We start from the raw sequence: 53,320 nt of genomic DNA on the forward strand, positions 1-53,320 counted from the left end.
CTCACCGGAACCCTCGCCGCCCTGCTGGCCCCGGCCGCCGCCCAGGCCGCCCCGGCCGACTGCCGCACCTCCGCCACCGTGCCACTGGACGCCGAGCAGGCCCGCCTCCAGGACGCCCGTACGGCCGGCTTCACCGAGCGCTCCGGCCTGGGCGAGCTGCCCGGGGCCTTCCCCTCCGCCCTGTGCGCCGCCCGAAACGCCCGGCAGGCCGAGCGGGTGGTGGCCGCCTGGGGCCGGACGCTCTGGCAGGCTGGCCTGGACCGCGCCCAGGGCCGCCGCCCGAGCGGCGACCTGCCCGCCCGGGACGACCGCCCGCTGTACTGGACCAGGCTCGCCATGACCGTCCGACTGGCGCGCTGGCAGCCCGGGTTCGACGTCGACCACGCCGCGCTGCGGGCCCGCTTCGAGGACGCCTCGCGCGGTCTGGACGACGGCTTCAGCGCCGCCCCCGACGTCCGGAGGATCTTCGTCAGCGGCTTCGACCCGTTCGGCCTGGACACCGAGCCGCGCCGCGCCAACCCCTCCGGCTCGGCCGTCCTGCAGCTGCACGGGCAGCGGATCACGCTCGCCGACGGCAGCACCGCGGAGGTCCGGGCGGTCGTGCTGCCGGTGCGCTACGGGGACTTCGACGACGGCATCGTGGAGCGCGCCTTCGCCCCGCACCTGCGGCCGGGCCGGCGGTCCGCCGACCTGATCACCAGCATCAGCCAGGGCTACCCGGGCAAGTTCACCCTGGAGCGGTGGGCCGGGCGCGCCCGCTCCGCCGACCCGGCGACCGACAACGTGGCCGCGCTCTCCGGCGGCACCTCCCTGCACCCGGTGGACGCCCCCGGGCTGGGCCCCGGGCCGCAGTTCATCCGCACCACGCTGCCGACCGACGCCATGACGGCCGTCCAGCAGCCCTTCCCGGTGCTGCTCAACACCTTCGTCACCGAGATCCCGGCGGGCGCCACCGCCCCGGTCTTCCGGCCGGACGGCCCCACCCCCGGCTCCCGCGCGGTCGCCGGTGGCGGCGGCGGGTACCTCTCCAACGAGGTCGCCTACCGCTCCAACCGGCTGCGCGCGTTCCTCGCCCCGGACCTCCCCGGCGGCCATCTGCACACCCCGGTGCTGACCGGGCTGCCGTCCGACCCGGACCTGCTCACCGCACCGGAGTTCGAGCGGAACGAGGCCGCGATCGGCGACGAGGTGCGGGCGATCCTGAGCACCGTCCGGCTCTGACGGGCCGTCCTTCCCGGTCGGCCCCACCCCCGTCCTGACGGCCGGTCCGGAACCGGCCGCTCGGCGCCGGGCCCCGGGCACCCGCTACGCCGGGTCGGCGTAGCGGGTGCCCGCCGCGCGGGCGCGCGACTCGGCGATCTCGGCGTAGGCGGCGTCGCGGCCCGCCCAGTGCGAGCCCTCGACGGACTTGCCGCGCTCCAGGTCCTTGTACACCTGGAAGAAGTGGGTGATCTCCAGCAGGTCGAACTCGCGCAGGTCGCCGATGTCCCGCAGGTCCGCGTAGCGCGGGTCGCGGGCCGGGACGCAGAGCACCTTCTGGTCCGGGCCGCGCTCGTCGCGCATCACCCACAGGCCCACCGCCCGGCAGGTCAGCACGCAGCCGGGGACGGCCGGCTCGCCGCCGAGCACCAGGGCGTCCAGCGGCTCGCCGTCGCCGCCGAGGGTGCCCTCGACGTAGCCGTAGTCGGTGGGGTAGGCGGTGGCCGTGAAGAGGGTGCGGTCCAGCCGGATCCGGCCCGCGACGAAGTCCATCACGTACTTGTTCCGCGACCCCTGTGGGATCTCGATCATGACCTCGAACTCCACCGCGGCCTCCTCCTTCGGCTCCTCCTCGGCTTCTGCGGGGATTGTCCGCCGTCCGGGCGGCCACCGAAAGCACCCCCGCCGTTCAGCCGGCTCCACTACCATCCGGCACATGGGGAGCTGGCGGGTCACTGTCCTGGACCACCGTCGCCGCAGGGGCGGTCGGCCGCAGGGGCTCCCGGAGGGGCCGCTGGCCCGCCGGGACGGGATCGAACTGCACGCCCGGGACGGCGGACTCGTCTGCGCCGACGCCACCGGCGGCGTCCGCTGGCGGCGGTCCTGCCCGGGCCGTCCGAACGCGGCGCACCTGTCCTCCGGACGGGCGCTGGTCACCACCGACTCCTTCGAGTACACCGCCTGGGGCCACCTCGGCCCGGCCCTGCTGCTGGACCTCGCCGACGGCCGCACCGTCGCCGAACTGCGCGGCGAGCGCGGCGCGGCGCTCGGCGGCGGCCGCTTCGTGCTCGGCCTGGAGGGCTACGACACCTTCGACACCTGGGCGTACGACCGGGACGGCGCCCTGGTCGACTCCTGGCGCAGCTACGGCCACTACGTGGTCGGCAGCGGCCTGCGGGTGGTCGAGACGGACCGCCGCCACCCCACCGGGAGCCGGGTGGTCCGCCTGCTGCCCGGCGGCCGGATCGAGCCCGGCCCGCGGCTCACCGACCCGCAGGCCCCGCCGCCGCTGGTGCTGTCGGACGGCACCCTGCTGGTGCTGGACGCGGGGGTGCTGCGCGCGGTCGGCCGGGACCTGGACCACGCCGTGCTGGCCGAACTGCTGCCCCTGCCCCCGGAGGACCGGCCGCGCTTCAGCGGCTCGCTGCACCGCACCGCCGACCGCCTCACCGTCAACCTGGTGGAACGCCATCCCACCCGCATGGGGGCCTACACCACCCACGCCTGGACCCTGGACCTGCGGGCGCCGTAGCGCCGCGCGTCGCCCCAGGTCTCGATTGTGCGGCGAACTGACGGCCCGGCAGTTCTTCGTCCACGATTCCCCTACGGTGACGCCTGCAACAACCGTCACCATGCAAGAGGGGGCACGCCCATGTCCCGGAGCCGGAAGCTCCACCGCCTCAGCAACCCCGACACCGACGAACGCCGCGCGCAGCGCGCGCTGTTCCGACACCTCCGCGACGACACCAACGCCAACCGAGGCCGGATGGCGAGGCGCGTCCGCGAGCTCCAGCTGCTGCTGGCGATGGACCCGGTCGAGTTCGAGGGACTGATCGCCCGGCTGATGGAGGCGATGGGCATGAAGGTCGAGCTGACCGCCCGGTCGCGGGACGGCGGGGTGGACGTCCGCGGCATCGACCCGGACCCGTTCCGCGGCGGCAACGTCATCGTGCAGGTGAAGCGGTACCGGGACACGGTGGCGCCCTCCGCGGTGCGGGACCTGTACGGGACGCTGCGGCACGACCAGGCCGCGACCAAGGCCGTCCTGGTCACCACCAGCAGGTTCGGCCCCAGCTCGCACCAGTTCGTCGCGGGCAAGCCGATCACCCTGCTCAACGGCGCCGAGCTGGTCGGCCTGCTCAAGCACCACGGTTTCCACGAGGTCTTCGCGGACGCCCAGGACGAGGCCGCCGCCGAGGCCGGCGCCCTGGACGGGCTGCCCGCGATCGAGGTGGCCACCGAGCCGTCCCGGCTGCTGCTGCACTGGACCGGGGAGGAGGAGTACGACATCGCCGCCCTGGTCTGCACCGGGAACGTGGCGCTCTCCGACGACCACCTGGTGTTCTACAACAACGGTTCGACGCCCGACGGTTCGGTGCGGCTGGTGACCGGCTACGGCGACGCGAACGCCTGCCTGATGGTCGACTTCGACGCGCTGCCCGCCGAGGTCGACCGGCTGGTCGTCATCGCCGCCGCCGACACCGAGAACCACCCGGAGGCCACCATGGGCGGGTTCGCCGGGCCGGCGCTGATCCTGGAGGCCGCCTCCGGGCAGGACGCGGCCGTGGTGCACCTGGCGGACGGCGCGGAGACCAACACCGCGATGCGGCTCGGCCGGTTCGACCGCGAGCCGTCCGGGGACTGGGAGTTCACCCCGGCGCTCGCCGGGTACCCGGGCGGGCTGCGGCAGGCCGTGATCGCGTACGGACTGGAGGTCGTGGACGCCTGACGGGGGCGGGGCGTCCGGCCCGGGCCGGGCGCCCCGTACGACGGCCCTGGTGTTCTACGACAACGGGCCGTCCGCCGGAGCGCTCCACCCCGGGACGACCACGACCCGGCCCTGGCCGTCCCCGGGCTCCTGGCCGGTGGCGCCGGTCCCGCCCGAACCGCTCGGCCCGCCCGTCCGGCCGTCGCCGCCGCCGCCGCCGAAGTCGCGCACCGCCTCGGTGACGATCGCCTCCAGCCGGGCGTGGTGGGCACCGCGCCAGTAGGCCTGGCCGCAGTCGGTGCACCGGGCGAAGGCGTCGTAGGAGCGCTCGGTGCCGTCCCGCAGCTGCTCGCGCACCGAGGTCTTGGTGGCCGGGAGCAGGGTGCCGTTGCAGGTGGTGCAGCGGCTCCAGGGCGCGAGCGGCGGCGCGAAACGGGAGAGCACGTCGCGCAGTTGCTCGGCGGGGCGGTGGCTGTAGACGTACGCGCCGGCCCACAGTTCGCGGCGGCGCAGCAGGCCGCGGTCGCGGGAGAGCATGATCCGCTGTTCGGCGGCCGAGCGGGCGGCCAGGGCGGCGTCTCCGATGTCGGGGTTCTCGTACGCGGCGTCCACGCCGAGCAGGCGCAGCCGGCGGGCGAGGGTGCCGAGGTGGACGTCGAGCAGGAAGCGCGCGGGGACGGGCGAGGGCTGCGGCCTGGCCACGGCGCGGACGGCGATCTCCTCGCCGTCGGCCGGGACGTGGGTGTCGGGCACGGTCCGGCCGTCCACCAGCAGTGCGCCGACCTCGGTGAGCGGGACGCCCAGGGACTCGACGACGTGGCCGAGGGTGGAGGTGCCGTCGGTGCGCAGCGCGGTGCGGCCGGCCCGCCGGGGCGCGGAGACGAAGAGGTGCAGCTCGGGGGCGAAGTCGAGCGAGATCTGGGGTCGGTCCACGCGGCCAGCATGCCAGCGGGCGGCGGGCCGGGGCCACCGGTTTCCGGCCCGCCGCCCGCAGGTCCCCGCCGCCCCGCCGCCGCGACATCCCCGCCGTCGCGACATCCCCGCCGTCGCGAGGTCCGAGGTCAGGCGCCCGCGGCCACCGGTGTCGGCGGTGTCACCGCGTGACGGCCGTCCCGCGCCGCCCAGCGGGCGACCGGGCCCATCGCGTACCCCGCCACGAGGAACACCCCGCCCAGGACCAGCCAGCCGGCCAGGCCCCCTTCCAGCAGCAGCGCGGTGAGCAGCAGCGGCCCGAGGGTGCGGGCGACGGCGACGCCGGTGCCGAAGAAGCCCTGGTACTGGCCGATCCGCCCGGGCGGGGCGAGGTCGAAGGCGATCTGCCAGCTGCCGGCGGACTGCCGCATCTCCCCGGCCACCTGCAGGACGGAGGCCGCGACCAGCAGCGCGCCGACCGCCCACACCGGCACGTCCAGCGCGGACAGTCCGAAGACGGCGCAGGAACCGAGCAGCAGCAGCCCGGCGGAGCGCACCGCCCGGGCGGCCGGGTCCAGGCCGGTGATGCCCCGCGCCGCCCGGACCTGGAAGGCCAGCACCGCAAGGGTGTTGAGCACGAAGAGCGCCGATCCGAGCCAGCCGATCCCGGGGGCGCGGGCGGCGATCCAGAGCGGGATGATCAGGCTGAGCAGCGGCATCCGCAGCAGCAGGACGGCGTTGACGGCGGTGACGGCGGCGTACCGGCGGTCGCGCAGCACGGCGAGGCGCGGCCCGGCGTCCGACGGCCCTGCCGCGGGCGGGGCTTCGGGCAGCCGCCGCAGGACCAGCGCGCCGAGCAGGAAGCCGAGCGCGGTGACGGCGAAGGCGGCCAGGTAGGCGGTACGGGTGCCGACGCCGAGCGCGATGCCGCCGATCGCCGCGCCGACGGCCAGTCCCCCGTTGAGGGTCGACTGGACGTGGGCGAGCAGCGCGGTCCGCTGCGCGGGCGGCACCAGGGCGGCGACCAGCGCCTGCCGGGCGGCGGTGAGGCCGGACTGCGCGGTGGCGTAGAGGCAGACCGCGAGCAGGAACAGCGGGTAGGAGCGGATCACCAGCAGGGCGGCGACCACGGCCGCCGTGCCGAGCGCGAGCGCCACCGAGGTGCGGCGGGGGCCGCGCCGGTCGGCGAGCGAGCCGAGCGGGACGCCGGCGAGGGAGCCGAGCGCCCAGGCGAGGGTGAGGCCGAGCCCGAGGGCGGTCGGCGACATCCCGACCACCCGGGTGAAGTAGAGCGCGGAGCAGGTGTAGTAGGCGCCGTCGCCGACGGCGGCGGCCAACTGGGCGGCCGCCAGCGTCCGCTGGGGACCGGCGGGCGGCAGGGCGCCCCGACGGGCGGCTCGGTCGGTCGGCACTGCTTCTCCTTCACTCGTTCGCGGGGATCACCCGCCAGCCCCGGACACCCGGCCGCCGTGGACGTCCTCACGGTCCGTCACCCGCACCCGTCCACGGCCGTAAACCTCATCACGGTCCGTCACCCTTGTTCGGTGCGCCCGGACGGGCGGCGCGCGGAGTCGGTCTCCACCGCCGCCGGCTCCGGCACGCCCCCTACCCTACGGAGGAACCGGCCCAGTGGACCGGTCCAGTGATCAAGGAATTCCCTGGGCCAATCCACGGCGCCGCCGTACCGCCGACCGACCGCTGAACCCTCGTGCGAGGGGCGTCAGTTGGCGCCTCCGCGCCCTTCGGAGCGGTACCGAACCGGCCTCGCCCGCGCCTGCGAAGCGCCGTCCGTACCCGCTCCGAATCCGCCTCCGCCGACCGGCGGGAAACCGAGATCGGGCCGACCAGGGGCCCGCTTTGACCGTGTTGACCCCTCAGTAGCGCCCTCCTATGCTCAACGGCATTCGCGACCAGGCACCGGGCCGGGGCCGCCCCGGCCGCCCGTTCCGTCGCCGCCTCCGGCTCGAAGGGTGTCCTCCCATCAGCACCTCCATCGCCCCCTCGGACTCCACCGGCCAGCCGGGCGACGCCGGACACCCGCTCGCCCACGCCCTCCCGTACGCCGCCGACGCTCCGACCAGCCCCACTGCCCCGGCCGCTCCGGCCGCTCCGGCCTCCCGGGCGACGGCAGGCGGCCCCCGCCGCCGGCGCTTCCTCACCTACCTGCTGGCCGCACCCACCCTCACCGTCGCCGCCGGCCTCGGCGTCGACACCGCCGCGCCCGCCACCGCCCGGGCCGCCGCCCCCGCTCCCCCCGCGGGCTCCGTGCCGGTCCACGAGACCGCCCTCCCGAAGCAGTTGATCGGCCTGCCCGGCATCCCGGACATCGTCGACCTCGGCGACGCGATGATCATCGCCGGGCTGCCGACCGCGCACCTGCTGGTCCTCGAAGTCACCCCCGCCGGCCGCGCCGTCCTCCACCTGCCCCGGCTGGAGGTCGGCCAGGGCCTCACCACCGCGATCGCCATGATCGTCGCCGAGGAGCTCGACGCCCGGCTCTCCGACGTCGACGTCCCGCTCTCCGACGCCCGCCCCGAACTCGTCTTCAACCAGCTGACCGGCGGCTCCAACTCGATCCGCTCGCTGTACGACCCGGTGCGCGCCGCGGCCGCCGCCGCCCGGGCCCGGCTGGTGACCGCCGCCGCCAAGCGCTGGAACGTTCCCGCGACCACCCTGCGCACCGCCGACTCCGCCGTCGTGGCGCCCGACGGCCGCCGCCTCGGCTACGGCGACCTCGCCGCCGAGGCGGCCGGCGTCACCGCCCCCGCCGTCCCGGCCGTCCCCAAGAACCCCGACCAGCTGCGCCTGGTGGGCCGGCCGACCGGCCGGATCGACGCCCGCGACATCGTCACCGGGCGTGCCCAGTACGCCGGGGACCTCAGGATCCCGGGCGCCGTGCCCACCGTGGTCGCCCGCCCGACCACCGTCAACGGCACGCTCAGGTCCCTGGACGCCTCCGCCGCCCGCGCGATGCCCGGAGTCCTCGGCGTGGTGCGGATCCCGAGCGGCGTCGCCGTCCTGGCCGAGACCTTCGACCAGGCGCTCAAGGCCCGCGACGCGCTGCGCACCACCTGGAACCCGGGCCCGGTCGCCGGCCTGTCCGACGCCGACGTGCGGTCCCGACTGCGCGCCGCCCAGCTGCCGTCCCTCCCGCCGCCGCTGTTCGCCCACCGGGTGGAGGGGGAGTTCGACTTCGCCTTCGTCAACCACGCTCCGATGGAGGTGCTCACCGCCGTCGCCGACGTCCGGCCGAACCGGGCCGAGATGTGGTTCGCCGCGCAGAGCCCGATCCTCGCCCAGGGCACCATCGCCGCCGAACTCGGCCTGCCGGAGAAGGCCGTCACCGTCCACGTGGTGCGCGGCGGCGGCTCGTTCGGCCGACGGCTGTTCTTCGACGCCGCCCTGGAGGCCGCCCAGGTCTCCAAGGCCGCCGGCCGCCCGGTCAAGCTGATGTGGACCCGCAACGACGACATGCGCCACGGCCGGGTCCGCCCGGCCAGCCACCACCTCGTCCGGGCCACCTACGGCCTCGGCCAGGTGTTCAGCTGGGAGCACCACGTGGCCGGCGTCCGGACCGACCTCGGCCACGGCCTCGGCGACATGCTCACCGCCGCCGGCTACGACCTCCCGCTGGCCGGCCTCACCGCCTCCGAGCTGTTCTTCCTGCTCACCGAGAAGATCCCGTACGACGTCGGGGTGCCCACCCAGCTGCTCGCCGAACTGCCGCTGGAGCTGAACACCGGCAGCTGGCGCTCGGTCTACTCGGGTACCGTCCGGGTCTCCGACGAGATCATGATGGACGAACTCGCCCGCCGGATGGGCGAGGACGAACTGGCCTTCCGCCGCGCCCGGATGCGCGGCGCCGCCGGGCGGGCGGTGCTGGACGAGCTCGCCGCGCGGGGCGGCTGGGGCCGCCCGATGCCCCCCGGCCACGCCCAGGGGATCGGCTACCACGACGAGCACAGCGCCTGCGTCGGCTACCTGGTCGAGCTGGACGCCACCGACCGGACCGACCCCCGGGTGACCAGGGCCGTCATCGTCGCCGACGTCGGCCGGGTGATCAACCCCAGGGGCCTGGAGGCCCAGCTGACCGGCGCGCTGGTCGACGGCATCTCGGTGATCCTCCGGGCCGGCAACCACCTGGACAACGGCGCCTTCCGGGAGGGCAGTTACGGCGACTTCCACTACGCCCGGCAGCGGCACACCCCGCCGGTGGTCGAGATCCACCTGATGCCGCCGAGCGGACCGCCCGGCGGCGCGGGCGAGGTGGGCGTCCCGGCCGCCTCCGCCGCCGTCGCCAACGCCTACGCCCGGGCGACCGGCACCAGCCCGCGCTCCTTCCCGATCAACTTCTGACGCACCGCCAACTCATGTCCCGCCAAGACTCCTGACCACCAGCCGAGGAATCCCGACTCCCCATGCCCACCCACACCTTCGTCCTCAACGGGCGGCCCGTCACCGTCGAGGCCCCGGACGACATGCCGCTGCTCTGGGTCCTGCGCGACAAGCTCGGCGTCACCGGTCCCAAGTACGGCTGCGGGGTGGGCGTCTGCCGCGCCTGCACCAGCCACCTGGACGGCCGGGAGTTCCAGCCCTGCACCCGGTCCGTCAAGGACTGCGCGGGCCACACCGTCACCACCATCGAGGGCCTGGCCGACGGCGAGGTCCTGCACCCGGTCCAGGAGGCCTGGCTCGCCTGCGACGTCGCCCAGTGCGGCTTCTGCCAGCCGGGCCAGATCATGACCGCCGTCGCCCTGCTGCGCCGCACCCCGAATCCGACGGACGCGGACATCGACCAGATCCAGAACATCTGCCGCTGCGGCACCTACCCGCGCATCCGCGAGGCGATCAAGCAGGCCGCCGCCCGGCGGGCCGCCGAGCACTGATCCGGACCGGCACCGCCGGTCGGCCCTGCGCGGCCTCGCCACCCGTCACGAGAAGCCCGCCACCGCCCGCCGGGCGGGGACTCCGCGTCGCCGGGCTCGTCGTCCGGTCCGCCCGCTGATCCGCGGACAGGGCCTACGGCGCGTCCCGGGGGTCGCGGCCGAAGAAGGCGGCGAGCCGGTCGTACGCCGGGGCGTCCTCGGGCACGGCGACGGCGGGGCCGAAGGCGTGGTGGTCCTCCTCGGCGCCGCGGTACTCGGGCTTGAGCGCGCCCTCGGCCCAGGCCAGCGCGACGCGTGCGACCTCGTGGTCCAGGCCCTCGGTGGACTGGCCGGTGGCGCGGGCCAGATCCCAGCCGTGGACGGCGAATTCGGCGATCTGCTGGTCCACCGGGAAGCGGGCCGGCAGGGTGCCGAAGCCGGGGACCTCCAGGGTGCCGCCGAGGTCGCCGGCCGCGCGCCAGGCGCCTACCAGCTCCTCCGCCCCGGCCTCGAAGGCGTGCAGCCAGTCCTCCTCGACCCGGTCGAAGGGCTGCGACCAGTCCGGCTGCCCGCCCTTCGCCCGTACGGTGAACTGCCGCAGGTCGTACAGGAGATGGCTGACCAGGTCGCCGACGTCCCAGGAGCGGCAGGGCGTCGGGTGGCCGGCCAGCTCGACGCCGGTGCCGTCGATCAGCCCGGCGGTCTGCGCGAGGGCCCGGGCGAGCAGCCCGATCGGGTCTTCCGCTGCGGTCATGGCACACCTCTCGGTACGGGGTCCCGGTGCGGGAGCGCGGTGTCGTGCCGGGTGATCGTAAGCGCGGGCGCCGACCACCGCCCGGCACGACACCGTGCGGCCCCCGCGCGTCAGGCGGCGAAGCCGCCGTCCACCGCCAGCTCCGCGCCGCTGACGTACCGGCCGTCCCCGCCCACCAGGTAGGCGACGGCGGCGGCGACCTCCGCACCGGTGCCGTAGCGGCCGAGCGCGGTGAGCCCGCTCTGGAACTCCGCCGAGGGGCCGTCGGCCGGGTTCATGTCGGTGTCGATCGGCCCGGGGTGGACGAGGTTGGCGGTGATCCCGCGCGGCCCGAGCTCCCGGGCCAGCGCCTTGGTCAGACCGATCAGCGCCGCCTTGCTGGTCGCGTACAGCGTGGCGCCGGGGAAGGCGACGCGCTGGGCGACGCAACTGCCGACGGTGACGATCCGCCCGCCGTCGGCCAGGTGCGCGCAGGCCGCCCGGGCGTAGAGGAAGGGGGCACGGACGTTCACCTCCAGCGTCCGGTCGACGTCCTCCAGCGTGAGCTCGCCGATCGGGCCGAGGACGCCGACGCCCGCGTTGTTCACCAGGACGTCCAGCCTCCCGAACCGCTCGACGACGGCCTCGACCACGCCCTGCACCGCCTGCGGGTCGGCGCTGTCCGCCCGTACGGCCCAGCCGGTCCGCCCCATCGCGGTGATCTTCGCGACGACCTCCTCGGCCCGCTCCGCGCCGCCCTGGTAGGTCAGCACCACGTCGGCGCCGTCCTCCGCCAGCCGCAGGGCGACCGCCGCCCCGATTCCCCGGCTGCCACCGGTCACCAGGGCCACCTTGCCGTCGAGGCCGTCGCCACCGTTGCGCACTGCCGCACCGTTCATGGTCATCTCTCCAGAACTCCTCGTTCCGATCTCGGACATGACTCGATCCTGGTCCGGCGCGCTTCAAACCTCCGGCGGTATTCGGACGTTGCGTTCAACGTTCAACAACGCTTCCAAGCGCCCCGCGCCCCGGCGTGCGCACCTGCCACCGGTCGGACCACCGGCCACCGGCCGCCGGGTCGGCTCCGGCGCGTGCGAACGGCGGCACGACCTTCCGTCCGCCGCCCCGGACCCTCCGAACCGGACCCTGCCGACGCCCGCCGACTCCTGCCGGCCCCGTCGACACGGGGAACACCGCGCCCCCGCGCGGTCGGCCACCCGGGGGCAGCCCGCGAAACAGCCCCCGAACGGCCCGTGAACGGCCCGCCAACGCGACGGAACCGGGCGCGGGGGGGCCCCCCCCCCCGCGGGGGGGGGGGGGGGGGGGCGGGGGCGCGGGCGGGGGGGGGGCGGGGGGGCCCCCCCCCCGCCCGGGGGGGGCCCCCCCCGCCGGGGGGGGCGCGGGCAGCCCCCCGGGGGCCCCCCCCAAAAACCCCCCCCCACCGCCCCCTAACCGCCCCCCCACCCCCCCCCCCCCGCCCGCCCGCCCCCCCCGGCCGGGGGGGCCCCCTCGGCCGGTTCGAAGGCTCCGTCAGGCGTCGGCCGTCGGACCGGACCCGCGAGGCGGGGATCCCGCCAGGCAGAAGGGACGTCAGGCCGAAAGCCCGTCGGGCGCGGATCCCGTCAGACGGCCAGCGTCTGGCCCGGGAAGATCAGGTCCGGGTCGCCGCCGATGACGCGCACGTTGTTCCGGTAGAGGCTGTCCGTGTCGGTGCCGAACTTGGCCGCGATGTCGCTCAGGGTGTCACCGCTCCTGACGGTGTAGCCACCCGCCGCGGTGTTCTTCGGTGCGACCGGCGTGACCGGCGCGGACTGCGCGGGCTTGGCCGCGGGCTGCCCCTTGGGCGCCTGCGACTTGGCCGCCGGCTTGGCGACGGGCGCGGCGGCGGGCTTCGCCGCCGGCTTGGCCGCGGGCTTCGCCGCCTTCGTGCTCGGCTTGGCCGGCTTGGCCGCCGCGCCGTCGGAGGTGTCGACGGCGGCCGGGGCGCCGCCCCTGCCCAGGCCCGCCTTCTGCGAGCAGACGGGCCAGGCGCCCGGGCCCTGCGAGGCGAGGACCTTCTCCGCGACGGCGATCTGCTGCGCCCTGGTCGCCTTGCCGGCCTGGGCGGCGTAGGCGGTCCCGCCGTACGCGGCCCAGGTGGACGGGGTGAACTGCAGTCCGCCGTGGAAGCCGTTGCCGGTGCTGATGCTCCAGTTCCCGCCGCTCTCGCACTGGGCGACGGCGTCCCAGGTCGAGGCGGTGGCGGCGGAGGCCGAGGTGGCCGTGACGAGGCCGGCCACCGGCAGGGCCGCGACGGCGGCGCCCGCGACGACCGCCATCCGAACGCGGTGGCGCTTGGCGGTGGCGGTGGTGTCGGTGGCAGCGGCGGTCTCGTGACGGGGATTCATACAAGTCCTCTCGACAAGTCCCGGGTGGGCATGCGGAACCAGGCCCGGGACAGGGGCCGGCAGTTTTTCGCTCACCTCACTCGACGGGCGGCCGGACACGTGTCGGACGTGCCGTGCCGCCCCGGTCACCTCCGCGCGCCGACGGCCTGTTCGAGCCGGCCTGGTCGGCGGGCACCGCCCTCGCGCCGCTGGTCAGGCGGCGGGCAGTGCGTCGGGGTGAACCCGGGTGGCGCTCGTTGCGCCGCCAACGAAGCTAGGGGGCATCACCCGGACGCAGCAAGCAATTCTTGGACGCCGCAGGTCAGTTGACTGTTACCGGCGGTACAGATCAAGAAAAGGTGCCCGATTTGACCATTTTTGACCGTATTTTCAAGATCAAATGGTCGAATTCCGTGCCCTCGCTCACATCTATCCCTCCGAGAAAGCTCACACGCCATCCACGCCGAGGAATCGTCAGGTGACGCACCGTCACCACCGCACCCGGAGTTCCCGGTTCCGCACCGTCGCCGAGTGGGATCCGTCACGGCCGCTACTCACCGAGACCGCGAAATCACTGGACGTGACGGCCGTCGAGCTCCGCGTCCCGGGCCAACAGCGCCGCCTGGACCCGGTTCTCACAGCCCAGCTTGGCCAGGATCCGGCTGACGTAGGTCTTCACCGTCGCCTCGCTCATGTGGATCCGCGCTCCCGCGTCGGCGTTGGACAGACCCTCTCCGAGCAGCGCCAACACCTCCAGCTCGCGCGGGGTGAGCACCTCCAGCCGGCGCCGCGCCGCCACCGCGCGGGCGGCCAGCGAGGCGCTGCGCCCGGACGCCAGCGAGTCGACGATGTGCCGGGTGGCGGCCGGGGAGAGGAAGGCGTTGCCGCCCGCGGCCGCCCGGACGGCCTGGATCAGCTCGTTCGGCGCGGTGTCCTTGAGCAGGAAGCCGGCCCCGCCCTCGGTCACGGCGCGCAGGACGTTCTCGCGCTCCCCGAAGGTGGTGAGGATCAACGCCCGCGCGCCGGGGGCGACCTTCGCCAGCTCCGCGAGCGCCGTCAGCCCGTCCATCACCGGCATCTGAATGTCCAGCAGCACGACGTCCACCCGGTGCGCCCGCGCGAGCTCCAGCGCCTCCCGCCCGTCGGCGGCCTCCGCGACCACCTCGATGTCGTCGGCGGAGCCGAGGATCATCCTGATCCCGGCCCGGATCAGCGGCTCGTCGTCGGCGACGAGGACTCGGATCACGCTGGTCATTCCCCCTCGAACGGTGCTTCGGCTGCGGCACCATCCTCACATCCCGGCGGGCCGCTCCGAACCACCCCGGTCCCGACCACCGCGCTCCGAAACCGGCCCGGACCGGACCGGTCGGAGCACCCGCCCGCGCACAGGGGCACTCAGACCCGGGCGACGTACTCCTGTTTCTCCACCAACGCCCCGTCCCGGAAGCAGAATCGCGCCACGTGCTCCTCGTTCCAGCCGGCACCGGGCGCACCGCTCAGGACGAACCAGCGGCAGTGCGCGCCCACCGGCGCCTCCGGACCCGTCCCCTTGTACGTGTCGGTGAAGAAGTCGTTGCCGCGCGGCAGCGTCTGCAGCACCTCCGTCTCCGCGGTGCCGACCCTGATCTGGTCGTACATCGGCTTCTGCACGGTCGCGTCGTTGGTGCCCTTGACGAAGGCGACCACGCCCCAGACCATCAGGCCGAGCACGACCAGCGCGACCACCACCACCCCGAGCGCGCAGCCCATCGCCGGGCTGCGCCGCCGGCCCTCCGCCTCCTCGACCGGCGGCAGGCCGTCCACCGTCCAGTCCTCGGCCCCGCCCGTCGCCGCCGCGTCCTGCTCCGCCCCCTCGTACGGGAGGACGCCCGCCAGCCGGAAGCCGTGCTCCGGCGTGGGACCGGCGTGCACCATGCCGCCGACCAACCGGGCGCGCTCCCGCAGGCCGGCCAGCCCCTGGCCGCCGCTGACCGCGGCGCCCGCGCCGACCCGTGCCCCCACGAGCTCCGGCGCGCGGGTGTTGGTCACCTCCACGACCAGCGCGTCCGGCTCGTACCGCAGCGCGACGCCGATCGGCGCGCCGGGGGCGTGCTTGTGCGCGTTGGTGAGCGCCTCCTGCACGATCCGGTACGCCGCGTGGTCGACGGAGGCCGACAGCGGACGCCGCTCGCCCTCCACGGTGAGCTCGATCTCCGTCCCGGCCGCCCGGGAGGACTCCACCAGTTCCCCGACACCGTCCACCCCGCCCCGGGCCGGCGGCCCGGCGGCGGCCGGCCCGGGGGTGGGCGGCAGCGCCGTCGACTCGTCGTGCAGCACCCCGACCACCTCGCGCAGCTCGCGCATCGCCGCGACCGCCGCCTGCCGCAGCACTCCGACCGCCTCGCGCTGCCGGTCGGTGAGCGTCCGGTCCACCTCCAGCGCACCCGAGTGCACCGAGATCAGCGCCAGTTGGTGGCCGAGGCTGTCGTGCATGTCCTGGGCGATCCGGTGCCGCTCGCGCAGCCGCGCCTGGTGCACCACCATGACCCGCTCGCGCAGCAGCTGCTCGTTGCGCTCGCGCAGCGCGTCCAGCAGGGCGCGGCGCTGCGCCCGGTAGCGGCCGTAGAGCGCGGGCAGCACGGCGGACACCAGGAAGAAGCCGAGCGACAACGGCAGGACGAGCTTCGGCGAGAGCGAGGTGAAGTCCTTCAGTACGCCCGTGGCGGTGAACAGCACCCACCCCACGACGAAGGCGCCGACCAGCGACCACACCCGGCGGATCCGCGCCCCGGCCGTCCAGCCCGCGCAGACCAGCAGCGGCATCGGCCCGACCGCCCAGCCGGCGAGGGCCGCGGCGGCGAGCAGCACGGTGGCCGGCAGCCCCCTGCGCAGCACCCACAGCACCGCGACGGCGAGGCCGAAGGACACCGCCAGACCGCTGTTGGAGAGCAGTTCCAGCAGCGCGGCGAACCCGCCCATCACCAGGGCGATCACCGCCTCGCCGACCACCCGCCGGGGCCGCCAGGGCCCCGGCAGCGCCGTCCGTACCACTGTCTTCCAGGCCCGCGCGATCGCTTCCACGCGTCGAGGCTATCGGTCCGGCCGGGGCGCCCGCCGTCCTCCTTCGTCGCCGCCCGGTGCCGACGAAAGTCGCCTGGACGGGCTCCGGCGAGGGGCCCGCCCGACCGCCGGTCAGCTGCTCACCGGGGCCCGACCGTTGGGCCGGTCAGCCGAAGGCCGTGAGCAGCAGCGCCACGTCGTCCACCCGGCGGGTCGAGCCGACCTCGCGCAGCAGCCGCTCGGCCGCCTGCTCCAGTCCCTCCCCCGCCGGGGCCCGGGCCAGCGCGGCCCGCAGCCGCTCCACGCCCTGGTCGATCGCCACCGCCGGGTCCTCCACCAGCCCGTCGGTGTAGAGGGCGAGCACCGCTCCGTGGCCCAGCCGCAGGTCGCTGACCGGGTAGTCGGCCCGTTCGTCGACCCCGAGCAGCGGCCCACCAGCGACGTACAGCGCCTCGGTCCGGCCGCCGGGGTGGCGCAGCACCGGCGGGAGGTGCCCGGCCCGGGCGATCCGGGCGAGGCCGACGGCCGGCGTCAGCCGGACCAGGCAGCAGCTGGCGAGCAGTCCGGGGTCGAGGTCGAGCAGCAGCCGGTTGGTGCGGGCGAGCACCTCGTCGGGCGGGTCGCCGCCGGTGGCGAAGGCGCGCACGGCGCTGCGCAGCTGCCCCATCGTGGCGGCCGCGCCGACGCTGTGGCCCTCGACGTCGCCGATCACCAGGGTGACGTCCGGGCCGGTGACGATCGCGTCGTACCAGTCGCCGCCGATCTCCATGCCCTGGGTGCCGGGCAGGTAGCGGGCGGTGATCCGGATGCCGGGCGCCTCGGGCAGCCGGTGCGGCAGCAGCGCCTGCTGCAGCCCGCGGGCGAGCGTGAACTCGGCGTCGTACAGCCGGGCGCGCTCCAGGGCCTGGGCGATGAAGCCGCCGAGCGCGGTGAGCAGGCCGCGCTCCTCCACGGTGAAGGAGCGCGGCAGGTCGAAGCCGAGGATGCAGCTGCCGACCGGCCGGCCGGAGGCGATCAGCGGCAGGAAGGCCCAGGCGCCCATCTCGTCCAGGGCCAGGCCGGGGTAGGTGGCGGCGAGTTCGCGCACCGACTCGAAGAAGATCGGGGTGCCGGTGCTGAGCGTCTCCGAGCCGGGCACCCGGGCGTCGGTCGGCAGGCCCTCGAAGGCGTCCAGGAAGCCGTCCGGGTAGCCGGTCTGCAGGAGCAGGTGGAGGCGCTGCTCGCGCACCGCGTAGATCGCGAGCTCCTGCCCGCCGAAGGCCGGCAGGATCTCCTCGGCCACCGCCCGGCAGACGTCCCGCACGGTGACGGCCTCGGTGAGCGCGCTGGCCAGCTGGAGCAGGTGGTGGGTGTCGCCCACCCCGGTGCGGGCGGCGGGCGGCGGGGTGACGGACGGTTCGGCGGCGCCCGGCGGTGCCTCGGCCGCGAACACCCGGCCGGTGACGCCGTGCGCGTCCGGGTAGAGGGAGAAGGCGAGCCAGCCGGCGGGCGGGCGGGCGGCCAGGAAGGCGGTCGGCTGCTGGGAGAGCAGGGTGGCGCGGTACCGGTTCTCGTAGAAGGGGTCGGCGAGCCAGGGCAGCACCTCCCAGGGCTGGTGGCCGATCAGCTCCTCGCGGCGGGCCCCGAGCAGCGGTTCGACGGCGTGGTTGGCGTAGCTGATCCGGCCGTCCGGGTCGAGCGAGAACACGCCCTCGTGCAGCCGCTCGACGGCGGCCGCGGCGGCGGTGAGGGCCCGTGCGTCCAGCACCGCGCCGACCAGGTGGGTCCGGCCGTCGGAGATCGCCACGGGCACCCGCGCCCACAGTTCCACCGGGTAGGGCCGGCCGTCCGGTCCGAGCACCCGGACCCGGGCGGCCAGCACCTCGCCGCGCTCCAGCGCGATGCGGGCGGCGGCCCGGAACTCGGGCAGGTCGCCGGGGGCGACCCGGCGGTTCAGCGCGGCCACCGTGCCGTCGAACTCACCCGGCCCGAAGCCGAAGATCTCCTGGAACCGCTCGTCGGCGGCGAGCGCCCCGGTGGCCACGTCCCAGTCGAACAGCCCGACCCGGGTGGCCGGCACCGCCGGTGGCGGCAGCTCCACCACGGCCACCTCGCCGCCCGGCTCCACCGCCTGCGCGGGCTCCGCCAACCCCGCCAGTCCGGCGCCCAGTCGGTCGGCCACCTCGGTCAGCCGCCGGACGGCCGATTCCGGCACCCCCTCGTCCGAGGCGGGCCACAGTCCGCTCAGCACCCCGAACCGCTCCCCGCCGTGCGCCACCGGCACGCAGGCGGAGGCGAAGTCGTACGGCATGCCCACCGCGAGCTGCGGGAAGCGCCGCATGGTGTCCTCGGTGTCGGTCAGGGTGATCACGTGCCCGGTCCGGAAGCAGGCCGCGACCGGCATCGGCCCGGCGGCGGGCACCCGCCGGAACGGGCTGATCACCGCCAGCGGCACGCCCGCGACCGTGCGCAGCACCAGCGACCGGCGGTCCCGCGAGCGCAGGTACACCAGCGCGCCGTACGCCCCGGTGGTCCCGAGCACCCGGCGCACCGCCTCGGCGAACAGCTCGTCCCGCCGGTGGTCCGCCCGCCCGACGGTGTCCTGGACGGACCTCGGGGCCGACCGGTCCGCCTCCGCGCCGGACCCGGGCTCCCGCGGCCGGTCCGGACCGGGCCGCGCACCAGGGGCCCCACCGGTCGCGTGCGGATGGCGCATGCTCTTTTGCTACGCCCGGCCCGCAACCGTGTCAAGGCGAGTCCGCACCCGCACCGGGGCCCGGCTGAGGCCCGCGGGACACGCCCCGAGCTGCCCGGGGGCCCGGCGTGCCCCAGCATGGACGGCATGCCGAGCGATTCCCGCCGCACCACCGTGGTCAACCTCAAGGGCCACCGCGACGACCCCGGGTACCAGGACGTCGTCTACGTCGGCCGCGCCATGCACCGCGGCGGCTGGCACCTCGACGAGTCCCCGCTGCACTGCCCGTACCGGCCCGGGCCGGACCTCACCCGGGAGGAGATGGTCGTCAAGTACCGCGCCCACCTGCTCGCCCACCCGGAGCTGCTGGCCCTCGTCCCGCCCCTGCGCGGCCACCGCCTCGGCTGCTGGTGCGCCCCGCTCCCCTGCCACGCCGACGTCCTCGCCGACCTGGCCGACCACCCGCCGGGCAAGCACTGACGCCGCCGTCAGACCCCGGAGAGGTCCACCTCCACGGGATACGGCACCACGGCCTTGACCAGCCCGGTGAACAGCTCCCCCACCCGGTACGCGGCGCCGGCCGCGTCCAGTACGTAGGTGTGGACGATCGGCACCCGGCCGGCGGCCTGCTCGACCCGCCAGTAGAACGGGATGCCCGCCTTGGCGTACTGGTCCAGCTTGACCACCCGGTCCGTGGTCTCCGAGCCCGGCGAGACCACCTCGACCAGCAGCAGGACGTGGTGGGGTCTGGTCGGCGACTCGTCGATCGTGTCCGCGCGGTAGACCACGACGTCCGGTCGGCGGTTGTTCAGCGGTACGTCCTGCAGCCGGACGTCGAAGTCGGTGTCGGCGTTCCATTCGACGCCACCCGCCTCGTCCAGGGCGTTCGCCAGGAACCGGGCGAGCCGGTTGTGCCGCTTGGAAGCGCTCGGGGACACGACCACCATCCCGTCGACGATCTCGATGCCCGCGCACTGCTCATCGGTCCAGGAGTCGTACTGCTCACTGGTGATCTGCCGGTGCATCCACTCGGGTGCGATCATCTCGGCCGTCACGGCGTACCTCCCCTGGGCTGCTGGGCGGGCCTCGTGCTGTGTGCCACAGCCTAGTACGGGCGTTGCGGGGGTTTCGGACGGTTCGGGAACTGTTCGATATTCTCCGGGCGGGTGGTGGCGTGGGGCCGCCGGTGGGGAAGCGAGAGCCGTATGCAGTCGCCGTCGTCCGGAGGGCCCGCGCGCGAGTCGTCGTGGCAGTGGGACGGGGAAACCGGCGGCGGCGAGGCCGGCGAGGACGTGGTCGCGGGCGGCGGGGAGCGGCCGCGGCCGAGTCGGCGGCGGTTGCTGGCCGGGGCCGGGGTGCTCGCGGCGGGCGGAGCCGCCTGGGCGTTCGGCCGTTCGGGTGTCGGTGGCGCCCTGCCCGCGCCGGAGCCGACCAGGCCGGCCCCGACCGCGCTGTCCGGGCCGACGCCGCTCTGGACCTACCGCGGCCCGGAGGCGATGACGCCCGAGCGGCTCACCGACCCGCCGGGGCGGCCCCTCTACCTCTCCAAGAACGGTCTGCAGGTCCTCGACCCCGCCAAGGGGACCCCGGGCCGGCTGCTGGTCTTCGACCCGCCGCCCTCCCGCAACTGGCCGAGCGACCTCGACACCCTCGGCAAGCTGGTGCTGGGGCCCGACCACCTCTTCACCACGTTCCAGGGCCACGTCGAGGCCCGCCACTTCACCGACCCCGCCGCCGACTGGAGCCTGCCGCTGCCCGACGAGCTCCAGGGGCAGACCCGGCTGTCCGGCTACGACCGCCATGACCCCGGCGTCCTCTACGGCTACTCCTGGGGCCGCCCGCGGGCCGACGGCACCCCGGCGGACAACCGGGTCTTCGCGCTGCGGGTCACCGACCGCTCCCTGCTCTGGTCCGTCCGCACCGAGCAGGAGGAACAGCCCGTCACCCCCGCCACCCACAGCGGCGGCCACCTGCTCGCCTGCGTCCGTTTCCTCGGCGGCCGCGCCGAGCTGGTGGTCCGGGACGCCGCCACCGGCCGCGAGCTGTGGACCGCCCCCGGTGAGGAGGACCAGCGCTGGTGCGTCAGCGACGCGGGCGGCTTCCTCGTCCCCGACGGCAACGGCGGCGTGCGCGCGCTGCGGGCCACCGGCGAGCCGGCCTGGACGCACTCCCCCGCCCGGGGCGATTCCCGGCGGGCACTGCCGCCCCTCCCGCACGGCCCCCAGGTCTACGTCCCGTGGGACCAGGGCGTCGTCACCTGCCACGACTCGTCCTCCGGCGCCGTGCTCTGGTCCTGCCGGCTGCCGTTCCCGCTGGACCGCCGCAGCCGTCCGCTGACCGGCGACGGGACGCTGTTCGTCCCGGGTACGGCGGTCGGCGGGGTCGCCGCGATCCACACCTCGACCGGCGAACTCGGCTGGACCTTCCACGACTCCGGCCCCGGCAAGGACGTCTGGACCCTCGCCTCCGACGGCGGCCGCCTCTACGCGGGCCACGACGACGTCCTGCACGCGCTGCCGCTGAACTGAGCGCGCGCCCGAGGGAACGGCGGGACGGCACGGTCCACCAGGCCGACACGGACCGTCAGTACGGCACGGACCGTCCGGAGGACCCGACACGGTGGACGGCCCGACACGGCAGGATGGCCCGATGCAGGTACGCCCGATCTCCCCCGACAACCTGGCCGAGCTGCTCGCCGACCGCATCGCCGCCCTGCCCGACGCCGGCGCCCGGCGCCTGCGGGTGGCCGTGGACGGCGCGGCGGCCGCCCGCCCCGAGGCGCTCGCCGACGCCCTGGTGGAGCCGCTGCGGCTGCGCGGCCACCCGACGCTGCGGGTCTCGGCCTCCGGCTTCCTGCGCCCGGCCTCGATCCGGCTCGAGTACGGCCACCGGGACGCTGACGCCTTCCACGACCTCTGGCTGGACGACGGCGCGCTGGCCCGCGAGGTGCTCGACCCGCTGGAGCCGGGCGGCAGCGGCCGCGTCCTGCCCTCCCTGCGCGACCCGGTCACCGACCGTTCGACCCGCGCCCCGTACACCGAACTCCCGCCCGGCGGCGTGCTGTTGCTGGACGGCGCGCTGCTGCTCGGCCGGTGGCTGCCGCTGGAGCTGACCGTCCACCTGGCGCTCAGCCCGGCCGCGCTGGCCCGCCGCACCCCGGCCGACCAGCAGTGGACGCTGCCCGCCTTCGCCCGCTACGAGGCGGAGACCGGGCCCACCGGGGCCGCCGACGTCACCGTCCGGGTGGACGACCCGCGCCACCCCGCCCTGGTCGAGCGGCCGTGATCTCCGGGGCCGGCCCGCGCTGGCAGTACGGGCACCAGAACACCGCCCGGTCCCGCGGCGGCGAGCCCTGGCGGCCGGCGGCCACCGGGGTGACGCAGCGCGGGCACGGCCGTCCGGCCCGGCCGTAGACCCAGTGCTGGTAGCCGGGCCGGGTGTCGCCGGTGGTGATGTGGCCTGGGCGCAGTTTGTTGGCCTCCAGCATCTGCCGGGCGCGCTCCACCAGCCGGTCGGGGTGCGGGAGTTCGCCGACCTCGGTCCACGGGGTGACGCCCGCCACGAAGCACAGTTCGTTGGCGTAGACGTTGCCGATCCCGGCGAGGTTGCGCTGGTCGAGCAGGGCCTCGACGACCGGGCGGCCCGGGCGGGCGAGGAGCCGGCGGACGGCCTCGACCGGGTCCCAGTCGGGGCCGAGCAGGTCGGGGCCGAGGTGGCCGACGATCCGCTGCTCGTCGGTGGTGCGCAGCAGTTCGACGACGGGCAGCCGGTAGCCGACGGCGGTGCCCCGGTCGGTGCCGAGCACGGCGCGGACCTGCCAGTCGGGGCCGCCGCTCCACCGCTCGCCCGGGCGGTAGACCTCCCAGCGGCCGTCCATCCGCAGATGGGTGTGCAGGGTGAGGCCGCCCTCGAAGCGGGCGAGCAGGTGCTTGCCGCGCGGGGCCACCTCCAGCACCCGGCGGCCGGTGAGGTCGGCGGTGGCGTACGCGGGCACCCGCAGGTCGGCGCTGGTCAGCGGCTGTCCGGCGAGGGCCTCGTGCAGCCGGGCCGCCACGCGGTAGACGGAGTCACCTTCTGGCATGCCTCCATTCTGGTCCGCGCGGCGGCCCGGCGGGGCGGCGGCCCCCTCCGCGCTACTCCGACTGCTGCGCGGCGCCGTGGGCCTCGCGCACCACGACCACCGGGCAGGGCGCGTGCTCGGTGAGGTGGCGGCTGACCGAACCGAGCAGCACTCCGGAGAAGCCGCCCAGGCCGCGGCTGCCGACGACGAGCAGCGCGGCGCCCTTGGCGGCCTCCAGCAGTGCCTGGGCGGCGTTGCCGGGCATCACGCTCTCGGTGATCCGCACGCCGGCGTCGTCGCCGGCCACCTTGGCGACGGTGTCGCCGAGGGTCTTCCCGGCGAGTTCCTCGGGGTCGAAGGTCTCGACCGTCGGCACGCCCTGCCCGGCCCAGCCGTAGAAGGCCGGGTACTCCCAGGCGGCGATCGCGTGGACCGTCCCGCCGACGGCCTTCGCGTAGTCGATCGCCCAGCGCAGCGCCTGCTCCGAGGCGGGCGAGCCGTCCACGCCGACGACGATCCGGGGATTGGCACTCATGCCCCTGCTCCTTCGGTTGCTCTGATCGGTCCCGACCCTCCGAACATAGATCAAATCGGACAAATGGCCGGTAGCTGCCACGCCGGAGGCGGCCTCCGGCTTTCGATTCCACTGCGGCAGGCGGCTACGGCCTGGGGGATGTCCGGATGCCGGGCGGGGCCCCGCCGCCGTTCCGGCGCTTCACCGGGCCCCTGGTACCGCCGAGCCGCTGCCCCCACTCAACTCCGGTAGGCCGCCCAGGCGTTGGCCATCCGCCTGACCTGCCCCGGGGTGAAGCGGGTCATGCAGGCGTCGTAGCTGTAGTCCATGAAGTTGTGGATCGGGTCGGCCCCCGGGCTGGTGCAGGTGTCACGGCCCTCGGGGCAGCCGGAGGCGGCGCCGCGCTCGGCCGGGGTGTCGTCCACGTAGTCGCCCGGAGCCCGGCAGCCGCCCTGGAAGGTGTGGAAGAGGCCGAGCCAGTGGCCGATCTCGTGGGTCGCGGTGTCGCCCTCGTCGTAGTGGGTGGCGGCGCCGCCCGGCAGCGAGGCGTCGAGCACCACCACGCCGTCGTCGGTCGGGTTCGTCCGGTACGCGTTCGGGAAGGTCGACCAGCCGAGCAGGGACTCGCCGAGCTGGGCGGTGTAGAGGTTGAGGGTGCCCTGGTCGCCCTTGCGCAGCGCGGTCTTCATCTCCCGCTCGGCCGCCGAGCCCGGGGTCATGCCGGTGTACCAGGAGGCGTTGTCGCTCCAGTCGGTGCCGGCCAGCTCGAAGTGGAACGGGCTCCCGACGTTGCCCTCGCCCTGGCCGCCGTAGCTCTCGTTGAGGTGGTCGATCTGGCCGGACACGGCGGCCTGGTCCAGCCGTCCGGCGTCGCCGTCGTGGATCACGTGGAAGAAGACCGGGACGGTGACGGAGGCGCCGGCCCGGACCCGGCCGGTGCCCAGCTGGGCGAGCCGGCGGCCGAGGTCGGCCTGCATCGCCCGGGCCTGCGCGGCGCTGACCTCGTTCGGGTCCCGGCTCGGCCGGCTGCCGGCCGGCAGCCTGGCGGCGGCACCGGCGCCGTCGTCCGCGCACGCGACCGCCGGAGCGGCGGCCGGAGCGGCGGCGAGGTGCGCGGCCGGGGCGGCCGGGGCGGCGAACTGGCTCAGACCGGCCGTGGCGACCAGCGCGGCGGCGCAGGGGAACAGACGGGGGGCACGCGAGGGCACCCGGGCAGTACGGCGCATCAGCGCTCCTGACGGGGAGTTGACGGAGTCTCGGCCGCGCTCCGGGCCTGCTCCGGCCGGACCCGCCGGCGCCGCCCGGCGCGGACTCGCCGAGACTACGACGCCGTGAAGTCGATCTCCCGCAGGGCGCGCGCGGCGGCCCGGTCGAGTACCACGGCCGACGCACAGCCGGCCGGCAGCAGTCCGGCGTCGAGGATCCGGTGGCGCAGCCGGGCGACGGCGGCCCGGTGCCGGGCGAAGGCGTAGCGCGAGACGACGCGCCGGCGCCGCCGCTGCCCGTCCAGTGCCTCGGCCGGGTCGGCGTCGAGCAGCAGCAGGTGCACCCGACGGCCCTGCGCGGCGGCGGCCCGGACCAGCCAGGCCCGCACCCAGGGCTGGGTGCCGCAGTCGTGCACCGCGAGCGGCCCGCCGTCCAGCACCGCCCGGCGCAGCCGCCGGTAGTGGGCGAGCCGGGCCAGCGGGCGGTAGAGCGCGTACGGCAGCCGGCCGGGCAGCCGGGCCTGGTACTCCTCGCGGACCAGCTGGGAGTCGACCAGCGGGGCGCGGACGCAGCGGCGCATCAGGGTGCTCTTGCCGCTGCCGGGCAGACCGGTGACGACCAGCAGGTCCCCGGCCGGGTAGCGCAGGACCGTCGGCTCGGGCCCGCGCAGTTCGTGCCGTACGGGCGGGTCGTGCGGCGCGGGCAGGACGACCCGCTCCCCGGCGGCGCGCGGCGGCGGCACCGGCGGCACCGCCGCCGTCCGCACCGTTCTCGTCCCGCTCACCCGGTCTCCCCCCGCCGTTCCCGTCCGAGGAGCATGTCGCATTCAAAAGGGCGAGTAAAGGGCGCAGGCCCGGGCGGGTACGGACCACCCGGTGGTCGGCGGAGCGGATCCGCCGGAACACGGAACGTCCCGGGCGCGCCGCCGGGGTGGCCAAGGTCTCAGCACGGAACCGTCACGGGCGTCCGTTCCCGCGTCCGGGCTCGCCTAACGTGGACGGATGTTCGCCACCTCCGACGATTCCTTCCGGCGCTCCCCCGACGAGCCGGCCGGCTGCCCGCTGCCCGGCATCGTGACGGCCTTCACGCCCCGGCTGGCCGAGTTCGCCTTCGAGCCCGGCTTCGTCGCGGCGGTCGACCAGCACGCGGCGATGCTGCGGGAGCTGCTGTACGCGCAGGGGCCGGAGCTCGCGCCCCGGCCCCTGGACCGTGAGGAGTTGTCGGACTACGCGCTGGGCTTCCTGGACGCGCTCGCCGAGATCGGCTGGCGGGAGCCGGTCGGCTACGACTACGCCGTGATCCGGCTCACCGCCGTCTGCTGGCTGGTGCGCGAGCAGGGCCTGCTGGAGGTCTGAGCCTCTCCGGCTACCGGTTCTGGTCGCCCTCGATGCCCGGCGCGGGCGGGGTGCCCAGGCCGGTCTGGGTGGTCGGCCGGACCGGCTGGTTGGACAGCGCGTCGGAACGACCGGCCTGGTAGGAGCTGCCGCGCAGCCGGGCGGTCTCCCGCTCGGCGTCGTCCAGCCACCGCTCCCAGCGCTGGCGCATCGGCATGATCAGGCCGCCGCCGACCCCGACCACCAGCACACCGGTGATGGTGGCGAGCGCGGCGATCAGCACCGGTCCGGTGATCGCGGTGGCGATCCCGGCCTGGCCCAGCGCGGCGATCACGCCGAGGCCGACGATGAACGCCCAGACCAGGGTGGAGACCGTCCGCCCGTACGAGGCGCCGGACAGCGCGTTGCCCACGATGTCGCGCACCGCGTTGGCGATGGCCATCGCGACCACCACGATCACCACGGCGACGATGGCGCGCGGCAGCCAGGCGACGATGCTGTGGATCATCGTGCTGATCGGGTTCGGGCCGAAGACGCCGAACGCCAGCTGCAGCGCCATCAGCAGGACGATGTAGTAGACGACCTTGCAGATGATGCCGGTCATGTCGTACTTGGAACCGGCCAGGTGGGCGGCCACTCCGGAGCGCGCCGCGACCCGCTCCGAGCCGACCCGGCGCAGCACCCGGTCGAGGACCTTGGCGATCGCCTTGGCCACGAACCAGCCGATGACCAGGATCGCCAGGAAGGCGATGAACTGCGGAATGACCTTGGCGATCTTCGACCAGGCTTCGGTGAAACCCGACCCGAAGTCGACGGACAGTGCGAGCTGCTGAGCCATGGAGTCCTCCACTCGGTGACACGGCGCCACGAGCGGCGCTTCCGGCCCCCACCCTTCGTGGATAGCAGGAGCCCGCCGCGGCCGCGCGCGCCCGCTGTCCGGGATGGTCCCCTCGGGTGAACGGTCCGGCCGTCCGCGCGCGTACAGTGACGATCCGGGGGACGGGCCACGGGGCGGGACGGACGGGACGGTGCGGCAGTGAGCGGTACGGCGGCGAAGCGCGCGGTGGACCACCGGGCGCTGCACTGGCAGGTACGGCCGGAGGCGGCGCGGGCCGCCGTCCTGGTGCTGCACGGCGGTGAGGAGCACAACCTCGCCCGGCCCGGGTGGCTCAACCTGCCGCTGCTGCGGATGCACGGCTTCCTGCGCGGACTCACCAGGGCGACCGCGGACGCCGGGGTCGCCGTCGGGACCGTCCGCTACCGCCACCGCGGCTGGAACGGCGAACGGGCCGACGCCGCGCGGGACGCGACCGCCGCGCTCGACGAACTGGCCGCGCTGCTCGGGCCGGTGCCGACCGTGCTGGTCGGCCACTCGATGGGCGGGCGCGCCGCGCTCCAGGCCGGCGGGCACCCGTCCGTCACCGGGCTGGTCGCCCTCGCACCGTGGTGCCCGGCCGAGGACCCGTGCGACCAGCTCGCCGGACGGGACGTGCTGATGCTGCACGGGGACCGCGACACCGTCACCCCGCCCGCCGAGACCCGCGCCTTCGCCGCCCGCAGCCGCGCGGCCGGTGCCCGGGTCTGCGGCTACACCGTCACCGGCAGCGGCCACGCCATGCTCCAGCGGATCCCCGACTGGCACCGCGCCACCACCCGCCTCACCACGGCCCTCCTCGGTCTCCACCCCCTGCCCGCCGAGACCGCGTCCGCCCTCGCCCTCCCGGCCGCCTCCCCCGAGGCGCTCACCCTCCCCCTCCCGCCCCAGCCCCGCCGCGCCCCGGGCCTCCCGGCCCAGGAGCGTCACGGCTGAACCCGGCCGGTCCCCGCCTCACGGCCGGCGCAGCGAGCGCCACGTCACCACCGCACTCGTCGCACTCGCCAACAGCAGGCAGGCGCAGGTCACGGCGGCCAGGGCGGCCGGGTTCAGGTGGAGGGCGACCGGGGCTCCGGTGCTCTGGGAGAGGCCGGAGGCGAGGCCGGCCAGCGGTGGCAGGGTCGCCAGCAGGCCCAGCAGGGTGGCGACGGCGGTCACCAGGGCCGCCTCGGCCGCGGCGAGCAGGACCAGTTGGCGGACGGTGCCTCCGGTGGAACGCAGGACGGCGAGGTCGCGGCGGCGGCCGTGGGCGGACAGCGCGGTGCTGTTGGCGGTGGCGATCGAGCTGTAACCGACGGCGACGGCGATCAGCATCGCGGCGAGGCTGTCGGTCAGCCGGGCGTCGGTGTCGTAGTCGTCCAGGGCGTAGCGGACGGCGTCGTGGACGGCCGTGCCGGGGACCACCGCGACGGCCTCGGTGCCCGCCGGGACGAAGAGGTCGTCGCCCAGCGCGGCCGGGTCGTGGGCGCGGACCAGGCTCCGGGCGAGGACGAAGTCGCCGCGGGCGGGGTCGTCCGGCAGGATCCCGGCGACGCGCAGCGGGACGGTGGCCCCGTCGGCGAAGCGGACCGGGTACTGCTGCCCGGCCGTCACACCCAGCCACGTCGCCATGGACTCTCCCAGCACCGCCTCGCCGGGCCGGTCCCAGGCGGGGTCCCGGGAGCCGAGGGCGTCGATCACGGCGGTCGTCCCGTCGGCGCGGTGGACGAAGGCGCGGGTCGGCAGGGCGGCCTTGCCGACCGGGTGGGCGGCGACCGCCTCGTCGGTGAGGCCCGGGGTGCCGTCGTTGGTGACGATCGCCTGGCCGGAGAGCCGCAGCGCCTGGCCGGCCGGGTAGGCCGCCCGCATCGTCTCCACCGCGCCGCTGAGCAGCACCGCGAACCCGACGGCCGCGATCACCGGGGCCGCCGTGGCGGCGGCCCGGCCCGCGCCGGCCGTCAGCCCGGCCCGCAGCAGCAGCGGTCCGGCCGTGCCGAGCCGCCGCAGTGGCGCGGTCACCACCCGGCCCACGGGGCCGACCAGGACCGGGGCGAGCAGGGCGGCGGCCGTGATCAGCACCATGGTGGCGGTGATCGCCAGGCCCACCCGGCGGTCCGCGGCGGAGGTGGCGGTGAGCACGGCGCAGCCGGTGCCGAGGCCGAGCACGGCCAGTCCGGCGGCCAGCCGGGCGCGGCTCGGCCTCCGCTCCGCCGTGCGGTCCTCGTGCAGTGCCTCCAGCGGTGCGACCCGGACGGCCGTACGGCTCGCCGCCCAGGCACCGAGCACGCTGACGCCGACGCCGACCGCCGCGGCGGTGAGCAGCGGCCAGGCCGTCACCCGGACGGCGAGCCCCGGCGGGGCGACGTCCAGGCGCAGCAGGGCGTCCCGCAGCAGTGGGGCGGCGGCGAGGCCGGCCAGGCAGCCGGCCGCCGAGCCCAGCAGGCCGACCACGGCGGCCTCGCCGAGGACCATCCGGCGCAGTTGGCCCGGGGTGGCGCCGAGGGTGCGCAGCAGGCCGAGTTCGCGGCGCCGCAGGCCGGTGGCGAGGACGAGCATCGAGGCGACCACGAAGCCGGTGGTGAACAGGCCGAGGGCGGCCAGCGCGCCGATCAGCTGGGTGCCGAGGAAGCGCCGGTGCTCGACGTGGCGGGGCTGGAGCGCGGCGCGGCCGTCGCCGGTGACCACGGTCGCCCCGTCGCCGACGGCCGTACGGGCGGCCGCGGCCAGGCGGGCGGGCGTGGTGTCGGGGGTGGGCAGCAGGGCGATCGTCCGGACGCCGGGGTCGCGCTGGGCGGCCGCGGCGTCGCTGAGGTAGTAGCCGGGGCCGTCCACGGTGCCGACGACGGTGAACTCGCCGCGTCCGGCGGTGAGGTTGACGGTCAGCCGAGCGCCGGCCGGGACACCGAGGGCCTGGTCGACCACCACCTCGTCGGCGGTGTCGGGGGCCCGGCCGGTGAGCAGCCGGTACGGGGCCAGCCGGGCCGAGGACCAGCCGTGGCCGGCCTCGGCCGCGCCGTCGTCCGGGAGCGGCCGGCCGTCGCGGACGGCCTGGGCGTAGAAGACGCGGTCCACCACGACGGCGGCCGCGCCGGGCACCGCGCGCAGCCGTTCGGTCAGCGACTGCGCCTCGGCGGGGCTCCACGGGACGCGGTCCTTCGGGCTGCCACCGCGGTCGGTGGCCTGCGGCGGCAGCACCAGCGCGGGGGCGGCGGCGAGGCGGGGCTGGACGGCGGGCCGGGCGGACTCGTGGATCGTCAGGGTGGCGGTGATCAGGGCGACACCGACCAGCACGGCGAGCCAGCAGGAGAGGTACCCGGCCCAGCGCTCGCGGACGTTGGCGAGGATCAGCATCACGCCTCCAGCCGGGCCATGCGGGCCGCGACGGCGGCGGCGGAGCGGGCGGTGTCGCCGTCCAGGTCCAGCCGGTCGGCGATCCGGCCGTCCTGGAGGAAGACCACGGTGTCGGCGACGGCGGCGGCCGTCGGGTCGTGGGTGACCATGACCGTGGTCTGTGCCTGTTCGTCCACCAACCGCCGCAGCAGCCGCAGGACTTGGCCCGAGGTGCGGGTGTCCAGCGCGCCGGTGGGCTCGTCGGCGAAGAGCACGTCGGGGCGGGTGACCAGGGCCCGGGCCAGGGCGACGCGCTGCTGCTGGCCGCCGGAGAGCCGGCTGGGCCGGTGCCCGGCGCGGTCGGCCAGTCCGACGGCGTCCAGCGCGGCGGTCACCTCCGCGCGGCCGACCGGCCCGCCGTTCCCGCGGCCGGCGAAGCGGGAGGGCAGTTCGACGTTCTGGGCGGCGGTCAGCGACTCGACCAGGTTGTACGCCTGGAACACGAAGCCGATCCGTCGGCGCCGCAGTTCGGTGCGCCGGCGCTCGCTCTGGGCGCCGAGGTCGAGGCCGGCCAGCAGCACCCGGCCTCCGGTGGGCCGGTCCAGGCCGGCGGCGCACTGGAGCAGGGTGGACTTCCCGGAGCCGGAGGGCCCCATGATCGCGGTCAGGGTGCCGCGGGGGAAGCCGAGCGTGACCCCGTCGAGTGCGGTCACGGCTCCTTCGCCGGTGCCGTGCACCTTGCGGAGGTCGTGCAGTTCCACCACGCCGTGCTGTTCGGCCATGCCGTGCTGTTCCGCCATGTCGTGCTGTTCCGCCATGTCGTGCTGTTCGGCGGCGCCGCCGTCCGCCGTGGGTTCCCGATGGTTCGTCATGCCGGACATTCCAGCGAACCCGCAGGTCGGGGGCACTGATCCGGGCACTACCGGGGAGGTAGTGCCTGCACTACCCCGCCCGGCGCCCCGCCGCACTATTGTTCGTCGCATGCGTCCGAGAACGGCATGGCAGGCGATGGCCCAACGGCCGTTGAGCTTCCTCACGTCCGCGTGGCCGTGGCGCTCACTGGCGTACCTGGCGAGCGGGGTGCTGGTGGGGGCCGCGGCGATGGCCGTGCTGGCCGCCGGGCTGGTGGCGGGCGCGGTGCTGCTGGTGGTGCTGGTGGGGGTGGCGCCGCTGGTCGGAGTGGTGCTGTCGGCGGTGGCGGTCGCGGCCGTCGAGCGGCGCCGGCTGCGGCTGGTGGACCTGGACCCGGCCGAGGACCCGCACCGGGCGCCGGACGCTCCGGGGCTGCGCGCCTGGGCGGCCACCCGGCTGACCGAGCCGGCGACCTGGCGCGAACTGGGCTTCGCGTTGGTCTCGGCGGCCGCGCTGTGGTGGCTGGACCTGCTGGTGCTGTCCTTCTCCTTCGGGGTGCCGGCGCTCTGCTTCTCGTCGCTCGACGGCTCCACCTGGCCGTGGTCGGTCTTCGGGGCCTTCGTGCTGCTGGCCTCCCCGTACACGGTGACCTCCTGGGCGGGCGCCCGGGCGGCCCTCGCCCGGACCCTGCTCGCCCCGCGCGACGCGGAGCTGGGCGCGGAGCTGCGGGAGGTGAAGGCCTCCCGGGCGCGGCTGGTGGACGCCTTCGACGCCGAGCGGCAGCGGATCGAGCGGGACCTGCACGACGGCGCGCAGCAGCGGCTGGTCTCGCTGGGGATGACGCTCGGGTTGATGCACCTGGACGTCCCGCCGGGCTCGCCGCTGGGCCCGCAGCTGACCCGGGCGCAGGAGCAACTCGGCGCCGCGCACGAGGAGTTGCGCCGGATCGTGCGCGGCCTCAACCCGCCGGTACTGGCCGACCACGGGCTGGCCGCGGCCGTCCGGGAGCAGGCCAGCCGGTTCCCGATCCCGGTCACCGTCGACCTGGACCTGCCCGGTCGGCTGCCCCGGCAGCTGGAGACCGGTGTCTACTACCTGATCAGCGAGGCGATGACCAACATCGCCCGCCACAGCGGGGCCGACCGCGCCCGGGTCTCCGGCCGCTACCACGCGGACCTGCTCGTCCTGGAGATCGCCGACGACGGCCGCGGCGGCGCGGACCCGGCGCTCGGCAGCGGGCTGACCGGGCTCGCCGACCGTCTCACCGCCGTCGACGGCCGGATGCGGGTGTCCAGCCCGGCCGGCGGTCCGACCCTGCTCCACGTGGAGATACCGTGCCGCTTCGGGTGATCGTCGCCGAGGACGCCGTCCTGCTCCGGGAGGGGCTGGTCGGCCTGCTGCACCGTTTCGGGCACCAGACCCTCGCCGCCGTCGGGGACGCGGACGCCCTGGTCGCCGCCGTGCGCGCGGAGCGGCCGGACCTCGTGGTCACGGACGTCCGGATGCCCCCGGACAACCGCGACGACGGCCTGCGGGCGGCCGTCGAACTGCGCCGGGAGTGCCCGGGGCTGCCGGTGGTGGTGCTCAGCCAGTACGTCGAACAGTCCTACGCGATGCGGCTGTTGGACTCCGACGGCGGTCGCTCGGTCGGCTACCTGCTGAAGGAGCGGGTGGGCGCGGTCGCCGACTTCATGGCCGGCCTGGAACGGGTGGCCGGCGGCGGGACGGTGGTGGACCCGGAGGTGGTCCAGCAGTTGGTGCGGCTTCGGCACGACCCGCTGGAGCGGCTCAGCGCCCGCGAGCGCGAGGTGCTGGCGCTGATGGCCCAGGGCCGCTCCAACGCCACGCTCGCGGCGGAACTCTTCATCAGCGACGCGGCGGTGAACAAGCACATCGGCAACATCTTCGCCAAGCTGGACCTGCCGGTGGACGTGGACGGCCACCGGCGGGTCCTGGCGGTGCTGCGCTACCTGGGGGCGTGACGGCGGCGGGAGCCGACCGGTCGGCTCACCCGGTGGGCGGCTTGGTGCCCTCGGGCCAGACGCAGGGGGATTCGAATCCGGCGACCAGGGTGGCGGGCCAGTTGTCGCCGTCCGAGACGGAGGCCTTGAAGCCGTTGTCCGGGTTGGTGAGGACGATCACGCCGGGCCTGCTGTCGGTGACCTTGAACCCGGCCACGACGAGGTGGCCGCGGAACGCGTCGAAGATCGTGTCGTGGTGATCGGCCGGAATGTCCCGCAGGAAGCGGTAGGTCACGGCCTTGACCCGGCCGTCCGGCTCCGAGGGGGCGTCCTTCTTGAAGCACTTCTCCTCGCCGTCCCGCTCGACGACCGGCGAGATCGGCTTCGGGAAGGCCAGGAACGTCTCGCTGAAGTACTTGTCGGTCTGCTGCTTGGCCTGGGCGGCGGTCAGCGGGGCGTCGGCCGAACCGGAGCAGGAGGTGGCCGCCAGCAGGACGGCGCCGGCCGACAGGGCCGAACGCACGGCGCGAGCACGGGGAAAAGCAACGGTCACCGCATGATCCTTGAGGGGGTGTGTGGGCTCCTGAGGTCGTGACTGATCCTAGACCGTGTGCCAGAGGGCGGCGGCGAAGACCGTCGCCACCCAGGTCCACAGCACGGACAGGCCCAGGTGCGCGGCGGTGCGCAGGCGGTCGCCGCGCCACAGCCGGGGCGAGAAGTAGGCGAACTCGAAGAGCCAGCGCAGGCCCCAGAAGAGGGTCTGGCCGGCCAGCAGGGCGGTGCCGAGCCGGCCGCCGGCGAGCAGGTCGGGTGCCAGGAGGAGCGGGAGCAGGCCGAGCAAGGCGCAGGCGAGGCCGATGAAGAAGAGGTGGGCGTAGGAGACCTGGCGGGTCAGCAGGGTGGTGCCGGACAGGTCGGCGGGCCAGCCGATGGCGCGGGGCAGCACCGCGTGGACCAGGCCGACGCCCAGCAGCGCGGCGCCGACCAGCCGCAACTGGCCTTCCAGGGTGAGCAGTCCGGTCATGACGCGGGCTTCCGGAACGCGAAGACGGTGACCAGCCCGGCGATCCGGCGTTCGGCGGCCCGGTGCAGGCCCGCCTCGGCGGCGTGCCGCAGCCAGGTGCCGCGGGGCAGGAAGTGCCAGGCGCCGGGGCCGTAGACGGCGGTGTTGGCGGCGTCCCGCAGGTGCTCGACCAGCAGCAGGGTGCCACCGGGGCGCAGGGCGCGGGCGGCCTCGGCGAACAGGGCGGTGCGGTCGGCGGGCCGGCGCAGCTCGTGGGCGGCGAAGACGGCGAACACGGTGTCCAGGGCGCCCGTCGCGGCGGGCAGCGCGTCCGGGCGGGCCGGGATGCCGCCGGGGGCGGGCGGGGCGTGGCGGCGGGCGCGGCGGATCGAGCCGCTCGCGGTCAGCGCCGGGTCGTACAGGTCGGCGAGCCGGCCGCGGGCCTCGGGGTGGCGGGCGGCGAGCGGGCGGCTGGCCTCGTCCAGGCCGGTGCTGACCACCAGGTGGTCGCCGGGGCCCTCGGGCAGCAGTTCGGGCAGCCAGTCGTAGCGGTGGAGCTCAGAGCGGTCGTAGACGCACCAGGTGGCGAGGGTGCTGAGGGCGAGGTACCCGGCGGCGGTGGCGGCGGCGGTGCGGGCGAGCGCGGCGGCCGGGCCGGGCAGTCGGCGGGCCAGCACCCGACCGGCGGCGACGGTGAGCGCGCCGGCCGCGTACATCGGCCAGTTGTAGCGGACGACTTCGCGCACGCCGGACGGACGGGGGCCGGGGAGCCCGGCCGTGGACGGGCAGAGGACGGCCGCGCAGACGGCGCGCGGGCGAGCGGCGTGCGGGCGAGCGGCACGCGGGCCGGGCTCGGTCGGGGCGGGGGTGGTCATCGGGCGGCTCCGGTGAGGTTGCGGCGCTCCCCGGCGTGCCAGCCGTAGTCGAGGCCGGCGACGTGGAAGGCGTTGGCGAGCACCGGCCGGCTGCCGGCCAGCGGGCCGTGGTCGAAGAAGGTGAGCCGGGGCACCTGGACGGCCACCGGGGCCGGGTCCCAGTGGGCGCGGGTGGCCTTGACCACGATCATCGAGCGGGTCTGCGGCTCGTACTCGAAGGTGTAGGGCAGCGGCCCGGCGAAGCGGCGCGCGGCCCGGGCGTCCGCGAACGGGCTGCCCGGAGGCAGGGCGGCGGGGGCACTGCCGAGGTCGGCGCGCACGTGCAGGTCGGCGCGGCCGTCGCCGCTGACGACCTTGAACTCCAGGGTGCCGTCGACCAGCCGGGTGCCGATCCGGGCGTGCCGGTAGTGGTAGCGGGAGAAGGCGTTGCCGCCGAGCGCCATCATCCGGCTGTCGGTGTCGGAGCGCAGGATGCGCAGGCCGCGCATGGTGCGGCCGCCGGGGGTCGGGAAGCGGGTGAAGACCCGGTAGCCGGTCAGGATGAAGTCCCGGCCGAGGCGGGCGGGCAGCGCGGCCGGTCGCAGCGCCCGGGTGTCCACGACGGCGGCCGCGACGAACCCGTGCTCGGTGCCGCCGGGGTCGGTGTAGGTGTCGAGGGCGAGGCCGGGCGGCACCAGCGGGGCGAGCAGGTGCGGCGGCAGGGCGTAGGTGAGGACGAGCGAGTGCGCGAAGTGGGTGCGCATCGCGAAGGGGTGGCGTTGCAGCAGGTGTCGCACGGTCGACTCCGTGGTCCGGTACGGGGTGGGGGGTTGCGGATGACGGGTCGCGGGCCCCGAAGCGTGACAGGGCAGCACGGGGCCGTCCCCCGCCGCAGGCCGCGGTGGGGTGTTCTCGCGCGGCCTCATCATGGCGCACGACTTTGAACGCGTTCAACTCGGGGTCGGGGTGGCATCCGGGCGCCTCCCGGACGGTCCCGGGGCGCTCCGCGGGGCGTACCGGTCGGTGAGGGGGTGTGCGGGTGCCCCAGGGGGGCGTCGATCTCCGGACGAACCACCCGGGACCACGGCTCCGCGCCCCCCACACGGGTGGTTTCCCCCTCCGCTCCGGCCCCGGGGACGGCCGGTGGACGGATGATCCGTCCCGGGGCCGTAATCGGCGGCCAGGGAAGGACGGATCGGGACGATGAGCACGACGCGACGGACGCTGCTGGGCGCGGCGTTGGCCACCCCCCTGCTGGGGTGGCTCACCGGGGCGGCGGCCGGTGCCGTCGACGACGGCACCGGCCGCTCGGGAAACCTGGGCACGCTCACCGACGGGTGGGTGGAGGTGCGCTGGACACCGGCGGCCCAGGCCCAACTGGACCGCTTCGGGGCGAAGGTGGACGTGGTCGCTCCGGCGCGCCTGGTACCGGACGAGTGGGGCCCGGGGGTGCGCCTGCCGGTCCGCTCGGCCCAGGGCGACCCGTCCCTCGCGAACCCGCCGAAGGCCCAGGGCGACGGGGCGCTGGAGGGCGGGGTCTCCGTCCGCACCGCGCAGGGCGACTACGAGGTGGTGAAGCTGGTCGGCGCCGTCCGCGACGGGCTGGCCTCCGGCCGGTGCGAGGTCGGCGGCGCCGAGATGGGGCACCGCTCCGCCTTCCACTGCGGCCTGGCGGAGGGGAAGCTGACGGCCCAGCCGGTGCCGGCCGGGCAGCCGATGAAGGTCCGGCTCAGCGGGGTGCCGCTGCGCCCCACCCAGGAGGCGGTGGACGCGTACACCACGAACTACGGCCCGCACCCGGTCACCGTGGACACCGTGCTGGGGTACGTCACGGCCGAGGGGACGTACACCCCTCCCCCGGCCGCGCAGGAGTAGCACCGACGGCGGGCGGGGCGTCGCGGGGCTGCGGGGGCTTCCAGCCCTGCGACGGCTTCCCGTCCGGCGCGGCGTGCGGGGGGTGCGCGGCCGGCGGAGGCTGCGCGGCGTGCGGGAACTGCGCGGCGTGCGGGAACTGCGCGGTCTGGGGAGGCTGTCGGGACTGGGTGGGAACGCCGCCGAAGCGGCGCTCCCGGGCCGCGTAGGCCCGGACCGCCGCGCGCAGCCCGGCCAGGTCGTAGTCGGGCCACGGCGTCGGGTCGAACAGCAGCTCGGCGTACGCGAGGTGCCAGGGCAGGAAGTTGCTGATCCGCTGCTCCCCGGAGGTGCGGATCAGCAGGTCGACGTCCGGGAGGTCCGGCAGGTACAGGTGCCGGGCGAGGTCGGCCGGGCCGATCGCCTCCGGGCGGATCGCGCCGGCCACCGCCTCGGCGGCCAGGCTGCGCGCCGCGGCCGCCAGTTCCTCCCGTCCGCCGTAGTCCACGCAGACCGTCAGGGTCAGCGTGCCGTTGTTGGACGTCATGCTCTCCACCAGCGCGATCGAGGAGGCCAGCGATTCGTCCACCCGGTCCCGCCGGCCGCACCAGCGGATCCGTACGCCGAGCGCGTGCAGGCCTTCCGCGCTGCGGGTGAGGCCGTCGGCCAGCGAGTCGAACAGCTCGGTCAGCTCCTCCGGCGGGCGGTCCCAGTTCTCGGTGGAGAACGCGTACAGGCTCAGGTGCCGGATGCCGAGCCGCAGTGCCGCGTTGACCAGGCGCAGCGCGGCCCGCTGCCCGGCCCGGTGGCCGTGCTGGGCGGGCAGCCGCCGGGCCTCGGCCCAGCGGCGGTTGCCGTCCATGATCACGGCGACGTGGGCGGGCGTGCCCTCCGAGGGCTCGGACCGGGCGCGGCGGCGGAGCGTGGTGCCGTCGGCGCTCAGCGGTGTGAGGCCGTCGGTCAGGACGCGTGAGCGCAGCAGGGCCATCTCGTCGTACTGGAGCTGGGCGCCGAGCAGCAGGGTGTGCAGGAACGGGCGGCAGCCGGGGGCGGCGAGCCAGGTGGCGGGCAGGGCCTGTTGCAACAGCCGGTGCAGCTGGGCCCGTTGGCCGTCGAGCAGCTCGTCCAGGGCGTCCCGGTCCCGGTGCTCCTCCCGGCGGTCGTCCCGGTCTCCGGACCCGTCTCCGGACCCGTCTCCGGCCTGGCCTCCGTGCCGGCCGAGGTCGGCGGCGGTCAGACCGAGCCGGCGCAGCTCGCCCTGCGGCAGGTAGCAGCGGCCGGCCGCCAGGTCGAGCGGCAGGTCCTCCAGGATGTCGGCCAGCTGGCAGGCCTCCCCCAGCGCGGACAGCGCGCCCGCCGCCCGCGGGCCGTGCGCCCCCAGCAGCGGGGCCCACAGCTCGGTGATCGTCCCCGCGACGCCCCGCAGGTGGCGGCGCTGGTCCGCCGGGGTCTCGAAGGCGGGCGGACGCGCGCCGTCGGCCAGGGTGGCGTCCAGGAACTCCTCGACCAGCGCCGGGTCCAGCGCCCAGCGGCGCACGGTGTCCACGAAGGCCCGGCGCAGCGGGTGCCGGCTGTGGCCGGCCGCCAGCTCGGCCAGGGTGTCGGCCCGCCAGCGGGCGAACCGGCGCTGCCGCTCGGCGGGGTCGGCACCGCCGTGGCGGCCGCCGGCCCCGGTGTCGGCGTCTGCGCCCGCACCCGCGCCGTCGTCGGTGTCCGCGTCCCCGGCGTCCGCCTCCCCCGGATCCCCGTCCCCGGTGTCGGCGATCCGGTCGGACCGGGAGGCGAAGGCGTTGACGGCGTGGAAGTGCGGGCGCACCTCGGGCGGCAGCGTGTCGGTGATCGCCCGCAGCGAGGCCAGGTGACCGGCCACCTCCTGCTCGCAGACCCGGTACGACTCGGCCAGTTCCGGCGAGCCGCCCACCACCGCCGGCCCGTTCCCCGCCATGGCCCTTCCCTCCCGCCGCCGACACCGTGCGCCGTCTGGTCAACGAGGCGGGGGCGGATCGGTGGCGATCCGGACGGGCCGCCCCGTACAGCCGCCGCCGTACACCCGCCGAGCGGCCGTCGAACGTCCGCCCGGGCCGGGCCCGGCCGGGATTCAGCCGAGGTCGGCCGGGGACTCCACCACCACCCCGTACAGGTCGCCGACCGTCGCCAGCGCGGCGCGGTGGACCTGGGCGGCCGTCAGCGCGGTGCCCGCCGACTCCAGCGGCCGGGTGGCACAGGCGGCGGCCACCACGGTGGGGCGGTTGCCGCGCAGGAAGGCGCCGGCCGTCGTGAAGGCGACGCACATGTGGGTCATGAACCCGGCGAGGACGACGTCCCGGTGGCCGGCCGCGTCGACCAGTTCGCCCAGGTCGGTGCCGACGAAGCCGTCCGGCGCCCGCTTGACCACCACCCGCTCGCCCTCGCCCGGCGCCACGCTCGGGTGGATGTGCCCGATCTCGGCCCGGACGTCGTACGGGGTGCCCTCGCCGCCGTCGTTGACCACGTGGATCACGGTGGCGCCGGCGGCCCGGGCCCGGGCGAGCAGATCGGCGCCGGCGTCCAGCGCCTCCCGCCAGCCCTCCAGCTCCATCACGCCGCGCACATAGGTGTTCTGGTAGTCGATCATGATCAGGGTCGAGTCGCCGAGCGCGGCCGGCGTCTCGTCGAGGCCGTTGAGGGTGCGCAGGGTCGTCGTGGGCACGGGGTACCGCCTTCATGGTCGGGAGTCGGGGTTCTCGCAGGTCACACCTGGTGTGACCGGCCCTTCGAACGCTACGGGCGGCGCTCGGGTGTCGGCAATGTCGCCTAACATGCAGATTCCGACATCGAGGAGGGACCCGTGACCGCCCACGCCGTGCAGCGGCTGATCGTCATCGTGCTGTTCGAGGGCGTCGACCTCCTCGACGTGACCGGCCCGCCCGAGGTGTTCTCGCTGGTCCGCCGGGAGACCGACGACGCCACCGGCTACCGGGTCGTGCTCGCCGCCGAGACGACGGCCCCGGTCACCACCGCGGCGGGCGTGCGCATCCTGCCCGACCTCACCTTCGACGAAGCCGCCCGGAGCCGGATCGACACCCTGCTGGTGCCCGGCTCGGTCGAGGTGGACGACCGCCGCCGCGTCCGCGCGCTGACCGACCCCGCAGTGGTCGAGCGGGTCCGTACGCTGGCCGCCCGCTCGCGCCGGGTGGCCAGCGTCTGCGTCGGCGCCCATCTGCTCGCCGCCGCCGGGCTGTTGGACGGGCGGCGCGCCACCACCCACTGGTCCACGGCGGGCCAGCTCGCCGAGGAGCACCCGGAGGTCGAGGTCGACGCCGACCCGATCTTCATCCGGGAGGGCGGGATCTGGACGGGCGCGGGCATCAGCGCCTGCCTGGACCTGTCGCTCGCGCTGGTCGCCGAGGACTTCGGCGAGGAGCTGGCGCTGCGGGTCGCCCGCCAGCTCGTCATGTACCTCAAACGCCCCAGCGGCCAGAGCCAGTTCAGCGTTCCGCTGGAGCCGGTGTCGACCACCCGGCGGATCGAGGAGCTGCGCCACCACATCCTGCGCAACCTCTCCGGGCGGCTCACCGTCCCGGACCTCGCGGCCCACGCCCACGTCAGCGAACGGCAGTTGACCCGGATCTTCAAGACCGAGCTGGGCACCACGCCGAGCGCCTACGTCGAGTCGGCCCGGGTCGAACTCGCCCGCCACCAGCTGGAGTCCACCGACGCCACGCTCGAACGCGTCGCCACCACCTGCGGGTTCGGCACCGTCGACACCCTGGTGCGCGCGTTCCGCCGCCGCCTCGGCACCACCCCGACCGACTACCGGCAGCGGTTCCGGACGGCGACCGCGACGCCGTCCGGAACCGCGGAAGCGGCGACGACCGCGGAGGGGGAGGTCACGGCAGCCGTACGGTGAACCCGGCGCGGCGGGCCCGTTCCGGCCTACGCCCGCCCCTGCTGCGCCGCCCGCCAGGCCTCCCAGGCCACCAGCGGCGCGAGGTACGACCAGCGCCGCGAGCCGTCCGGACACGTGCCGCCCTCCACGAGCTCGGAGACCGTACGGCGGGTGAACGGCACCCAGACGGCCATGTCGTGCTCGAAGGTGCTGTGGCAGGCCTCGCGTCGGCGGTCGATCTCGGCCGCGTCGAGCCGGGACCGGACGGTGGCCACCAGGTTGTAGCAGGACGCCGGCTCGCTCCAGCCCAGCCAGGTGATCGCGGTCGGCCCGACGTCCTCCGGCAACAGCCCCAACTCCTCCTCCAGCGCCCGCCGGACCAGCCCGTAGAAGTCCTCGGCGGCGCCCGGCTCGTCGCGGTACTTCATCGTCTCGTTGATCCCGACCGTCCACTGCGCGGGGAAGGTGTTGACCGCCAGCGAGCGGCGGAGCAGCAGCAGCCGGCCCAGCCGGTCCCGCACGGCGACGCAGGCGCTGACCATGGTGGGCGGCGCGACGGCCACGAAGCTCGTCAGGCCCTGGTCCAGCGCCTCGTGCAGCAGCCGGGCCGCCTCCGGGTCCTCCCGGCCGAGCCGGGTGGTGGCCATGCACTCCGCGTAGTCGCTCTCGGCGATGTCCACCTCGCAGGCCCGCGCGCCGCCGTGCTCGCCGTGATCGACCGTCAGCCGCGTGATGTACGCCGTCCGGCCCGCCGCACCGGCCGCCCGCTGGCGCGCCACCTCGTCGGCCCACCCGACCGTGTCCAGCGCGTGCGGACGCTCCACCCGTCCGCGGTGCGCCGTCACCAGCGTGTTCGGCGTCAGCGGCCGGGTCGCCGACCAGGTGATCAGCGGTGCCAGCCCGTCCGCCCGCACGTCGTGCGCCCGAGCCGCCGCCGTCAGGCTCGCCCGCCGGACGCGCGGCGCAGGCACCCGGGAACCGAGCCGCGAGCTACCGAACTTGGCGAAGTCGTACACCAGATTGGTCAGCACCCCGAGCAGCAGGGCACCACCGATCCCCAGCAGCCATTCCACCCCGGTCCCCCCACTTCCGCGATCGACCGGCCCATTGTGGCGGCGCGCCCGCCGCCAGGGAAGGCCCGCAGGCGGAGGGCCCGCAGGCCGCGGCCGGTTCCGGCGCCGGTGCTAGGGTGATCGAAAAGTCGGCTCGGACGCTCGGGGGCGCTGAACAGTCGTGCGGACGTCCAGGATTGCCGCGTCCACGGTGCGGTCGGCGGTCCGCCCCGCCATCGGCGCCACGGTGCGCCGCTCCCCCGCCGCCGCCGGCTACCTCCTGCTCTGCCTCGGCACGGGGCTGGCCGCGCTGGTCGGGCTCGGCCTGCTGCTGGTGGTCCTCGCCCTCTGCCCGGTCGGCCTCGGCCTGCCGTTCCTCCGGCCGACCCTGCAACTACTGCGCCGCGGTGCCGAGTTCCACCGGCGGCTGGTCGGCCGCCGGCTGGGCGGCGAGCCGCTGCACACCCCGTACGGCGACCGGGTCTCCGTACGCGATCCGGCCGTCCGCAAGGACCTGGTGTGGCTGCTCGCCCACGGCACCGCCGGAACACTGCTCTGCGGGGCCGCCCTCACCCTGTGCAGCCACGCCGTCAACTGGCTGGCCGCGCCGGTGTGGTGGCGACTGCTGCCGGCCGAACGCGGGCGGATCATCCTGGTGACCGTCGACTCCTGGCCGACGGCCGTCGCGGCGGCGGCCGTCGGGGTCGGCTACGCCGCGGTCGCCCTGGCCGCGCTGCGGCCGGCCGCCGACCTGCACGCCCGGGCCTCCCGCCGGCTGCTGGTCGCCCGGCCCCGCACCTCGCTCGCCCGGCGCGTCCAGGAGCTGACCACCAGCCGGTCCGCGGCGCTGGATGCCCATGCCGCCGAACTGCGCCGGATCGAACGGGACCTGCACGACGGCGCCCAGGCCAACCTGGTGGCCGTCTCGCTCCGGCTCGGCATGATCCGCCGCGCGCTCGACCAACGCCCCGAGCAGGCGGCGGCGTTGGTGGATTCCACCCAACTCGTCGCCGAACAGGCCCTGGAGTCACTGCGCGCCCTGGTACGCGGCATCCACCCGCCGCTGCTCGCCGACCGCGGCCTCGACGAGGCCGTACGGTCGCTCGCCGCCCGCTGCGCCGTCCCCACCCGGGTCGAGCCGGCCACACCCGAGGCGTCCGCCGGTCCCTCCCCCGGCCCCGCCGCCGACCCGCCACCGCGCGCACCGGCCGCCGCCGAGGCCGCGGCCTACTTCGTGGTCTCCGAAGCGCTCGCCAACGTCGCCCGGCACAGCGGCGCCCGCCGCGCCCTGGTCCGGCTGCGGATCACCGCCTCCGCCATCACCGTCCGGGTCGAGGACGACGGCCGGGGTGGCGCCGTCGAGGGTGCCGGGAGCGGGCTGCCCGGCCTGCGCCGCAGGGTCGCGGCGTTCGACGGCACCACCCGCCTGTCCAGCCCGCCCGGGGGCCCGACCGTTCTGGAAGTGGAGATCCCGTGCGGATCCTGATCGCCGAGGACAACGCCCTGCTCCGCGAGGGCCTGGTCCTGCTGCTGCACAGCGAGGGTCACGAGGTGTGCGCGACCGTCGAGCACGGCGACGACCTGCTGCCCGCCCTGCTCGACCACCGCCCCGACGTCGCCGTGGTCGACGTCCGGCTGCCACCGGACTTCCGCGACGAGGGCCTGCGCGCCGCCGTCGAGGCCCGCCGCCGACTGCCCGCCCTGCCCGTCCTGATCCTCTCCCAGTACGTCGAACGCACCTACGCCGCCGAGCTGCTCGCCCAGAGCGCCACCGGCGTCGGCTATCTCCTCAAGGACCGGGTCGGCCGCGCCGAGGAGTTCCTCCAGGCGCTGCGGCGCGTCGCCGAGGGCGGCACCGCGATGGACCCGGAGGTCATCTCCCAGCTGATGGCCCACCGCACCGCCCCCGACCCGCTGGCCGCCCTCACCCCGCGCGAGCGCGAGGTGCTCGCCCTGATGGCGGAGGGCCACAACAACCCGACCATCGCCCGACTCCTCCTCCTCGCCGAGAGCTCGGTCAACAAGCACATCGGCAACATCTTCGACAAGCTCGGCATGCCCACCCCCGACACCGGCCACCGCCGGGTCCGCGCCGTCCTCACCTACCTCCGCGCCCACGCGGACGACTGACCCCCACCATCCGACGGGCGGGAACGGATCGAGCCGCTGCCGCCCGTCGGGCAGCGGCGGCTCGGCTCCGATGGCCCGCCGAGGAATCCGCGACCCTCAGGCGCGGATGCGGCGGAAGACGGTGAGCAGGAGGAGAGCCGAGAGGGTCAGCAGGAGGCCGGCCTCGACGAGTTGGATGGGGACGAGGTGGTCGGCCGGGTGGAAGCGGGCCCAGGAGGCGGTGGCGATGTCGCAGCTGGGGTTGTCCTGGAAGGAGAAGAGGCAGGTGTCGGTGCTGGCGCGGGTGCCGTCGGGCAGGACGATGCCGCGGCCGAGGAGCCAGGCGTTGGTGGGTTGGGGGGTGCCCACGGCGGCGACCTGGTCCACGATGGGGTGGAAGTACGGGCGGGCCCAGCGGACGAGGCCGACGGCGACTGCGACGAGGGCGCCGGCGAGGAACATCGCGGGCACGAGGCGGCGGACGAGTTGGCCGACGAGGACGCCGAGGCTCAGGGCGAACACGGACCAGGCGATCGGGGCGAGGCCGAGGGCCGGGTAGGTGAAGAACTGGAACGGCGGGTCGAAGGCGTACGGGCCGTGCACGATGTCCGTCCACCACACCCAGGTCATCAGCACCGCGAGCAGGCCGCTGGCCGCGAGGACGGCGAGGCCGGGGACGGCGAGGCGGACGGCCAGCCAGCGGATCGGGCTGACGGACTGGGCGCGGATCAGGCGGATGGTGCCGCGTTCGTACTCCTGGGCCAGCAGCGGGGCGCCGACGAACACGCCGATCAGGAGCGGGACAGCGGTGACGGCGGGCTGGAGGACCTGGACGTACCAGAAGGTCGGGGAGTGGATCGGTTCGTAGACGGTCCAGCAGTCGGTGTGGGACCAGGAGTCGGAGCTGTCGCAGCCGGACCGGCGCAGCTCGTCCATGGTGCGTTGGCAGAGGACGTGGATCCAGAGGAGGTCGGCCGCTGCCACGAGCAGCAGCGCGACCAAGGCCCGGAGAAAGACACGGTTTTGACGGAACGTCAGCCACAGGAGCCCGCGCAGGCCGGGCGCGGTGGTGGCGGTCGGGGTGGTGGCGCGGTCGGGCAGGACGGTCGTGCTCATGCGGCCACCTCGTTCGGGCCCTTCGAGTCGTGCGAGTCGTCCGGATCGGCGGGTGCGCGGAGGTAGCCGAGCAGCAGTTCCTCCAGGCTCGGCCGCTCGCTCTCCCACTTCCCGTCCACCGGCTCGCCGGTGCGAACCAGCGCGATCGCCCGGCGGCCGCTGACCCGCCGCTCGACCACCGAGGCGGTGGCCGGCAGGGCGCCCTGGGCGGCCGGGCCGGTGAGCAGGCGGTGTCCGTCGAGGATCTCCTCCAGGTCTCCGGCCAGCCGGATACGTCCGCGCTGGACGAGGAGCAGGTGGTCGATGACGCCGTCCAGTTCGGGGAGGATGTGGGTGGAGAGCACGATGCTGGTGCCGCGCTCGGCGGCGGCCGACATCAGGGTGCCCATCAGCTGGTGCCGGGCGAGGGGGTCGAGGTCGGCCATCGGTTCGTCGAGCAGCAGCAGCTCGGGGAGCTTGCCGAGCGCCAGCGCGAGGCAGACCCGGGTGCGCTGGCCGCCGGAGAGCGAGCCGATCCGCGCCTTGGGGTTCAACTCACCCTGCGCGATGATCTGTTGGGACAGCATCTCGTCCCATACCGGGTTGAGCTCGCGGCCCATCCGCAGCGTCTCGGCGACGGTGAGGCCCGGGTAGAGCGGCTTGTCCTGCGGTACGTAGGCGACCCTGGCGCGCAGCTCGGGCGCGCCGGCCGGGGCGCCGAGGACCCGCAACGCTCCCTCGGTGGGCTTGAGTTGGCCGGCGGCGAGGGAGAGCAGGGTGCTCTTGCCCGCGCCGTTGGGGCCCACCACGCCGCAGATCCGCCCGGCCGGGACGGCGACGTCACAGCCGCGCAGCGCCCAGCCGCCCCGGTAGTTCCTGCCGAGGCCTTCGGCCTCCAGGGCCGGCGCCTGCCCGGCCTCCGGCAGCGGCGCCGACGCGGGCGCCGTGGTCGTCGGGTCGTCCACCCGGTCCCCCCACTGTTCTCTGTTCGGTGTTGCCGGGGAGTCTCGGTCCCCGGTATGGCGATCCACAGCCCGACGTCGAGGCGTCAAGCCCCGGTTGTCGTCGAGGCCCGTGGCCTCACTGTCGAGGCCTCAGCCGTCGGAGCCGGGGACCCCGCTGTCGAAGCGCTGCTCCAGGACGGAGGCCATCAGCGCGGCGATGTCCTCGCGCTCCAGTCCGGCCCCCCGGGCCTGGTCCACCCACCCGACCAGGCCCGCGCGCAGTGGCCCGTCCGCCGCCGCCTCCGGCCGGGCGAGCGAGCGCCGGACGAAGGTGCCGAGCCCCGGGCGGGGCTCGACCAGCCCTTCGCGTTCGAGCTCGCGATAGGCCTTCAGCACGGTGTTGGGGTTGATCGCGGTCAGCTCGACCACCTCACGGGCGGTCGGCAGCTTGTCCCCGGGCTGCAGCAGCCCGAGCCGCAGGGCCTGCTTGGTCTGCTGCACGATCTGCTGGTACGTGGAGACGCCGCTGCGCCGCTCGATGCGGTACTCGATCACCGGCGATTCGGCCTTTCACTAGTTCAATAGTGGAATGGTGGCCCACCGCGGTGCGTGGGTCAAGCCGGACCCGGGGGCCCTCCCGTGCGAACCCTCAGGGACGCTGCAGCAGGAGCAGGCCGTCCCGCTCGATCAGCGGGTGGTAGCCGCGCTCCCGGTAGCCGGCCAGCATCCGGGCGGTGTCGGCGGTGGCGCACGGGGCCTGCACGCTCGGGTCCCGCAGGTCGACGGCCACCCACTGCGGTCCGGGGCCCTCCGGCGCCCGACACACCAGGGTGACCTCCGCCCGGCCGGTCAGCTGCGCCGCGAGCCGGTTGGAGGCGGCGACCGTGGCGTCGTCGGGTATCCGGTGGAGCAGCGCCCGGGTCTCGGTGAGCCGGGGCGAGGTGCGCCAGGCCTCGGGCATCACCACCTCGTGCAACGGGTAGAGCGGCAGCGTCACGGCGGTCACCAGGGCGCTGACGGCGAGCGCCCGCCTCGCCCGCCGCGCGTCCACCCGGCGCAGGGCGTCGACCAGGGCCGCGACCGCGATCGGCATCAGCACCGCGCTGTAGTGATAACTGACGCCCCAGTAGTGCGAGTTGGACGACGCCAACCGCCAGGCGAGGGTAGGCACGCAGAGCAGCAGGAGCGGGGAGCGCAGTCCGACGAAGCCGGCGGTGGCGGCGAGCAGGAACAGCAGCAGCCACTTGACCGGCGGCCAGCCGAGCCGCAGCGGCAGCGACGAGGGCGAGGGCTGCCCGCCGCCGTCCAGCTGACGCCAGTAGTCGAATCCCCCGCCCGGGTTGAACGCCGGCAGGACGACGAGCACCGCGAGCGCGGTCGCGGCGAGGCCGACGGCGGCGAGCACGAGCCCGGGCAGCGGGGTGCGGTGCCGCTCCCGCCGGGCCTGCCAGGCGATCAGGGCGCCGACGGCGGCCACCGTCAGCCCCAGGTCCTCCTTGACCAGCAGCAGCGGCAGTGACCAGAGCGCGGCGGCGAGCGGACGGCGCCGGCCGAGCGCGGTGGCCGCGAAGGCGAGCAGCGGCACGGCGAAGGCGATCTCGTGGAAGTCGTCTGCCGCCGCCCGGACGATCCCCCAGGAGGCCCCGGTGGCGCAGCCGACGAGCAGCGCCACCCGGGGCCCGGCGACCTCGTGGGCCCAGCGGGTCAGCGGGACGACTGCCAGCGCCATCAGCAGTGCCTGGGCGACGACGAGGGTGAGCGGGCCAGGGAAGGCCCGGTAGACGGGGGCGAGGACGGCGATCAGCGGGTGGAAGTGGTCCCCGAGCAGGTGGTAGCCGGGCCCCTTGAGCGGCACGATCGGCGCCTGCCCGTGGGCGTACGCCCGGACGGCCTGCTCGAAGATGCCCAGGTCGTAGGCCTTGGTGAGGCCGCGCCGGTGCCGGTTGACGGCGACGCAGGCGTAGAGCGCGGCGAACCCGGCCGCCAGGCCCCAGGCGAGCACGGCGGGGCGACGGGCGGCCACGGCGGGGCGGCGGACGAGGGGCTTCACCCGCCGGACGGCCGGCGCGAGCACGGCGACCCGCGCGGGCCGGGCGGGTCGTGCAGTCCGCTCGGGTCGCGCAGCCCGGTCGGACGGCGCGGCGGACGGCACGGCGGGCGGAGAGGACGGCGCGGCGGGCGGGGAGGAGGAAGCGGGCATCGGCAAAGTACCCTTTCACTATTCGATTAGTGGAAGGGTGATGGAACCCCGCACCGCCGTCAAACCCGGCCGGACGACGCCGACCGGGCCTCCGGGCTGCCCGCGAAGGCGCCGCAGCACCCCCGAAAGGGCCGGGACGGTGCCCGCGAAGAGCCCCCGGAGACAGCCGCTTGACCTTGACGCTACGTCAGGGTTGGAGGCTTGCCGCATGACGAACGAGCGCACCACCCCGACCCCTCTCCACCCCCCGATCGGCGGCTTCCAGGAGGTCGACGGCCGCCGTCTCTACCTGCACCGGCAGGGCAGCGGCGGGCCCGCCGTCGTCCTCCTGCCCGGCGCCAGCGCGATCGGCCTGGACTACTTCGGCGTCCAGCAGGGCGTCTCGGAGTTCACCACCGCCGTGGTGTACGACCGCGGCGGCACGGGCTTCAGCGACGACGCCCCGCTGCCGCGCACCGCCGCCGAGGTCGCCACCGAGCTGCGCGAACTGCTGGACGCCCAGGGCGTTCCCGGCCCGTACGTCCTGGTCGCGCACTCGCTCGGCGGCGCCTACGCCCACGGGTTCGCGCAGCTCTACCCGCAGGACGTGGCCGGGCTGGTCTGGCTGGACGCGTTCCACCGGGACTGGGACGACTACGTGCCCGCCGAGGGCAGCCTGGCCGCCGGCGTGCGGATGTCGCCCACCGAGGAACAGCTGCGGCAGGCCCTCCCGGCCATCCGGCAGATGGCCACGGAGCTCCTCGTGGACTACCCGGCGGACGTCCGGGACGCGGTGGTCGAGTACCACGTGAGCGAGCGCTGGATCCACGCCGGCATGGCCGAGCGCGCCTCGATGGCCGACCTGGCCGTCGAGCTGCGGACCGGGGCGGACCTGCCCGACGTCCCGCTGATCGCGCTCACCCCGCTGGGCATCGACCCCGGCCAGCAGGCGCTGATGTCGGAGGAACTCCTCCAGGCGATGCACGACGGCAAGACCCGGCTGTACGCGGCCATGGCCGACTCGGTCTCGAACGGGGAGCAGCGCGTCCTCACCGACACCGGCCACAGCCAGTTCGTCTTCGAGCGGGTCGATGACGTGGTCCAGGCGATCCGCGACGTCGTGGACCGGGCGGGCCGCGCCTAGACTTCGACCTCGAACTCAACCATGGCGTCGATCTCGACGTCGGGATCGACGGGCTTTCAACAGGTTGGAGTGGGAACGGTGCTCACGATCAGTCAACTCGCGTCGACCGCCGGCGTGACCGTGCGCACCGTCCGCCACTACCACCAGGTCGGGCTGCTGCCCGAGCCCGAGCGCGACGCCTCCGGCTACCGCCGGTACAGCGCGCAGGCGGCAGTGGACCTCATCCGGATCAGGACGCTCGCCGACGCCGGGGTGCCGCTGGCCCGGATCGACGCGCTGCTGCGGGCGGAGCCGGAGGAGTTCGCCGCCGCCGTCACCGACCTCGACGCCGAACTGGAGCGCCGGATCGACCGACTCACCGAGCACCGCCGCCGGATCGCCGACCTGGCGAGCGGCGAGCGGCTCGCCCTGCCGCCCGAGGTCGTCGCCATCCTGGACCGGATGCGCGCGCTCGGGGTCAGCGAACGGTCCGTACTGCTCGAACGCGACACCTGGATCCTGCTCCAGACCCTGGACCCGGAAGCCCTGCGCCAGGGCGTCCGGGAGAAGAACGCCAGCTTCGACGACCCCGGGACGCTGCGGCTGTTCCTCCTCTGCGACCAGTCGCTCGACTGGGAACCGGACGATCCGCGGGTGGACCGGCTGATCGACGAGCTGGACACCTGGGAGATCGCCCACGGGCGGGACAACCGCCGGCCCGGGAACCAGGAGGTGATCTTCTCCCGGATCGCCGAGGCCTCGCCGACCTGGCAGCGCATCCTGGACGTGCTCGCCCACCGCGCGAAGCAGCGCCGCCTCGCCGCGGAGCGCGGGAGCGCCGGGGAACGCCGGGCCGCCGCGCGGCGCAGCGGCACCGATGACCGCCCGACCGCCGCACACCGCCGGGCCGCCGAACCGGCCCGGAAGCGTTGACGTCGGATTCACGCCAGCCCAACCCCCCGTCGAATTGGTGGACTTCGGGACAGACACCCACCACCCGTCGACGGGACCCCCGACATGCCGACCGGCGCCAACGTCCGCTCCACTCCCCCGCCCGCCCCGGAGCCGCCCACCCCGAACCCGCGCACCCGGAACCCGCGCCCCCGGGACGGCGGCACGCTCGCCGTGCTCGCCGTCACCACCGGCGTGTTCTCCATCGTCACCACCGAGATCCTGCCGATCGGCCTGCTGACCCCGATCGGCGCCACCTTCCGGATCTCCGACGGCACGGCCGGGCTGATGATGACCCTGCCCGGCATCGTCGCCGCGGTGGCCGCACCCGTGGTGACCGTCGCGACCAGGCGCGCGGACCGGCGGACCATGCTCTGCGCACTGCTGCTGGTCCTGACCCTGGCGGACCTGCTCAGCGCGTTCGCCCCCGCCTACTGGGCGGTGCTGGCCGCCCGGGTCGCCCTCGGCCTGGTCATCGGGGCGTTCTGGTCGATCGGTTCCGGGCTCGCCCCGCGCCTCGTCCCCGAGCACCGGCGGGCACGCGCCAACACGGTGATCTTCTCGGCCGTCCCGCTCGGCTCGGTGCTCGGCGTGCCGGCGGGGGTGTTCCTCGGTTCGCTGGCCGGCTGGCGGGCGGCCTTCCTCGCGATGGCCGCGCTGACCCTGCTCGCCCTGGTCGCCCTCCTGCGGTCGCTGCCGCCGCTGCCCCCGCTGACCGTCACCGGGCTGGGCGTGCTGCGCGGTCTGCTGGCCGGCCGCGGCACCCGTACCGGCGTCGCGGTGACCTTCCTGATCGTGGTCGCCCACTTCGGCAGCTACACCTACGTCACGCCCTTCCTCGCCGACACCACCCACGTCGGCCCCGGTCCGATCACCGCCCTGCTGCTCGTCTACGGCGCCGCCGGGCTGCTCGGCAACCTCCTGGCCGGCGGCCGGGCGGCCCGGGCACTGCGGCCGGTGTTCGGCGCGGCGGCCGTGCTGCTCGCCGGCGCGGCCCTGCTGCTGCCCCTCCTGGGCACCGGCGGTCCGGGCGCCGCCGTCCTGCTGGCGCTCTGGGGCGTGGCGTACGGCGCCGTCCCGGTCTGCTCGCTCAGCTGGTTCCTCGCCGCGGCCCCGCACGCCCCGGAGGGCGCCGGCGTGGTGTTCACCTCCGCGTTCCAGGCGAGCTTCTCGATCGGCGCGCTGACCGGCGGCCTGGTGGTGGACCACTCCTCCCCCGGCACCGTCATGGTGTTCGGCGGGTCGGTCGCCCTGCTCGCCGCCGCCACCGCGTGGCGGTACGGCCACCGGGTCCGCCCCGAACCGGCGCAGTGACCCCGCGCCGTGGGCGCCGCCGCCACGCACCCGTCGCCGGACCCTGGCCCTCCGGTCCGTCCGTGGTGAGAATGCCGGGGTGCCGTCAGCCCGTCCGCCCGTACAGCGGGGCGGGCCGGCGGCACCGCCGGCCGGGACGGTCCCGGGCGGGCGAGGGCGGAAGGACGGCCAGCGGATGGACAGCCAGCAGACCCATCGGGCGTTCCACGGGCACCAGGCGTTCCACGGGCGGTTCGGCGACTACCAGACCGAGATCTACCTGCGCGGTCTCGGCGGCGTCCTGCCGACGATGCCGATGGCCTTTGCCGACCTGGAGGCCCGGGCGAGCACCGCGCTGCCGCCCTCGGTGCTCTCCTACGTCGCGGGCGGGGCCGGCGACGAGTCCACCCAGCGGGCGAACGTCGCCGCCTTCGAGCGGTGGGGCCTGGTGCCGCGGATGATGGTCGGCGCGAGCACGCGGGACCTGTCGGTGGAGCTGTTCGGCCTGCGCCTGCCGACCCCGCTGTTCATGGCGCCGATCGGGGTGATCGGCCTGTGCGCCCAGGACGGCCACGGGGACCTGGCCACCGCCCGCGCCGCCGCCCGGACCGGCGTGCCGATGGTCGCCTCCACCCTGACGGTCGATCCGCTGGAGCAGGTGGCCGCCGAGTTCGGCGGCACCCCCGGCTTCTTCCAGCTCTACACCCCGACCGACCGGGCGCTGGCCGAGAGCCTGGTGCACCGGGCGGAGGCCGCGGGCTACCGGGGCATCGTCGTCACCCTGGACACCTGGGTCACCGGCTGGCGCCCGCGCGACCTGGCCACCGCCAACTTCCCGCAGCTGCGCGGCCACTGCCTGGCCAACTACACCTCCGACCCGGTGTTCCGCGCCCGCCTCGCCAAGGCGCCGGAGGAGGACGTGCAGGCCGCCGTCCTGGAGTGGGCCGGCGTCTTCGGAAACCCGCTGACCTGGGACGACCTGCCCTGGCTGCGCTCGCTCACCGACCTGCCGATCATCCTCAAGGGCCTCTGCCACCCCGAGGACGTCCGCCGCGCCCGGGACGGCGGCGTCGACGGCGTCTACTGCTCCAACCACGGCGGCCGCCAGGCCAACGGCGGGCTGGCCGCCCTCGACCTGCTCCCCGACGTGGTCGCGGCCGCCGACGGCCTGCCCGTCCTCTTCGACTCCGGCGTCCGCTCCGGCACCGACGTCGTCAAGGCGCTCGCCCTCGGGGCCACCGCCGTCGGCGTGGGCCGGCCGTACGCCTACGGCCTGGCGCTGGAGGGCACCGACGGCATCGTCCACGTGCTGCGCTCCCTGCTCGCCGAGGCCGACCTCCTGATGGCCGTCGACGGTTACCCCACGCTCGCCTCCCTCCGCGCGGACGGCGCGCTGCGCCGGACCTGATGTGCCGGACCTGATGCGCCGCACCCGACCTGGTGCACCGCGCCGGACCTGATGCGCCGAGCCGGATCTGACGTGAATTCAGGTCATGGTGCCCACCGGGAACCAGTGGGGCTTGCCGGGACATTCGGGACGGCCCTACGCTCGAACGGCACAAATCGGGTCCGTACGATCCCGCAAGCTGGGAGGTCCGCCATCATCCGCGTCCTGCTGACCGCCTTCGAACCGTTCGGCCGCGATCGACTGAACTCCTCGCTGGAGGCGGGCCGGCTGGTCGCCGCCGGTCCGCCGGCCGGAGTGGCCCTGGAGTTCGCCGAGCTGCCCTGGGCGTTCGGCGACTCGATCGCCGAACTGCGCCGGGCGGTCACCCGGTTCGGGCCGGACCTGGTCATCGCCACGGGCCAGGGCGGCAACCGCCCGGACCTGACGGTCGAACGGGTGGCGGTCAATCTCGACGACGCCGTCCGGACCCCCGACCGGAAGGGCCATCAGCCGATCGACCAGCCGGTCGTACCGGACGGCCCGGCCGCGTACTTCTCCTCCCTGCCGGTGAAGGCCTGCGTGGAGGCCGTCCAGCAGGCCGGGATCCCGGCCACCCTCTCGCACACCGCCGGCACCCACCTCTGCAACCACGTCTTCTACGGGCTGGCACACCTGATCGCCACCGAACGCCCGGAACTGCGCGGCGGCTTCGTCCGCCTGCCCTACCTGCCCAGCCAGACGTCCGGTCAGGAGAAGAGCGCGTCGATGGCGGCGGAGACGGCCGCCGAGGGGGTGCGCATCCTGATCCGCAGTGCCGTGGCCGCCCTCCACCCGCCGACCTCCGCCACGGTGGCCGCACCGCGCCGACGGAGCTGGCTGTCCCGCCGGGGCGGCAATTGACGATGTCGGCCCGTAAACGCGAAGAACCCCCATCCGGATCCCGGATGGGGGTTCTTCAGCAATGATTGTTCGGCGGCGTCCTACTCTCCCACAGGGTCCCCCCTG

49 protein-coding genes (1 of these 49 only partly in view) are annotated in these 53,320 nt (G+C 75.5%); 21 read left to right on the plus strand and 28 right to left on the minus strand.

The window, feature by feature from the left end; translation table 11 throughout:
* A protein-coding gene (locus tag ACFY0X_RS14935; protein WP_387753930.1) for a pyroglutamyl peptidase crosses the window boundary here: on the plus strand, window positions 1-1,221 show its 3' portion. 39 nt of this gene lie to the left of the window's left edge; the window shows 1,221 of its 1,260 coding nt (coding positions 40-1,260); its start codon lies off the left edge, out of view; it ends in the stop codon at window positions 1,219-1,221.
* Window positions 1,222-1,305: 84 nt separating this feature from the next.
* On the opposite strand, the gene ACFY0X_RS14940 is transcribed toward ACFY0X_RS14935, so the two are convergent.
* On the minus strand, window positions 1,306-1,806 hold the full coding sequence (locus tag ACFY0X_RS14940; RefSeq protein WP_387753933.1) for an inorganic diphosphatase: 501 nt from the start codon (window positions 1,804-1,806) through the stop codon (window positions 1,306-1,308).
* Between the two features lie 109 nt (window positions 1,807-1,915).
* On the opposite strand from ACFY0X_RS14940, the gene ACFY0X_RS14945 reads away from it, so the two are divergent.
* A complete protein-coding gene (locus ACFY0X_RS14945) occupies window positions 1,916-2,731 on the plus strand; it encodes a hypothetical protein (RefSeq protein ID WP_387753935.1) in 816 nt (271 codons plus the stop codon).
* A 120-nt stretch (window positions 2,732-2,851) separates the two neighbouring features.
* Complete coding sequence (locus ACFY0X_RS14950) at window positions 2,852-3,928, plus strand: restriction endonuclease (protein WP_387753937.1); 1,077 nt, start codon at window positions 2,852-2,854, stop codon at window positions 3,926-3,928.
* A gap of 54 nt (window positions 3,929-3,982) precedes the next feature.
* Here the strand turns inward: ACFY0X_RS14950 and ACFY0X_RS14955 are convergent, their stop codons facing one another.
* Complete coding sequence (locus ACFY0X_RS14955; protein WP_387753939.1) at window positions 3,983-4,840, minus strand: Mut7-C RNAse domain-containing protein; 858 nt, start codon at window positions 4,838-4,840, stop codon at window positions 3,983-3,985.
* Between the two features lie 128 nt (window positions 4,841-4,968).
* Window positions 4,969-6,231 carry an MFS transporter gene (locus tag ACFY0X_RS14960; RefSeq protein ID WP_387753942.1) on the minus strand — a complete coding sequence of 421 codons (1,263 nt, stop codon included), beginning with the start codon at window positions 6,229-6,231 and terminating at the stop codon, window positions 4,969-4,971.
* 478 nt (window positions 6,232-6,709) lie between these two features.
* Between ACFY0X_RS14960 and ACFY0X_RS14965 the strand changes: the two genes are divergently transcribed.
* Window positions 6,710-9,175, plus strand: a complete 2,466-nt coding sequence (locus ACFY0X_RS14965) for a molybdopterin cofactor-binding domain-containing protein (protein WP_387753945.1) — start codon at window positions 6,710-6,712, stop codon at window positions 9,173-9,175.
* Window positions 9,176-9,237: 62 nt separating this feature from the next.
* The gene (locus ACFY0X_RS14970; protein WP_387753947.1) at window positions 9,238-9,705 is read left to right on the plus strand and encodes a (2Fe-2S)-binding protein; all 468 of its coding nucleotides are present in this window, start codon (window positions 9,238-9,240) and stop codon (window positions 9,703-9,705) included.
* A gap of 133 nt (window positions 9,706-9,838) precedes the next feature.
* Here ACFY0X_RS14970 and ACFY0X_RS14975 read toward each other — a convergent pair whose 3' ends face one another.
* The 6 genes from ACFY0X_RS14975 to ACFY0X_RS15000 all read right to left on the minus strand — a co-directional run bounded on the left by ACFY0X_RS14975 (window position 9,839) and on the right by ACFY0X_RS15000 (window position 18,517).
* Window positions 9,839-10,438 (minus strand): TIGR03086 family metal-binding protein, encoded by a 600-nt coding sequence (locus tag ACFY0X_RS14975; protein ID WP_387753949.1) that lies wholly within the window; start codon window positions 10,436-10,438, stop codon window positions 9,839-9,841.
* A gap of 110 nt (window positions 10,439-10,548) precedes the next feature.
* Window positions 10,549-11,316 carry an SDR family NAD(P)-dependent oxidoreductase gene (locus tag ACFY0X_RS14980; RefSeq protein ID WP_387754078.1) on the minus strand — a complete coding sequence of 256 codons (768 nt, stop codon included), beginning with the start codon at window positions 11,314-11,316 and terminating at the stop codon, window positions 10,549-10,551.
* A 723-nt stretch (window positions 11,317-12,039) separates the two neighbouring features.
* A complete protein-coding gene (locus ACFY0X_RS14985; protein WP_387753951.1) occupies window positions 12,040-12,804 on the minus strand; it encodes a transglycosylase family protein in 765 nt (254 codons plus the stop codon).
* Window positions 12,805-13,354: 550 nt separating this feature from the next.
* On the minus strand, window positions 13,355-14,029 hold the full coding sequence (locus ACFY0X_RS14990; protein ID WP_387754081.1) for a response regulator: 675 nt from the start codon (window positions 14,027-14,029) through the stop codon (window positions 13,355-13,357).
* Between the two features lie 149 nt (window positions 14,030-14,178).
* Complete coding sequence (locus ACFY0X_RS14995; protein WP_387753953.1) at window positions 14,179-15,843, minus strand: sensor histidine kinase; 1,665 nt, start codon at window positions 15,841-15,843, stop codon at window positions 14,179-14,181.
* A 145-nt stretch (window positions 15,844-15,988) separates the two neighbouring features.
* Window positions 15,989-18,517, minus strand: coding sequence for a SpoIIE family protein phosphatase (locus ACFY0X_RS15000; RefSeq protein ID WP_387753955.1), 2,529 nt, complete (start codon window positions 18,515-18,517; stop codon window positions 15,989-15,991).
* A gap of 126 nt (window positions 18,518-18,643) precedes the next feature.
* On the opposite strand from ACFY0X_RS15000, the gene ACFY0X_RS15005 reads away from it, so the two are divergent.
* Window positions 18,644-18,976 carry a DUF4326 domain-containing protein gene (locus ACFY0X_RS15005; protein ID WP_387753957.1) on the plus strand — a complete coding sequence of 111 codons (333 nt, stop codon included), beginning with the start codon at window positions 18,644-18,646 and terminating at the stop codon, window positions 18,974-18,976.
* Window positions 18,977-18,984: 8 nt separating this feature from the next.
* Here ACFY0X_RS15005 and ACFY0X_RS15010 read toward each other — a convergent pair whose 3' ends face one another.
* Complete coding sequence (locus tag ACFY0X_RS15010) at window positions 18,985-19,551, minus strand: Uma2 family endonuclease (RefSeq protein ID WP_387753960.1); 567 nt, start codon at window positions 19,549-19,551, stop codon at window positions 18,985-18,987.
* Between the two features lie 150 nt (window positions 19,552-19,701).
* On the opposite strand from ACFY0X_RS15010, the gene ACFY0X_RS15015 reads away from it, so the two are divergent.
* Window positions 19,702-21,024, plus strand: a complete 1,323-nt coding sequence (locus ACFY0X_RS15015) for a PQQ-binding-like beta-propeller repeat protein (RefSeq protein WP_387753963.1) — start codon at window positions 19,702-19,704, stop codon at window positions 21,022-21,024.
* A 121-nt stretch (window positions 21,025-21,145) separates the two neighbouring features.
* Entirely contained in the window at window positions 21,146-21,781 is a 636-nt protein-coding gene (locus ACFY0X_RS15020; protein ID WP_387753966.1) for a uridine kinase, read from the plus strand.
* Here ACFY0X_RS15020 and ACFY0X_RS15025 read toward each other — a convergent pair.
* The 4 genes from ACFY0X_RS15025 to ACFY0X_RS15040 form a co-directional block, all read right to left on the minus strand.
* Window positions 21,729-22,577: a DNA-formamidopyrimidine glycosylase family protein gene (locus ACFY0X_RS15025; protein ID WP_387753969.1), complete on the minus strand. Its 849-nt coding sequence runs from the start codon at window positions 22,575-22,577 to the stop codon at window positions 21,729-21,731. The two genes, ACFY0X_RS15020 and ACFY0X_RS15025, sit on opposite strands and share 53 nt — an antisense overlap.
* A 52-nt stretch (window positions 22,578-22,629) precedes the next feature.
* Complete coding sequence (locus ACFY0X_RS15030) at window positions 22,630-23,091, minus strand: universal stress protein (protein WP_387753972.1); 462 nt, start codon at window positions 23,089-23,091, stop codon at window positions 22,630-22,632.
* A 218-nt stretch (window positions 23,092-23,309) separates the two neighbouring features.
* Window positions 23,310-24,296: a zinc metalloprotease gene (locus ACFY0X_RS15035; RefSeq protein WP_387753975.1), complete on the minus strand. Its 987-nt coding sequence runs from the start codon at window positions 24,294-24,296 to the stop codon at window positions 23,310-23,312.
* A gap of 95 nt (window positions 24,297-24,391) precedes the next feature.
* Window positions 24,392-25,102 (minus strand): AAA family ATPase, encoded by a 711-nt coding sequence (locus tag ACFY0X_RS15040; protein ID WP_387753978.1) that lies wholly within the window; start codon window positions 25,100-25,102, stop codon window positions 24,392-24,394.
* A gap of 175 nt (window positions 25,103-25,277) precedes the next feature.
* Here ACFY0X_RS15040 and ACFY0X_RS15045 point away from each other — a divergent pair, with 175 nt between their 5' ends.
* Window positions 25,278-25,631 (plus strand): DUF6401 family natural product biosynthesis protein, encoded by a 354-nt coding sequence (locus tag ACFY0X_RS15045; RefSeq protein WP_387753980.1) that lies wholly within the window; start codon window positions 25,278-25,280, stop codon window positions 25,629-25,631.
* Between the two features lie 10 nt (window positions 25,632-25,641).
* Here the strand turns inward: ACFY0X_RS15045 and ACFY0X_RS15050 are convergent, their stop codons facing one another.
* A complete protein-coding gene (locus ACFY0X_RS15050; RefSeq protein ID WP_387753983.1) occupies window positions 25,642-26,448 on the minus strand; it encodes a hypothetical protein in 807 nt (268 codons plus the stop codon).
* Window positions 26,449-26,646: 198 nt separating this feature from the next.
* On the opposite strand from ACFY0X_RS15050, the gene ACFY0X_RS15055 reads away from it, so the two are divergent.
* The gene (locus ACFY0X_RS15055; protein ID WP_387753986.1) at window positions 26,647-27,420 is read left to right on the plus strand and encodes an alpha/beta hydrolase; all 774 of its coding nucleotides are present in this window, start codon (window positions 26,647-26,649) and stop codon (window positions 27,418-27,420) included.
* An 18-nt stretch (window positions 27,421-27,438) separates the two neighbouring features.
* On the opposite strand, the gene ACFY0X_RS15060 is transcribed toward ACFY0X_RS15055, so the two are convergent.
* Both ACFY0X_RS15060 and ACFY0X_RS15065 read right to left on the minus strand, forming a co-directional pair.
* On the minus strand, window positions 27,439-29,814 hold the full coding sequence (locus tag ACFY0X_RS15060) for an FtsX-like permease family protein (RefSeq protein ID WP_387753988.1): 2,376 nt from the start codon (window positions 29,812-29,814) through the stop codon (window positions 27,439-27,441).
* Window positions 29,814-30,593: an ABC transporter ATP-binding protein gene (locus tag ACFY0X_RS15065; protein WP_387754084.1), complete on the minus strand. Its 780-nt coding sequence runs from the start codon at window positions 30,591-30,593 to the stop codon at window positions 29,814-29,816. The genes ACFY0X_RS15060 and ACFY0X_RS15065 overlap by 1 nt, the downstream gene beginning before the upstream one ends.
* A 181-nt stretch (window positions 30,594-30,774) precedes the next feature.
* On the opposite strand from ACFY0X_RS15065, the gene ACFY0X_RS15070 reads away from it, so the two are divergent.
* Together ACFY0X_RS15070 and ACFY0X_RS15075 are read left to right on the plus strand one after the other, a co-directional pair.
* Entirely contained in the window at window positions 30,775-31,995 is a 1,221-nt protein-coding gene (locus ACFY0X_RS15070; RefSeq protein ID WP_387753991.1) for a sensor histidine kinase, read from the plus strand.
* Window positions 31,980-32,627 carry a response regulator gene (locus tag ACFY0X_RS15075; protein WP_387753993.1) on the plus strand — a complete coding sequence of 216 codons (648 nt, stop codon included), beginning with the start codon at window positions 31,980-31,982 and terminating at the stop codon, window positions 32,625-32,627. The genes ACFY0X_RS15070 and ACFY0X_RS15075 overlap by 16 nt, the downstream gene beginning before the upstream one ends.
* Before the next feature lie 25 nt (window positions 32,628-32,652).
* On the opposite strand, the gene ACFY0X_RS15080 is transcribed toward ACFY0X_RS15075, so the two are convergent.
* The 4 genes from ACFY0X_RS15080 to ACFY0X_RS15095 all read right to left on the minus strand — a co-directional run bounded on the left by ACFY0X_RS15080 (window position 32,653) and on the right by ACFY0X_RS15095 (window position 35,260).
* Window positions 32,653-33,129, minus strand: coding sequence for a hypothetical protein (locus ACFY0X_RS15080; RefSeq protein ID WP_387753996.1), 477 nt, complete (start codon window positions 33,127-33,129; stop codon window positions 32,653-32,655).
* 78 nt (window positions 33,130-33,207) lie between these two features.
* Entirely contained in the window at window positions 33,208-33,630 is a 423-nt protein-coding gene (locus tag ACFY0X_RS15085) for a hypothetical protein (RefSeq protein WP_387753999.1), read from the minus strand.
* On the minus strand, window positions 33,627-34,484 hold the full coding sequence (locus ACFY0X_RS15090; protein WP_387754002.1) for a class I SAM-dependent methyltransferase: 858 nt from the start codon (window positions 34,482-34,484) through the stop codon (window positions 33,627-33,629). Before ACFY0X_RS15090 ends, ACFY0X_RS15085 begins: the two co-directional genes overlap by 4 nt.
* A complete protein-coding gene (locus ACFY0X_RS15095) occupies window positions 34,481-35,260 on the minus strand; it encodes a DUF2071 domain-containing protein (RefSeq protein WP_387754005.1) in 780 nt (259 codons plus the stop codon). Before ACFY0X_RS15095 ends, ACFY0X_RS15090 begins: the two co-directional genes overlap by 4 nt.
* A gap of 406 nt (window positions 35,261-35,666) precedes the next feature.
* On the opposite strand from ACFY0X_RS15095, the gene ACFY0X_RS15100 reads away from it, so the two are divergent.
* Entirely contained in the window at window positions 35,667-36,338 is a 672-nt protein-coding gene (locus ACFY0X_RS15100) for a hypothetical protein (protein ID WP_387754008.1), read from the plus strand.
* Here the strand turns inward: ACFY0X_RS15100 and uppS are convergent.
* The gene (gene uppS / locus ACFY0X_RS15105) at window positions 36,292-38,259 is read right to left on the minus strand and encodes a polyprenyl diphosphate synthase (protein ID WP_387754010.1); all 1,968 of its coding nucleotides are present in this window, start codon (window positions 38,257-38,259) and stop codon (window positions 36,292-36,294) included. The two genes, ACFY0X_RS15100 and uppS, sit on opposite strands and share 47 nt — an antisense overlap.
* A 153-nt stretch (window positions 38,260-38,412) precedes the next feature.
* Entirely contained in the window at window positions 38,413-39,003 is a 591-nt protein-coding gene (locus ACFY0X_RS15110; RefSeq protein ID WP_387754012.1) for an isochorismatase family protein, read from the minus strand.
* Window positions 39,004-39,141: 138 nt separating this feature from the next.
* Between ACFY0X_RS15110 and ACFY0X_RS15115 the strand changes: the two genes are divergently transcribed.
* Entirely contained in the window at window positions 39,142-40,203 is a 1,062-nt protein-coding gene (locus ACFY0X_RS15115) for a GlxA family transcriptional regulator (RefSeq protein ID WP_387754015.1), read from the plus strand.
* Between the two features lie 26 nt (window positions 40,204-40,229).
* Here the strand turns inward: ACFY0X_RS15115 and ACFY0X_RS15120 are convergent, their stop codons facing one another.
* A complete protein-coding gene (locus tag ACFY0X_RS15120) occupies window positions 40,230-41,255 on the minus strand; it encodes a hypothetical protein (protein WP_387754017.1) in 1,026 nt (341 codons plus the stop codon).
* 190 nt (window positions 41,256-41,445) lie between these two features.
* Here ACFY0X_RS15120 and ACFY0X_RS15125 point away from each other — a divergent pair, with 190 nt between their 5' ends.
* Window positions 41,446-42,720 (plus strand): sensor histidine kinase, encoded by a 1,275-nt coding sequence (locus ACFY0X_RS15125; protein WP_387754019.1) that lies wholly within the window; start codon window positions 41,446-41,448, stop codon window positions 42,718-42,720.
* Entirely contained in the window at window positions 42,708-43,364 is a 657-nt protein-coding gene (locus tag ACFY0X_RS15130) for a response regulator (RefSeq protein WP_387754022.1), read from the plus strand. The genes ACFY0X_RS15125 and ACFY0X_RS15130 overlap by 13 nt, the downstream gene beginning before the upstream one ends.
* 96 nt (window positions 43,365-43,460) lie before the next feature.
* On the opposite strand, the gene ACFY0X_RS15135 is transcribed toward ACFY0X_RS15130, so the two are convergent.
* The 4 genes from ACFY0X_RS15135 to ACFY0X_RS15150 all read right to left on the minus strand — a co-directional run bounded on the left by ACFY0X_RS15135 (window position 43,461) and on the right by ACFY0X_RS15150 (window position 47,432).
* A complete protein-coding gene (locus ACFY0X_RS15135; RefSeq protein WP_387754025.1) occupies window positions 43,461-44,459 on the minus strand; it encodes a hypothetical protein in 999 nt (332 codons plus the stop codon).
* Window positions 44,456-45,403, minus strand: coding sequence for an ATP-binding cassette domain-containing protein (locus ACFY0X_RS15140; protein ID WP_387754028.1), 948 nt, complete (start codon window positions 45,401-45,403; stop codon window positions 44,456-44,458). Before ACFY0X_RS15140 ends, ACFY0X_RS15135 begins: the two co-directional genes overlap by 4 nt.
* Window positions 45,404-45,532: 129 nt before the next feature.
* Window positions 45,533-45,937: a GntR family transcriptional regulator gene (locus tag ACFY0X_RS15145; protein WP_387754031.1), complete on the minus strand. Its 405-nt coding sequence runs from the start codon at window positions 45,935-45,937 to the stop codon at window positions 45,533-45,535.
* A gap of 94 nt (window positions 45,938-46,031) precedes the next feature.
* On the minus strand, window positions 46,032-47,432 hold the full coding sequence (locus tag ACFY0X_RS15150) for a DUF2079 domain-containing protein (RefSeq protein WP_387754033.1): 1,401 nt from the start codon (window positions 47,430-47,432) through the stop codon (window positions 46,032-46,034).
* 358 nt (window positions 47,433-47,790) lie between these two features.
* Here ACFY0X_RS15150 and ACFY0X_RS15155 point away from each other — a divergent pair, with 358 nt between their 5' ends.
* The 5 genes from ACFY0X_RS15155 (at window position 47,791) to pcp (ending at window position 53,215) form a co-directional block, all read left to right on the plus strand.
* A complete protein-coding gene (locus ACFY0X_RS15155; RefSeq protein WP_387754036.1) occupies window positions 47,791-48,705 on the plus strand; it encodes an alpha/beta fold hydrolase in 915 nt (304 codons plus the stop codon).
* Window positions 48,706-48,783: 78 nt separating this feature from the next.
* Entirely contained in the window at window positions 48,784-49,617 is an 834-nt protein-coding gene (locus ACFY0X_RS15160) for a MerR family transcriptional regulator (protein WP_387754039.1), read from the plus strand.
* 84 nt (window positions 49,618-49,701) lie between these two features.
* Window positions 49,702-50,949, plus strand: a complete 1,248-nt coding sequence (locus tag ACFY0X_RS15165) for an MFS transporter (RefSeq protein ID WP_387754042.1) — start codon at window positions 49,702-49,704, stop codon at window positions 50,947-50,949.
* Window positions 50,950-51,124: 175 nt separating this feature from the next.
* Window positions 51,125-52,336 carry an alpha-hydroxy-acid oxidizing protein gene (locus ACFY0X_RS15170; RefSeq protein ID WP_387754045.1) on the plus strand — a complete coding sequence of 404 codons (1,212 nt, stop codon included), beginning with the start codon at window positions 51,125-51,127 and terminating at the stop codon, window positions 52,334-52,336.
* Between the two features lie 192 nt (window positions 52,337-52,528).
* Window positions 52,529-53,215, plus strand: a complete 687-nt coding sequence (pcp, locus tag ACFY0X_RS15175; protein WP_387754086.1) for a pyroglutamyl-peptidase I — start codon at window positions 52,529-52,531, stop codon at window positions 53,213-53,215.
* The last annotated feature ends 105 nt before the right edge of the window (window positions 53,216-53,320 follow it).

This window comes from Kitasatospora sp. NPDC001547, from assembly GCF_042894165.1.
Lineage (GTDB): Bacteria > Actinomycetota > Actinomycetes > Streptomycetales > Streptomycetaceae > Kitasatospora.

Coding starts and splice junctions, on each gene's coding strand:
- ACFY0X_RS14945 (WP_387753935.1), top strand. CDS start 1,916: ATGGGGAGCTGGCGGGTCACTGTCCTGGACCACCGTCGCCGCAGGGGC.
- ACFY0X_RS14950 (WP_387753937.1), top strand. CDS start 2,852: ATGTCCCGGAGCCGGAAGCTCCACCGCCTCAGCAACCCCGACACCGAC.
- ACFY0X_RS14965 (WP_387753945.1), top strand. CDS start 6,710: ATGCTCAACGGCATTCGCGACCAGGCACCGGGCCGGGGCCGCCCCGGC.
- ACFY0X_RS14970 (WP_387753947.1), top strand. CDS start 9,238: ATGCCCACCCACACCTTCGTCCTCAACGGGCGGCCCGTCACCGTCGAG.
- ACFY0X_RS14975 (WP_387753949.1), bottom strand. CDS start 10,438: ATGACCGCAGCGGAAGACCCGATCGGGCTGCTCGCCCGGGCCCTCGCG.
- ACFY0X_RS14980 (WP_387754078.1), bottom strand. CDS start 11,316: ATGAACGGTGCGGCAGTGCGCAACGGTGGCGACGGCCTCGACGGCAAG.
- ACFY0X_RS14985 (WP_387753951.1), bottom strand. CDS start 12,804: ATGAATCCCCGTCACGAGACCGCCGCTGCCACCGACACCACCGCCACC.
- ACFY0X_RS15000 (WP_387753955.1), bottom strand. CDS start 18,517: ATGCGCCATCCGCACGCGACCGGTGGGGCCCCTGGTGCGCGGCCCGGT.
- ACFY0X_RS15005 (WP_387753957.1), top strand. CDS start 18,644: ATGCCGAGCGATTCCCGCCGCACCACCGTGGTCAACCTCAAGGGCCAC.
- ACFY0X_RS15015 (WP_387753963.1), top strand. CDS start 19,702: ATGCAGTCGCCGTCGTCCGGAGGGCCCGCGCGCGAGTCGTCGTGGCAG.
- ACFY0X_RS15020 (WP_387753966.1), top strand. CDS start 21,146: ATGCAGGTACGCCCGATCTCCCCCGACAACCTGGCCGAGCTGCTCGCC.
- ACFY0X_RS15025 (WP_387753969.1), bottom strand. CDS start 22,577: ATGCCAGAAGGTGACTCCGTCTACCGCGTGGCGGCCCGGCTGCACGAG.
- ACFY0X_RS15030 (WP_387753972.1), bottom strand. CDS start 23,091: ATGAGTGCCAATCCCCGGATCGTCGTCGGCGTGGACGGCTCGCCCGCC.
- ACFY0X_RS15035 (WP_387753975.1), bottom strand. CDS start 24,296: ATGCGCCGTACTGCCCGGGTGCCCTCGCGTGCCCCCCGTCTGTTCCCC.
- ACFY0X_RS15040 (WP_387753978.1), bottom strand. CDS start 25,102: ATGCGACATGCTCCTCGGACGGGAACGGCGGGGGGAGACCGGGTGAGC.
- ACFY0X_RS15045 (WP_387753980.1), top strand. CDS start 25,278: ATGTTCGCCACCTCCGACGATTCCTTCCGGCGCTCCCCCGACGAGCCG.
- ACFY0X_RS15050 (WP_387753983.1), bottom strand. CDS start 26,448: ATGGCTCAGCAGCTCGCACTGTCCGTCGACTTCGGGTCGGGTTTCACC.
- ACFY0X_RS15060 (WP_387753988.1), bottom strand. CDS start 29,814: ATGCTGATCCTCGCCAACGTCCGCGAGCGCTGGGCCGGGTACCTCTCC.
- ACFY0X_RS15065 (WP_387754084.1), bottom strand. CDS start 30,593: ATGGCGGAACAGCACGGCATGGCCGAACAGCACGGCGTGGTGGAACTG.
- ACFY0X_RS15070 (WP_387753991.1), top strand. CDS start 30,775: ATGCGTCCGAGAACGGCATGGCAGGCGATGGCCCAACGGCCGTTGAGC.
- ACFY0X_RS15085 (WP_387753999.1), bottom strand. CDS start 33,630: ATGACCGGACTGCTCACCCTGGAAGGCCAGTTGCGGCTGGTCGGCGCC.
- ACFY0X_RS15090 (WP_387754002.1), bottom strand. CDS start 34,484: ATGACCACCCCCGCCCCGACCGAGCCCGGCCCGCGTGCCGCTCGCCCG.
- ACFY0X_RS15100 (WP_387754008.1), top strand. CDS start 35,667: ATGAGCACGACGCGACGGACGCTGCTGGGCGCGGCGTTGGCCACCCCC.
- uppS (WP_387754010.1), bottom strand. CDS start 38,259: ATGGCGGGGAACGGGCCGGCGGTGGTGGGCGGCTCGCCGGAACTGGCC.
- ACFY0X_RS15135 (WP_387754025.1), bottom strand. CDS start 44,459: ATGAGCACGACCGTCCTGCCCGACCGCGCCACCACCCCGACCGCCACC.
- ACFY0X_RS15155 (WP_387754036.1), top strand. CDS start 47,791: ATGACGAACGAGCGCACCACCCCGACCCCTCTCCACCCCCCGATCGGC.
- ACFY0X_RS15165 (WP_387754042.1), top strand. CDS start 49,702: ATGCCGACCGGCGCCAACGTCCGCTCCACTCCCCCGCCCGCCCCGGAG.
- ACFY0X_RS15170 (WP_387754045.1), top strand. CDS start 51,125: ATGGACAGCCAGCAGACCCATCGGGCGTTCCACGGGCACCAGGCGTTC.